At 72.0% G+C, this 57,671-nt stretch carries 38 protein-coding genes and 2 pseudogenes (1 of these 40 cut by a window edge); 17 read left to right on the top strand and 23 right to left on the bottom strand.

Going from position 1 to position 57,671, the window contains the following annotated elements:
* Positions 1-159, bottom strand: the beginning of a protein-coding gene (locus ACFVYR_RS27940; protein WP_384255109.1) for a GNAT family N-acetyltransferase. Its footprint begins 414 nt before the window's first position; only the first 159 of its 573 coding nucleotides appear in the window; the start codon lies at positions 157-159; the stop codon falls past the left edge of the window.
* A 223-nt stretch (positions 160-382) separates the two neighbouring features.
* Here ACFVYR_RS27940 and secA point away from each other — a divergent pair, with 223 nt between their 5' ends.
* A complete protein-coding gene (secA, locus tag ACFVYR_RS27935) occupies positions 383-3,217 on the top strand; it encodes a preprotein translocase subunit SecA (RefSeq protein WP_384255107.1) in 2,835 nt (944 codons plus the stop codon).
* Positions 3,218-3,304: 87 nt separating this feature from the next.
* Here secA and ACFVYR_RS27930 read toward each other — a convergent pair whose 3' ends face one another.
* Positions 3,305-3,811, bottom strand: coding sequence for an Rv3235 family protein (locus ACFVYR_RS27930; RefSeq protein WP_384255104.1), 507 nt, complete (start codon positions 3,809-3,811; stop codon positions 3,305-3,307).
* Positions 3,812-4,135: 324 nt separating this feature from the next.
* Between ACFVYR_RS27930 and ACFVYR_RS27925 the strand changes: the two genes are divergently transcribed.
* Both ACFVYR_RS27925 and ACFVYR_RS27920 read left to right on the top strand, forming a co-directional pair.
* On the top strand, positions 4,136-4,648 hold the full coding sequence (locus ACFVYR_RS27925; RefSeq protein WP_384255102.1) for a DUF6912 family protein: 513 nt from the start codon (positions 4,136-4,138) through the stop codon (positions 4,646-4,648).
* Between the two features lie 67 nt (positions 4,649-4,715).
* Positions 4,716-5,435 (top strand): HAD family hydrolase, encoded by a 720-nt coding sequence (locus tag ACFVYR_RS27920; protein ID WP_384255099.1) that lies wholly within the window; start codon positions 4,716-4,718, stop codon positions 5,433-5,435.
* A 29-nt stretch (positions 5,436-5,464) separates the two neighbouring features.
* On the opposite strand, the gene ACFVYR_RS27915 is transcribed toward ACFVYR_RS27920, so the two are convergent.
* Positions 5,465-6,031: a DJ-1/PfpI family protein gene (locus tag ACFVYR_RS27915; protein WP_384255097.1), complete on the bottom strand. Its 567-nt coding sequence runs from the start codon at positions 6,029-6,031 to the stop codon at positions 5,465-5,467.
* 474 nt (positions 6,032-6,505) lie between these two features.
* Here ACFVYR_RS27915 and ACFVYR_RS27910 point away from each other — a divergent pair, with 474 nt between their 5' ends.
* From ACFVYR_RS27910 to ACFVYR_RS27870, 9 genes are all read left to right on the top strand, one after another.
* Entirely contained in the window at positions 6,506-11,452 is a 4,947-nt protein-coding gene (locus tag ACFVYR_RS27910) for an NAD-glutamate dehydrogenase (protein WP_384255094.1), read from the top strand.
* Between the two features lie 358 nt (positions 11,453-11,810).
* Positions 11,811-12,935, top strand: coding sequence for a sugar phosphate nucleotidyltransferase (locus tag ACFVYR_RS27905; protein WP_384255092.1), 1,125 nt, complete (start codon positions 11,811-11,813; stop codon positions 12,933-12,935).
* A gap of 143 nt (positions 12,936-13,078) precedes the next feature.
* Positions 13,079-13,810, top strand: coding sequence for a polyprenol monophosphomannose synthase (locus ACFVYR_RS27900; RefSeq protein WP_384255141.1), 732 nt, complete (start codon positions 13,079-13,081; stop codon positions 13,808-13,810).
* Positions 13,807-14,334, top strand: coding sequence for a GtrA family protein (locus ACFVYR_RS27895; RefSeq protein WP_384255090.1), 528 nt, complete (start codon positions 13,807-13,809; stop codon positions 14,332-14,334). Before ACFVYR_RS27900 ends, ACFVYR_RS27895 begins: the two co-directional genes overlap by 4 nt.
* Entirely contained in the window at positions 14,318-15,841 is a 1,524-nt protein-coding gene (locus ACFVYR_RS27890; RefSeq protein WP_384255087.1) for a hypothetical protein, read from the top strand. The genes ACFVYR_RS27895 and ACFVYR_RS27890 overlap by 17 nt, the downstream gene beginning before the upstream one ends.
* 103 nt (positions 15,842-15,944) lie before the next feature.
* Positions 15,945-17,156, top strand: coding sequence for a helix-turn-helix domain-containing protein (locus ACFVYR_RS27885; protein WP_384255085.1), 1,212 nt, complete (start codon positions 15,945-15,947; stop codon positions 17,154-17,156).
* A gap of 157 nt (positions 17,157-17,313) precedes the next feature.
* On the top strand, positions 17,314-17,736 hold the full coding sequence (locus ACFVYR_RS27880; protein WP_384255083.1) for a hypothetical protein: 423 nt from the start codon (positions 17,314-17,316) through the stop codon (positions 17,734-17,736).
* A complete protein-coding gene (locus ACFVYR_RS27875; RefSeq protein WP_384255080.1) occupies positions 17,733-18,008 on the top strand; it encodes a hypothetical protein in 276 nt (91 codons plus the stop codon). Before ACFVYR_RS27880 ends, ACFVYR_RS27875 begins: the two co-directional genes overlap by 4 nt.
* Complete coding sequence (locus tag ACFVYR_RS27870; protein WP_384255078.1) at positions 18,005-18,271, top strand: hypothetical protein; 267 nt, start codon at positions 18,005-18,007, stop codon at positions 18,269-18,271. Before ACFVYR_RS27875 ends, ACFVYR_RS27870 begins: the two co-directional genes overlap by 4 nt.
* Positions 18,272-18,318: 47 nt before the next feature.
* On the opposite strand, the gene ACFVYR_RS27865 is transcribed toward ACFVYR_RS27870, so the two are convergent.
* The 7 genes from ACFVYR_RS27865 to ACFVYR_RS27835 all read right to left on the bottom strand — a co-directional run bounded on the left by ACFVYR_RS27865 (position 18,319) and on the right by ACFVYR_RS27835 (position 30,684).
* Positions 18,319-19,647, bottom strand: a complete 1,329-nt coding sequence (locus ACFVYR_RS27865) for a hypothetical protein (RefSeq protein ID WP_384255075.1) — start codon at positions 19,645-19,647, stop codon at positions 18,319-18,321.
* Between the two features lie 507 nt (positions 19,648-20,154).
* Positions 20,155-20,697: a GntR family transcriptional regulator gene (locus ACFVYR_RS27860; RefSeq protein ID WP_384255073.1), complete on the bottom strand. Its 543-nt coding sequence runs from the start codon at positions 20,695-20,697 to the stop codon at positions 20,155-20,157.
* A gap of 479 nt (positions 20,698-21,176) precedes the next feature.
* Positions 21,177-22,853: a glycosyltransferase family 2 protein gene (locus ACFVYR_RS27855; protein ID WP_384255071.1), complete on the bottom strand. Its 1,677-nt coding sequence runs from the start codon at positions 22,851-22,853 to the stop codon at positions 21,177-21,179.
* Complete coding sequence (locus ACFVYR_RS27850) at positions 22,850-25,171, bottom strand: CDP-glycerol glycerophosphotransferase family protein (protein ID WP_384255068.1); 2,322 nt, start codon at positions 25,169-25,171, stop codon at positions 22,850-22,852. The genes ACFVYR_RS27855 and ACFVYR_RS27850 overlap by 4 nt, the downstream gene beginning before the upstream one ends.
* Positions 25,168-28,761: a CDP-glycerol glycerophosphotransferase family protein gene (locus ACFVYR_RS27845; RefSeq protein ID WP_384255066.1), complete on the bottom strand. Its 3,594-nt coding sequence runs from the start codon at positions 28,759-28,761 to the stop codon at positions 25,168-25,170. Before ACFVYR_RS27845 ends, ACFVYR_RS27850 begins: the two co-directional genes overlap by 4 nt.
* A gap of 98 nt (positions 28,762-28,859) precedes the next feature.
* Entirely contained in the window at positions 28,860-29,687 is an 828-nt protein-coding gene (locus ACFVYR_RS27840; protein ID WP_384255064.1) for an ABC transporter ATP-binding protein, read from the bottom strand.
* Positions 29,680-30,684, bottom strand: coding sequence for an ABC transporter permease (locus tag ACFVYR_RS27835; protein WP_384255061.1), 1,005 nt, complete (start codon positions 30,682-30,684; stop codon positions 29,680-29,682). Before ACFVYR_RS27835 ends, ACFVYR_RS27840 begins: the two co-directional genes overlap by 8 nt.
* A gap of 203 nt (positions 30,685-30,887) precedes the next feature.
* On the opposite strand from ACFVYR_RS27835, the gene ACFVYR_RS27830 reads away from it, so the two are divergent.
* Together ACFVYR_RS27830 and ACFVYR_RS27825 are read left to right on the top strand one after the other, a co-directional pair.
* Positions 30,888-31,508: a TetR/AcrR family transcriptional regulator gene (locus ACFVYR_RS27830; protein ID WP_384255059.1), complete on the top strand. Its 621-nt coding sequence runs from the start codon at positions 30,888-30,890 to the stop codon at positions 31,506-31,508.
* Between the two features lie 71 nt (positions 31,509-31,579).
* Positions 31,580-31,962: pseudogene (locus ACFVYR_RS27825) on the top strand (IS5/IS1182 family transposase); the annotation flags it as partial.
* 30 nt (positions 31,963-31,992) lie between these two features.
* On the opposite strand, the gene ACFVYR_RS27820 reads toward ACFVYR_RS27825, so the two are convergent.
* Positions 31,993-32,403 (bottom strand): RidA family protein, encoded by a 411-nt coding sequence (locus tag ACFVYR_RS27820; protein ID WP_384255056.1) that lies wholly within the window; start codon positions 32,401-32,403, stop codon positions 31,993-31,995.
* 379 nt (positions 32,404-32,782) lie between these two features.
* Between ACFVYR_RS27820 and ACFVYR_RS27815 the strand changes: the two genes are divergently transcribed.
* Positions 32,783-33,316, top strand: a complete 534-nt coding sequence (locus tag ACFVYR_RS27815; RefSeq protein WP_384255054.1) for an NUDIX hydrolase — start codon at positions 32,783-32,785, stop codon at positions 33,314-33,316.
* On the opposite strand, the pseudogene ACFVYR_RS27810 reads toward ACFVYR_RS27815, so the two are convergent.
* A pseudogene (locus ACFVYR_RS27810) lies at positions 33,294-33,548 on the bottom strand (hypothetical protein); the annotation flags it as partial. The gene ACFVYR_RS27815 and the pseudogene ACFVYR_RS27810 sit on opposite strands and share 23 nt — an antisense overlap.
* Before the next feature lie 578 nt (positions 33,549-34,126).
* The gene (locus tag ACFVYR_RS27805) at positions 34,127-34,567 is read right to left on the bottom strand and encodes a MarR family winged helix-turn-helix transcriptional regulator (protein ID WP_384255050.1); all 441 of its coding nucleotides are present in this window, start codon (positions 34,565-34,567) and stop codon (positions 34,127-34,129) included.
* Between the two features lie 184 nt (positions 34,568-34,751).
* Here ACFVYR_RS27805 and eno point away from each other — a divergent pair, with 184 nt between their 5' ends.
* Positions 34,752-36,029 (top strand): phosphopyruvate hydratase, encoded by a 1,278-nt coding sequence (gene eno, locus ACFVYR_RS27800; protein WP_384255046.1) that lies wholly within the window; start codon positions 34,752-34,754, stop codon positions 36,027-36,029.
* 212 nt (positions 36,030-36,241) lie between these two features.
* On the opposite strand, the gene galE is transcribed toward eno, so the two are convergent.
* From galE to ACFVYR_RS27780, 4 genes are all read right to left on the bottom strand, one after another.
* Entirely contained in the window at positions 36,242-37,225 is a 984-nt protein-coding gene (gene galE, locus ACFVYR_RS27795; protein WP_384255044.1) for a UDP-glucose 4-epimerase GalE, read from the bottom strand.
* Between the two features lie 73 nt (positions 37,226-37,298).
* Entirely contained in the window at positions 37,299-38,960 is a 1,662-nt protein-coding gene (locus ACFVYR_RS27790) for a glycosyltransferase family 2 protein (protein ID WP_384255041.1), read from the bottom strand.
* Between the two features lie 79 nt (positions 38,961-39,039).
* Positions 39,040-40,554: a hypothetical protein gene (locus tag ACFVYR_RS27785; RefSeq protein ID WP_384255039.1), complete on the bottom strand. Its 1,515-nt coding sequence runs from the start codon at positions 40,552-40,554 to the stop codon at positions 39,040-39,042.
* Positions 40,551-44,051, bottom strand: coding sequence for a CDP-glycerol glycerophosphotransferase family protein (locus ACFVYR_RS27780; protein WP_384255037.1), 3,501 nt, complete (start codon positions 44,049-44,051; stop codon positions 40,551-40,553). Before ACFVYR_RS27780 ends, ACFVYR_RS27785 begins: the two co-directional genes overlap by 4 nt.
* A gap of 148 nt (positions 44,052-44,199) precedes the next feature.
* Between ACFVYR_RS27780 and ACFVYR_RS27775 the strand changes: the two genes are divergently transcribed.
* A complete protein-coding gene (locus ACFVYR_RS27775) occupies positions 44,200-46,329 on the top strand; it encodes a CDP-glycerol glycerophosphotransferase family protein (RefSeq protein ID WP_384255034.1) in 2,130 nt (709 codons plus the stop codon).
* Here the strand turns inward: ACFVYR_RS27775 and ACFVYR_RS27770 are convergent.
* The 6 genes from ACFVYR_RS27770 to ACFVYR_RS27745 form a co-directional block, all read right to left on the bottom strand.
* Positions 46,305-49,133 carry a stealth conserved region 3 domain-containing protein gene (locus tag ACFVYR_RS27770; protein ID WP_384255032.1) on the bottom strand — a complete coding sequence of 943 codons (2,829 nt, stop codon included), beginning with the start codon at positions 49,131-49,133 and terminating at the stop codon, positions 46,305-46,307. The two genes, ACFVYR_RS27775 and ACFVYR_RS27770, sit on opposite strands and share 25 nt — an antisense overlap.
* The gene (locus ACFVYR_RS27765) at positions 49,130-50,113 is read right to left on the bottom strand and encodes a hypothetical protein (RefSeq protein ID WP_384255030.1); all 984 of its coding nucleotides are present in this window, start codon (positions 50,111-50,113) and stop codon (positions 49,130-49,132) included. The genes ACFVYR_RS27770 and ACFVYR_RS27765 overlap by 4 nt, the downstream gene beginning before the upstream one ends.
* Positions 50,114-50,343: 230 nt before the next feature.
* Positions 50,344-51,225 carry a carbohydrate ABC transporter permease gene (locus tag ACFVYR_RS27760; protein WP_384255027.1) on the bottom strand — a complete coding sequence of 294 codons (882 nt, stop codon included), beginning with the start codon at positions 51,223-51,225 and terminating at the stop codon, positions 50,344-50,346.
* Complete coding sequence (locus tag ACFVYR_RS27755) at positions 51,222-52,571, bottom strand: carbohydrate ABC transporter permease (RefSeq protein WP_384255025.1); 1,350 nt, start codon at positions 52,569-52,571, stop codon at positions 51,222-51,224. Before ACFVYR_RS27755 ends, ACFVYR_RS27760 begins: the two co-directional genes overlap by 4 nt.
* A gap of 4 nt (positions 52,572-52,575) precedes the next feature.
* Entirely contained in the window at positions 52,576-53,970 is a 1,395-nt protein-coding gene (locus ACFVYR_RS27750; protein ID WP_384255023.1) for an ABC transporter substrate-binding protein, read from the bottom strand.
* 167 nt (positions 53,971-54,137) lie between these two features.
* Positions 54,138-57,569, bottom strand: coding sequence for an FHA domain-containing protein (locus tag ACFVYR_RS27745; RefSeq protein ID WP_384255020.1), 3,432 nt, complete (start codon positions 57,567-57,569; stop codon positions 54,138-54,140).
* Positions 57,570-57,671: the final 102 nt, after the last annotated feature.

The following is a 57,671-nucleotide window of genomic DNA, read 5'->3' as shown; positions in this document are numbered from 1 at the left end:
GCGCACGAAGCTCTCGGCGTCCACGCGCGCGTACGGCGAGGGGACGGTGGTCCAGCGCTGGATGTCCGGGTCCTGGCAGGCCGCGCAGGTCTCGTCGATGTCCTCGGGCGTGAAGACGCTCAGGGACAGACGCTCGGTGGTGAGGGTGACGGGCTCCATCAAGCGATTCTGCTGGGACGCAGCGCGTGGGGCCAGCGTTTTACGGGCTTTCGCGATCACCGTGCGCGAGGCCCTGATAGGGACAACCCGGCACCTTCGGAGCCCCTCGCCCGTTGACCTCATGGCAGACCTCCCGGGGCAGGCTGGTCCTCGCATACGATGGCCGTTGCCCGACGAGTAAAACCGACCATGCCAGGCCCGACCGGCAAGGAGACCAACCCCCGTGTCCGTCCTCTCGAAGATCATGCGTGCAGGCGAAGGCAAGATCCTGCGCAAGCTGCACCGCATCGCGGACCAGGTCAACTCCATCGAAGAGGACTTCGTCAGCCTCTCCGACGCCGAGCTGCGCGCGCTGACCGAGGAGTACAAGGAGCGTTACGCCAACGGCGAGACGCTCGACGACCTCATGCCCGAAGCCTTCGCGACCGTCCGCGAGGCCGCCAAGCGCGTCCTGGGCCAGCGCCATTACGACGTCCAGATGATGGGCGGCGCCGCGCTGCACATGGGCTATGTCGCGGAGATGAAGACCGGTGAGGGCAAGACCCTCGTCGGCACGCTCCCCGCGTATCTGAACGCCCTGTCCGGCAAGGGCGTCCACCTGATCACGGTCAACGACTACCTGGCCGAGCGCGACTCCGAGATGATGGGTCGCGTCCACAAGTTCCTGGGTCTGAGCGTCGGCTGCATCCTGGCCAACATGACGCCGGCCCAGCGCCGCGAGCAGTACGCCTGCGACATCACGTACGGCACGAACAACGAATTCGGCTTCGACTACCTCCGCGACAACATGGCGTGGTCGCAGGACGAGCTGGTGCAGCGCGGCCACAACTTCGCGATCGTCGACGAGGTCGACTCGATCCTCGTCGACGAGGCGCGTACGCCGCTGATCATCTCCGGCCCCGCCGACCAGGCCACCAAGTGGTACGGCGACTTCGCCAAGCTGGTCACCCGCCTCACCAAGGGCGAGCCCGGCAACCCCCTCAAGGGCATCGAGGAGACCGGGGACTACGAGGTCGACGAGAAGAAGCGCACCGTCGCCATCCACGAGTCCGGCGTGAGCAAGGTCGAGGACTGGCTCGGCATCGACAACCTCTACGAGTCGGTGAACACGCCCCTCGTCGGTTACCTCAACAACGCCATCAAGGCCAAGGAACTCTTCAAGAAGGACAAGGACTACGTCGTCATCGACGGCGAAGTCATGATCGTCGACGAGCACACCGGCCGTATCCTCGCCGGCCGCCGCTACAACGAGGGCATGCACCAGGCGATCGAGGCGAAGGAAGGGGTGGACATCAAGGACGAGAACCAGACGCTCGCCACCATCACCCTCCAGAACTTCTTCCGCCTCTACAAGCGTGAGGGCTACGACAGCGGCCTCTCCGGCATGACCGGTACGGCCATGACCGAGGCCGCCGAGTTCCACCAGATCTACAAGCTGGGCGTCGTGCCGATCCCGACGAACCGGCCGATGGTCCGCGCCGACCAGTCCGACCTGATCTACCGCACCGAGGTCGCGAAGTTCGCCGCCGTCGTCGACGACATCGCGGAGAAGCACGAGAAGGGGCAGCCGATCCTGGTCGGCACCACCTCCGTGGAGAAGTCGGAGTACCTCTCCCAGCAGCTCTCCAAGCGCGGCATCCAGCATGAGGTGCTCAACGCCAAGCAGCACGACCGTGAGGCGACCATCGTCGCCCAGGCCGGCCGCAAGGGCGCCGTCACCGTCGCCACGAACATGGCCGGACGAGGCACCGACATCAAGCTCGGCGGCAACCCCGACGACCTCGCCGAGGCCGAGCTGCGCCAGCGCGGTCTCGACCCCGTGGAGCACGTCGAGGAGTGGGCCGCGGCGCTGCCCGCCGCCCTGGAGAAGGCCGAGCGTGCCGTCAAGGCCGAGTTCGAAGAGGTCAAGGAGCTCGGCGGGCTCTACGTCCTCGGCACGGAGCGGCACGAGTCGCGCCGTATCGACAACCAGCTGCGCGGTCGTTCCGGGCGTCAGGGCGACCCCGGCGAGTCCCGGTTCTACCTGTCGCTCGGCGACGACCTGATGCGCCTCTTCAAGGCCCAGATGGTCGAGCGCGTGATGTCCATGGCCAATGTGCCGGACGACGTGCCGATCGAGAACAAGATGGTCACGCGCGCCATCGCCTCCGCGCAGTCGCAGGTCGAGCAGCAGAACTTCGAGACCCGCAAGAACGTTTTGAAGTACGACGAGGTCCTCAACCGCCAGCGCGAGGTCATCTACGGGGAGCGCCGTCGCGTCCTGGAGGGCGAGGATCTGCACGAGCAGATCGCCCACTTCATGGACGACACCATCGACGCGTACATCGCCGCCGAGACCGCCGAGGGCTTCGCCGAGGAGTGGGACCTGGACCGGCTGTGGGGCGCCTTCAAGCAGCTCTACCCCGTCAAGGTCACCGTGGAGGAGCTGGAGGAGGAGGCGGGCGACCGCGCGGGCCTCACCGCCGAGTTCATCTCCGACGCCATCAAGGACGACATCCACCAGCAGTACGCGGCGCGCGAGGAGCAGCTCGGCTCCGAGATCATGCGTGAGCTGGAGCGGCGCGTCGTCCTCTCGGTCCTCGACCGCAAGTGGCGCGAGCACCTCTACGAGATGGACTACCTCCAGGAGGGCATCGGCCTCCGTGCCATGGCGCAGAAGGACCCGCTGGTCGAGTACCAGCGCGAGGGCTTCGACATGTTCAACGCCATGATGGACGGCATCAAGGAGGAGTCCGTCGGCTACCTGTTCAACCTGGAGGTCCAGGTCGAGCAGCAGGTCGAGGAGGTCCCCGTCGAGGACTCGGCGCCTTCGCTCACGAAGGACGGCGCGCAGGACGCGGTGCCGGCCGGTGCCGGTGCGCGGCCGGAGATCCACGCCAAGGGCCTCGAGGCTCCGCAGCGGCCCGACCGCCTGCACTTCCAGGCGCCGAACGCCGAGGGCGGGGTCGACGAGGGCGACTTCACCACGGACGGCGAGGGCGTCCGGTCCGAGTCGGACGGGATGACCCGGGCGGAGCGGCGCAAGGCGCAGAAGGGCGGGCGGCGGCGCAAGAAGTAGGCGGCCGCTGTCGTAGTGAGGTGACTGGAGGGGCCGGGCTGCTGCCCGGCCCCTCTGGCGTGCGCGCATCGGGGATGAAGAGGCCTGCTAGGCGTGGCTCGGGTCCGTTTCCACGGCCGTGCAGCGCCACCTGCGGTCCGGGCCGAGCGTCAGGCGGAACGCGAGCGCGCGCAGTCGCGGGCCCGTCGCGATCCGGGCGAAGACCTCGTACGTCTCGGGGTGCGGCTGGTAGTGGCCGATCCGGCGGACCGTGGGGCGGTGGCCGTTCGCGGAGAGCGGCCTGAGCTCGGCGAGGCGGGCGAGGTCGTCGAAGGCGGTGTTGGCGATGTACCGGGCCACCCAGTGCATCGGGCGCTGGCCGCTGAGCACGAGGACGAGGCGTTCGGCGAAGAGCTCGGTGGGGTGCGGGGGCGGCTGGGCGGGGATCGTCGCGGTGCGGGGCGTCGTGGGCGTGGAGGGCCTTGAGAGTGTCGTGGGCGTGGAGGGCCTTGAGGGTGTCGAGGGGCGCCGGGAGTCCCTCCGGGTGGGCGGACGGCCCGCGGGAGGCCGGCCCGCGGCCGGGCGGGGGCGGGGCCGTGTCATCACCTTGCGCATGCGTGCCTCCGTCGTGGTGTCCCTCGTGGGGAGCCCGGCTGATACCGGGGAGTAACTTCGCGTTGGAGATCTTGTACGGGGGCGGGACGGGCGGGCGCAAGGATCCCGGGGGCGGGCGGCAGCCGCGTCGAGGTTCACCTATCAGGAGGACGCGGGGCCCTGGAGGCGCGGCGGGCACCGGAGCGCACGGGTGAGGGCCGGGACGCGCGCTGACGGGGCGGGGCGTGGTGGGGGGAGCCCGATGGGGGACTCCCGCACGTATCCTGAAGGTCTTCCACGGCCACGAAGGTCCGCCTGCGCGGACACGGACGAAAGCGGTCAGTCATGCGCGTCTACGTTCCTCTGACTTTGCCCCGGCTCGCCGAGGCGTACAAGGCGGGGGAGCTGGGGCCCGGCCCGCTGGTCGCCTACGCCGTGACGCCCGCGCTGCGGGAGTGGTACGTCTCGGACGACATCGAGGAGCTGGAGTACGCGGCGCTGAACCGGGCGGCGCTCGCGTCGCTGCGGCTGATCGCGGGCGATCCGGCAGCGGCGCGGCGGCGGGTCGTGCTCGCGGCCGACGTGCCGGACGGGGCGGCCGTGGCCGACCCCGACCGCGGACTCGACCAGGGGGCGCTCGGCGAGGTGCGGATTGCCGACGGACTCCCGCTGGGCAAGGCGGCGGCCGTGCACGTGGACGCCGACGACGCGGCGGCGGACGTGGCGGCGGCGGCCGCGGCGCTGGGGGCGGCGGACCAGGGCGACGACGACGCGCGGTTCGTGGTGGACGGGGCCGAGGACCACGAGCTGCTGTGGTTCGCGACGCAGGAGATCCCCGGGCTTCTCCAGGGCTCCTGAACGGGGCCGATGGTGGCGGTTCGGGTGTGGGGCCCTGCATGTCGGTGGGGGGCGGTAGCGTCTTCGTATGGGGAAGACGCTGCGCGGGGCGCACATCGTGTGGGACTGGAACGGGACGCTGCTGCATGACATCCATGCGGTGATCGACGCCACGAACGCGTCCTTCGCGGAGCTCGGGCTCGAACCGATCACCCTGGAGCGGTACCGCGATCTGTACTGCGTGCCCGTGCCGCGCTTCTACGAGCGGCTGATGGGACGGTTGCCCACCGACGCCGAGTGGCAGCTCATGGACACCGTCTTCCACAAGCACTACTGGACCCGCGCGGACGCCTGCGCGCTGGCCGAGGGAGCCTCCGAGCTGCTGGCCCGGCGCCTGGCCGACGGGCGTACGCAGTCGCTGCTTTCGCTCGCCCCGCACGAGCACCTCGTGCCGATCGTGCGCAGACACGGCATCCACGAGTACTTCGTACGCGTCGACGGCCGGACCGACGGATCGCACGCGGGCAAGGCCGAGCGGATGGTGCGCCACCTCGCGGCACTCGCCGAGCACGGGGACGGGGGCCAGGGGGCCCACGGGGGCCACGGGGGCCACGGCGAGCTGGACGTCGAGCGGATCGTCGTCATCGGTGACGCCCTCGACGACGCCGTGGCCGCCGCGCACGTGGGGGCGCGGGCCGTGCTCTACACCGGCGGCTCGCACAGCCGGGCGAGTCTGGAGGTGGCCGGGGTGCCCGTCGTCGACACCCTGGCCGACGCCGTCGACGTGGCGGAGCGGCTCGTGGCCTGACCCCCAGGGAATGCCCCGCCCGGCGCCCCCTACGTCACCGGCGCCTTCGCCCGCAGCACCGTCAGGAACTCCCGCATCCAGCCCGAGTGGTCCGGCCACGCGCGCGCCGAGACCAGCGTGCCGTCCACCACGGCCTCCGCGTCCTGGTAGGTCGCCCCGGCCGCCTGCATGTCCATCTCAAGCGCCGGATACGCCGTGACCCTGCGGCCGCTCAGGCTGCCGATGGCCGCGGTGAGCAGCGGGCCGTGGCAGATCTGGGCGACCGGCTTGTCCGCGTCGAAGAACGACTTGAGGATCTTGCGCAGCTCGGGGTCGTTGCGCAGGTACTCGGGAGCACGGCCCCCGGGAATCACCAGCGCGACGTACTGGCCGGGATCCACCTCGGCGAAGGCGAGATCGGCGGGCCAGGTGTAGCCGGGCTTCTCCGTGTACGTGTCGAAGCCCGGCTCGAAGTCGTGCACCACGAACCGCAGCGTCTTGCGGGCCGGGGCGGCGATGTGGACGTCGTACCCCTCCTCGCGCAGACGCTGGTAGGGGTAGAGGACCTCGAGCGACTCCGCCGCGTCACCGGTCACGATCAGGATCTTGGCTGCCATTTTGCTGTGCTCCCCTCGGACGGGTGCCGCCCCCGTCGGGCCGGACCCTCCCGGCCAACGTGCCCCCGCGGTGGCTCTTTGCCAAGAGGGCCATGGGCGGGGCGACTGTGCAGACTGTCAAAGTTCGGGCCCCGCTTTTGTACACATGCGGCTCATGACGGGTTCCGGGTGCGGAGCGATAGCCTTGACCCGTGATCAGCGCGATATCCCGCGGGGGCATGGACGCCCCCGCTCTGCGCCCGGGGAACACGGTGGACAACCGTGCCCGGGACCTCGCTGACGCTTCTTCGCGGTGCGGCCGACCGGGCCGAGCGAGCCATCAGTCAGTGGAACCGCTGAAAATGGCGGAAAGCTGTCCGCTCGCGCACCACCGCGGCATAACGTCGAAACCGGCCGGACACCCCGCGCCGCGGCGTTACGGCACATCACTTCCTTCTACGTCACGCAACGGCGCGCGACAGGAGTCAGAGGACAATGCAGACCAAGCTGGACGAAGCCAAGGCCGAGCTGCTCGCGCGGGCCGCCCGGGTAGCTGAGAGCAGCCCGGCCGGGGGACGCCTACCGAGCGGTGCGCCGACCGGGACGACGAGCGGGGCCGCGCCGGACCAGGACACGGCTCTCGCGTTCCTCCAGCGCTACTACCTGCACACCGCACCCGAGGACCTGGCCGACCGCGACCCGGTCGACGTCTTCGGAGCCGCCTTCTCCCACTACCGGCTCGCCGAGAACCGCCCCCAGGGGACGGCCAACGTGCGGGTCCACACCCCGACGGTCGAGGAGAACGGCTGGACCTGCAGCCACTCCGTCGTCGAGGTGGTCACCGACGACATGCCCTTCCTCGTCGACTCCGTCACCAATGAGCTCTCCCGCCAGGGTCGCGGCATCCACGTCGTGATCCACCCGCAGGTCGTCGTGCGCCGCGACCTGACCGGCAAGCTCCTGGAGGTCCTGCCCTCCGGGGCCGGCTCCGAGCTGCCGCACGACGCGCTCGTCGAGTCGTGGATCCACGTCGAGATGGACCGCGAGACGGACCGGGCGGACCTGAAGCAGATCACCGCCGATCTGCTGCGGATCCTCAGCGATGTGCGCGAGACCGTCGAGGACTGGGAGAAGATGCGCGACGCCGCGCTGCGCATCGCCGACGAACTGCCCACCGAGCCCACCGCCGGTGACCTGCCCGAGCAGGAGGTCGAGGAGGCCCGCGAGCTGCTGCGCTGGCTCGCCGACAACCACTTCACCTTCCTGGGCTTTCGCGAGTACGACCTCACGGAGGACGACTCGCTCGCCGCCGTCCCCGGCACCGGCCTCGGCGTCCTGCGCGCCGACCCGCAGCACGACGGCGACGACCACCACCCGGTCAGCCCGTCCTTCAACCGGCTGCCCGCCGACGCGCGCGCCAAGGCCCGCGAGCACCGGCTGCTCGTCCTGACCAAGGCCAACAGCCGCGCCACCGTCCACCGGCCCAGCTACCTCGACTACGTCGGCGTGAAGAAGTTCGACGCCGAGGGCAACGTCGTGGGCGAGCGGCGCTTCCTCGGACTCTTCTCGTCCGCCGCGTACACCGAGTCGGTGCGCCGCGTGCCCGTCATCCGCCGCAAGGTCGCGGAGGTCCTCAAGGGCGCCGGGTTCTCGGCCAACAGCCACGACGGGCGCGACCTGCTCCAGATCCTGGAGACGTACCCGCGCGACGAGCTCTTCCAGACGCCCGCCGACGAGCTCCGCTCCATCGTGACGAGCGTCCTCTACCTCCAGGAGCGCCGCCGGCTCCGGCTCTACCTGCGCAAGGACGAGTACGGGCGCTACTACTCCGCCCTCGTCTACCTGCCGCGCGACCGCTACACCACCGGCGTCCGGCTGCGGATCATCGACATCCTCAAGGAGGAGCTGAACGGCGCGAGCGTCGACTTCACCGCCTGGAACACGGAGTCGATCCTCTCCCGCATCCACTTCGTCGTCAGGGTGCCGAAGGGCGGCGTGGTCCCCGACCTCTCCGACGCCGACGTCGAGCGCATCGAGGCGCGGCTCGTCGAAGCCGCCCGCTCCTGGGCCGACGGCTTCGCCGAGGCGCTGACCGCAGAGTGCGGCGAGGAGCGCGCCGCCGAGCTGATCCGCCGGTACGGGCACGCCTTCCCCGAGGGCTACAAGGCCGACCACACGCCGCGCGCCGCCGTCGCCGACCTCCAGCACCTGGAGCAGCTCGGCCACGGCGAGAAGGACTTCGCGCTCTCCCTGTACGAGCCGGTCGGCGCGGCGCCCGGTGAGCGGCGCTTCAAGATCTACCGCTCCGGTGGGCAGGTCTCCCTCTCCGCCGTGCTGCCCGTGCTGCAGCGCCTGGGCGTCGAGGTCACCGACGAGCGTCCGTACGAGCTGCGCTGCGCGGACCGTACGCACGCGTGGATCTACGACTTCGGGCTGCGCATGCCCAAGTCGTCCAACGGCAGCGGCGACTACCTCGGCGACGACGGCCGCGAGCGCTTCCAGGAAGCCTTCGCCGCCGCCTGGACCGGCGCCGCCGAGGTCGACGGCTTCAACTCGCTGGTGCTGCGGGCCGGGCTCAACTGGCGGCAGGCGATGGTCCTGCGCGCGTACGCCAAGTACCTGCGCCAGGCCGGTTCGACGTTCAGCCAGGACTACATGGAGGACACCCTCCGCAACAACGTCCACACCACCCGGCTGCTCGTCTCGCTCTTCGAGGCGCGGATGTCGCCGGACCGCCAGCGCGCCGGGACGGAGCTGATCGACGGGCTCCTGGAGGAGCTCGACGGCGCGCTGGACCAGGTCGCCTCGCTGGACGAGGACCGCATCCTGCGCTCCTTCCTCACCGTCATCAAGGCGACGCTGCGGACGAACTTCTTCCAGCGGGCGGAGAGCGGGAAGCCGCACAACTACGTCTCCATGAAGTTCGACCCGCAGGCCATCCCGGACCTGCCCGCGCCCCGTCCCGCGTACGAGATCTGGGTGTACTCGCCCCGCGTCGAGGGCGTCCACCTGCGCTTCGGCAAGGTCGCGCGCGGTGGTCTGCGCTGGTCCGACCGGAAGGAGGACTTCCGTACGGAGATCCTCGGTCTGGTCAAGGCGCAGATGGTGAAGAACACCGTCATCGTGCCGGTCGGAGCCAAGGGCGGCTTCGTCGCCAAGCAGCTCCCCGACCCGTCCGTCGACCGCGACGCGTGGCTGGCCGAGGGCGTCGCCTGCTACAAGACGTTCATCTCCGCGCTGCTCGACATCACCGACAACCTGGTGGCCGGCGAGGTCGTGCCGCCCGCGGACGTCGTGCGCCACGACGAGGACGACACCTACCTCGTCGTCGCCGCCGACAAGGGCACGGCGACCTTCTCCGACATCGCCAACCAGGTCGCCGAGTCGTACGACTTCTGGCTCGGCGACGCCTTCGCCTCCGGCGGCTCCGCCGGATACGACCACAAGGGCATGGGCATCACCGCCCGCGGCGCCTGGGAGTCCGTCAAGCGGCACTTCCGGGAGCTGGGCTGCGACACCCAGTCCGAGGACTTCACGGTCGTCGGCGTCGGCGACATGTCCGGTGACGTGTTCGGCAATGGCATGCTGCTCTCCGAGCACATCCGCCTGGTGGCCGCCTTCGACCACCGGCACATCTTCATCGACCCGAAGCCGGACGCCGCCACCTCGTACGCCGAGCGGCGCCGCCTCTTCGAGCTGCCCCGCTCCTCCTGGGCCGACTACAACAAGGAGCTGCTCTCCACGGGCGGCGGCATCTTCCCGCGCAGCGCCAAGGCGATCCAGCTCAACGCCCACATCCGCGAGGCCCTCGGCATCGAGTCCGGCGTCGGCAAGATGACCCCGGCCGACCTGATGAAGGCCATCCTCCAGGCGCCGGTCGACCTGCTGTGGAACGGCGGCATCGGTACGTACGTGAAGTCGTCGGCGGAGTCCAACGCCGACGTCGGCGACAAGGCCAACGACGCCATCCGCGTCAGCGGCGCCGATCTGCGCGTCAAGGTCGTCGGCGAGGGCGGCAACCTCGGCCTGACCCAGCTCGGCCGCATCGAGTTCGCGCGCGCCGGTGGCCGCATCAACACCGACGCCATCGACAACAGCGCGGGTGTGGACACCTCCGACCACGAGGTGAACATCAAGATCCTGCTCAACGCGGTCGTCGCCAACGGCGACATGACGGTCAAGCAGCGCAACAAGCTGCTCGCCGAGATGACCGACGAGGTCGGGCACCTGGTCCTGCGCAACAACTACGCGCAGAACACCGCGCTGGCCAACGCCGTCGCCCAGTCGCCGTCCCTGCTCCACGCCCACCAGCGCTTCATGCGCAGGCTCGGCAAGCAGGGCCACCTCGACCGGAGCCTGGAGTTCCTGCCCAACGACCGGCAGATCCGCGAGCTGCTCAACTCCGGGCGCGGGCTCTCCCAGCCCGAGCTCGCCGTGCTCCTCGCCTACACGAAGATCACGGCCGCCGACGAGCTGATCCAGACGACGCTGCCCGACGACGCGTACCTCCAGCGGCTGCTGCACGCGTACTTCCCGAAGGCGCTGCGCGAGCGGTTCCCCGAGCAGGTGGACGGGCACGCGCTGCGCCGCGAGATCATCACGACCGTCCTGGTCAACGACACGGTCAACACCGGCGGTTCGACCTTCCTGCACCGGCTGCGCGAGGAGACCGGCGCCTCCCTGGAGGAGATCGTGCGGGCGCAGCTGGCCGCCCGGGAGATCTTCGGCCTGAGCGAGGTGTGGGACGCGGTCGAGGCACTCGACAACGTCGTCGCCGCCGACGTCCAGACCCGGCTCCGGCTGCACTCCCGGCGCCTCGTCGAGCGCGGCGCGCGCTGGCTGCTCAACAACCGGCCGCAGCCGCTGCAGCTCGCCGAGACCATCGACTTCTTCAGCGAGGGAGTCGCCGAGGTCTGGGCCGAACTGCCGCAGCTGCTCCGCGGCTCCGACCTGGAGTGGTATGAGGGCATCCGCGACGAGCTGACCGAGGCGGGCGTGCCCGAGGAACTGGCGCGGCGCGTCGCCGGGTTCTCGTCCGCCTTCCCCACGCTCGACATCGTCGCCGTCGCCGACCGGATGGACAAGGAGCCGATGGCCGTCGCCGAGGTCTACTACGACCTCGCCGACCGGCTCCGCATCACCCAGCTCATGGACCGCATCATCGAACTGCCGCGGGCCGACCGCTGGCAGTCCATGGCGCGTGCCTCCATCCGCGAGGACCTGTACGCGGCGCACGCCGCGCTGACGGCGGACATCCTCGCCGTCGGCAACGGCACGTCCACGCCGGAGCAGCGCTTCAAGGCGTGGGAGGAGAAGAACGCGCCGATCCTGAGCCGGGCGCGGTCGACGCTGGAGGAGATCCAGGGCTCGGACGCGTTCGATCTGGCGAATCTGTCGGTGGCGATGCGGACGATGCGGACGCTGCTGCGGACGCATTCGTAGTCATCCGAGTCATCTGAGTCATCCGAGGTATCTGCGTTATCCGCGGCGGTACGTCGGTGGGGCGCCCCGGGCCGGTTGGCTCGGGGCGCCCCTGTTTGGCGTGCGGGGGCAGGGCGCCCCGGAGGGGTACCCGGAGCGATTGGTTGCCTGAGGGGCGCGGATCGGGTGATGAGATTCGCCATACCCCATCAATTCAGACATTTGGTCTAAGGTAGGTGAGATTGTCTGACGACGGTACGAGATCGAGACGTCAAGATCGAGACGTCAAGATCGAGACGCCGAGATCGAGACGTCTCGATCGAGACGTCGAGATCGAAACACCCGCACCCGAAAACGCAGGAAAGGTCGCGACGAGGCGATGACGGAAGCCATTCTGCTGGTCGGCGGCCAGGGCACCCGGCTGCGCCCGGTCACGGTCCACACGCCCAAGCCGATGGTCCCCGCGGCGGGCGTCCCCTTCCTCGCCCACCAACTCGCCCGGCTCGCCGCCGCCGGCGTCGACCACGTCGTGATGGCCACCTGCTACCTCGCCGAGGTCTTCGAGCCGCACTTCGGCGACGGATCCGCGTACGGCCTGCGACTGGAGTACGTCGTCGAGGACGAGCCCCTCGGCACCGGCGGCGCCATCCGCCACGCCGCACGACGGCTGCGCGGCGGGAGCGGCTCCGGCGAACCCGTCCTCGTACTCAACGGTGACATCCTCAGCGGCGTCGACCTCCGGGACCTCCTCGCCACGCACGTACGGCACGACGCCGACGTCACCCTTCACCTCACCCGTGTCGAGGACCCCCGCGCCTTCGGACTCGTACCGACCGACGACCACGGGCGCGTGCTCGCCTTCACCGAGAAGCCGCAGACCGCCGAGGAGATCGTCACCGACCAGATCAACGCGGGCGCGTACGTGTTCCGGCGCTCCGTCATCGACACGATCCCGGCGGACCGGCCGGTCTCCGTGGAGCGGGAGACCTTCCCGGGGCTGCTCGCCGCGGGCGCGCATCTGCACGGGAAGGTCGAGGACACCTACTGGCTGGACCTCGGCCGCCCCGAGGCGCTCGTCCAGGCCTCGGCCGACCTCGTACGCGGCGTCATCACCTCGCCCGCCCTGCCCGGCCCGCCCGGCGAGTCGCTGGTCCTGCCGGGCGCCGAGGTCGCGCCGGACGCCAGCCTCGCGGCGGGAACCGTCGTGGGCGCGGGCGCCCGCGTCGGGCCGGGCGCGGTCGTGCACGGCTCGGTCCTGCTCGACGGGGCGGACGTGGGCGCGGGCGCCGACATCCGCCGGAGCCTGATCGGCGCGCGGGCCCGCGTCGGACGCCGCACCGTCCTCGAAGGCGCGGTCGTGGGGGACGGCGCGCGCGTGGGGGCCGACAACGAACTGCGGACCGGGGCGCGGGTGTGGTGCGAGGCGGTCCTGCCCGACGCGGCGCTCCGCTTCTCACCGGACGTACCCCACGCATCCCCCACCATCGAAGGGCTTGAGCAGTGACTGTGAACCTTCCCGAGGACAGGCCGGAGAAGCTGCCGGACGGCGGACCGGACCGCCTCGCCGAGTACGTGCCGGAGAACCTCTCCGAGAGTCTCGCCGCCCGGCTGCCCGAGGCCTGGGCCGCGACCCCGCTGACCGTCGTCATGCCCACGTACAACGAAGCGGGCAACCTGCCCGGCATGGCCGAGGCCCTGATGGCGCTCCCGCTGCCCGGTCTGCGCCTGCTCGTCGTCGACGACTCCAGCCCCGACGGCACCGGCGAGATCGCCGAACGCTTCGCCGAGCGGTACGGCAGCGCCCGCATGAGCGTCCTGCACCGCACCGAGAAGGACGGCCTCGGCCGGGCCTACGCGGCCGGCATGGCGCGGGCGGTCGCCGAGGGCGCGCACTACGTCCTGCAGATGGACGCGGACGGCAGCCACCCCGTGGCGAAGGCCGCCGAACTGCTCGGCGTCGCCCTCGCCACGGACGCGGGCGTCGTCATCGGCAGCCGGTACGTCCAGGGCGGCACGCTCTCCGACGCGTGGGGCGCCCACCGCAAGCTGCTCTCCCGCTGGGCCAACGCCTACGCGGGCACCATCCTCGGCACCCGCGTCCGCGACATCACCGGCGGCTTCAACCTGTGGCGCGCCGACGCCCTGCGCGCCATCGACCTGGCCTCGGTGGACAGCGCGGGCTACAGCTTCCAGGTCGAGATGAAGTACCGCGCGCTGCGCCGCGGCTTCGGCGTCATGGAGGTGCCGATCCACTTCGAGGACCGCACGGTCGGCGAGTCGAAGATGAGCCTGATGGTGCAGCTGGAGTCGGTCGTCATGCCGTGGAAGCTGCGGCTCGACGCGAGATCGTCCCCCCAGGGCGGGGAGGCGCGCCGATGACGGCCCCCACCCTCCAGGACACCCCGCCCGCGCCGGTCTCCCAGCCCGCGCCGGTCTCCCAGCCCGTCCCTGCGGCATCCCCCGCCGCCGCTCCCCGCCTCCCCCTGGCCCGCCTGCGCAGGCTCTTCCTTGAGCTCATGAAGTTCGGCCTGGTCGGCGGCAGTGGCGTCGCCGTGAACCTCGTCGTCTTCAACCTCCTCCTGCACGGTCTGGCCTTCGGCGCGATGACGGCGACGGTCCTTGCCAGCTGTGTCGCCATGGGCACCAACTACCTGGGCTTCCGCTTCTTCGCCTACCGCGACCGCGCCTCGCGCACGAAGCGGCAGATCGCGCTGTTCTTCGTCTTCAGCGGGATCGGCGTGGTGATGGAGAGTGTCCTGTTCTACGCGGCGTACCACGGAGCGGACATGAGCGGACCGCTCGGCTCCAACGTCGCCAAGGCGCTGTCGATCGTTCTGGCCTCGGCGTTCCGTTTCCTGGTCTACCGGACGTGGGTCTTCCAGCACGATGCGCGTCGCCACTAACGCGGTCGTACGACGACGGCCGGACCGCGGGGCAGCAGCCCTGCTCACCCCTGCCCTGTCCGTCCCCGCCCTGCTCGTCCTCGTCCTGCTCCTCCTGGTGATCGTCCGCCTGCCCTGGGCGGGCGACCTCGGCATCCACGCGGCGACGATCGAACGCCTGCGCCACGACCTCGTCGACCCGGGCAATCCCCTGGTCGACGCCGACACCCCGAGCCCGTACTACTCGCCCTGGATGCTGCTGCTCGGCTGCCTGGCCAAGGTGACCGGACTCGGCACGTTCGTGGTGCTGCGGGTGGCGGCCCTGATCGGCCTGACACTGCTCGTCACGGGCGTCCGGCACTTCGTACGCACCTTCAGCGACCGCGCCGCGGCGCCGCCGCTCGCCCTGCTCTGCCTGCTCCTGCTCTGGGGCCCGGCGCTGTTCAACTGGAGCGGCTTCCTGGGCCTCAACTCCCTTGCCCTGACGGTCTCGTACCCGAGCACGTTCGCGCTCGGCCTCTCCTTCCACTTCTGGGCGCTGCTGCGGAAGGCGCTGCGGGGCGGGGGCGCGGGGTGGTCCTGTCTCCTCGCTCTCGGCGCGTTCTGGTCGCTGATCCTGTTGAGCCATCAGTTCACGGGCGTCGTCGCGTCGTTGGGCGCGCTGGCCCTGCTGCTCGGCGCCCGGCCGTGGCCCGCGCGGGCCCTGCTGGTCCGGCTGGCCGCGGGCCTGGCGCTGGGGCTGATCGTCCTCGCCGCCTGGCCGTACTACTCCTTCTTCGGCCTCTTCGACGCGGGCGGCCTGGAAGGCATCCACCGCGCCCTCTACCGGCACCTGCTGCCGCACTTCGGCCTGGCGCTCGTCGGGGTCGCCGCCCTGGTCCCGCGCTGGCGCCGCGACCACCGCGACCCGCTGGTGCTCTTCTTCCTCCTCGGCGCGGCGATGTTCGCGGCGGGCGGCCTGACCGGCCACTACTCGTGGGGCCGGGTGCTGCCCGCGGCCCTGATCCCGGCGCAGCTCGCGGTGGCCCTCGAGGTGTTCGAGTCCGGTCGGGCGGGGGTGCGGCGCGCCTTCGCCGGGGCGCTGGGCGCGGCGCTGCTGCTCGGCGCGTGGACCCAGTCGGGCACGCTGGGCTACGCCGTCCCGCGCGCTGCCCTGCCGGCCCCGGTCGCCGCCAAGTACGAGGCGCCGTGGGCGGGTTACGACTGGCTCGGCCCGAAGGTGAAGTACGGCGACGTGGTCCTGGCCAAGACCTTCCCCGCCCGCCAGATCCCCGCCTACGGCCCCTACACGGTCGCGCCCGGCTACCCGGACTTCTTCCTGCCGGACCAGGCGGAACGGGTCGCGGCGGTACGGGACTACTTCGCGCCCGGCACGTCCCGCGCGGACCGCCTGGACATCCTGCACCGGTACGGGGCGCGCTGGATCGTGCAGTACGCGAGCGACGGTGGCCTGCGCGCGGGTGACCCCGCGCTGCGGCGGGCGGCGACGGGGCCGAAGGGGCAGGTCCTGTACGAGGTGGTGGGCTGAAGCTGGACTGTTCGCTCTGGATGTGCGGGCGTTGGGGCCTACCATCGAAGTTCAGCAGCTATCAGCAGCTATCAGCAGCCTGAGCCGACCCTCTGGGGTGATCGTGAGCGACTGGGCCGATCTGACGACCGGTAGGCGAATCAAGCATCTGCGGGGCTCCGATCTGACGCAGCAGGGCCTGGCGGATGCGTCGGGGCTGTCCCTGGCGCTGGTGCAGAAGGCGGAGCAGGACCGGGGAGAGTTGTCCGTCGGTTCGCTGCTGAGGCTTGCGCATGCGTTGAACTCGGATGTGTCGGTGCTCTTGGGGCAGCAGGCTCCTCGCCGGGGGATGAACCGGGACGTCCGCGTCGCCCTGCGCCAACTGTCCGATGCCGTACACGAGAGCGCCCTCGGCGAGTGGGAAGGCATCGACGATCCGAGCACCGTCGACGAACTGGCCGAGGCCCGCGACCTCGCGTGGGCGGCCTACTGGGCGAGCGACACGGCGAACGTGAGCGGCTACGCTTCCAAGGTCCTCATGGAGGGGCAGGTCAGGTATGCCAGCGCCACGGGCAGCGAGCGGGCGCGACTGGGCTCGATCCTGGCGAGCACGTACCGTGTGGCCGCCTCGTGCTCCACCGGGTTCGGCCAGCGTGACCTTGCGTTGAGCGCGCTCACGTCGGCCAAGCACCTTGCGAGGGACGTCGGTGACCCCGTGATGACGGCGCTCCTGGAGTCCACGCTGTCGTGGATCTACCTGCGGGGCGCCAAGTTGCCCCGTGCCGTGGCGGTGGCCGAACGGGCGGCACTGGCGATCGAGCCGTCCTTCAGCAGTGGGTCCCGGCCCCAACTGCTCGCATACGGACGCCTGATGATCTCGGCGGCCGTGGCGGCGTCGAGGCGCGAGGACGAGAGCGCGGCCGACGACTACCTTTCTCAGGCACATGCGGCGGCGGCCCGGCTGGGCCGTGACGAGAAGCTGTACGGAACCAGCTTCGGCCCGACAGCGGCCAGGACTGAGGCGGTCGGAATCCACGTCGCACTCAAGAGCTACGGTCGCGCACTCGACCTCGCCGGTCAGCCCGACATGAAGCAACTCCCCAAGTCCATGTCGAAGGTGGCCCGCAACCGCTACAAGCTGGACGTCGCCCTCGCCCAGTGCGCTGTCGGCCTGCACGACCAGGCGGCGGACACGCTCATCGAGGTGGCGCTGGACGCCCCGGAGTGGGTCAAGCATCAGGCGTTGCCCGGCGTCATCGGGAAGCGGCTCGCGAAGGTGTCGACGGCGCGGGTGCGGAACATCGGCGAGCTGATCGGGATGCCGCTGATCGCGTAGGCCTTACGGGGCGTAGGAGTTGAGGCGTGGCGGCCTCGTCTACCCATACGTCCCATCTCTTCACTGTGGGTGATCGAGTCGACACAATCGACGCATGGTCGGTAGTGAAAGTGAACGAGGGAACGGTCCGCGCGCGGCACGCAGGACCGAGGGGGACGTGAGGCGGCGTCAGGCGCTCGCGGACGCGGCGGCGGGCGTCTCGCCGGGTGAGGCCGAGGTGCGGGCCGGGGCCGTGGGGATAGGGCGGTTTCGTTGCGTGATCTACCTTTCCGGTGCGGCCGGTACCGACATCGTGGTGCCTCGCAAGGAGTGCACGGAGTACGCCGAGGCGTTCGGGTGGGAGATCGCGGACGTCGTCGAGGAGCGGGTGGGGCTGCTGCCGCCGCAGGGACGGGTGGGGCTGGAGCGGGCCGTGGAGTGTGTCAGGAGCGGTGGGGCGGGGGCGGTGCTCACGGCGTGGCGATCGATGATCTCGCCGGCCGTGCAGGAGTACGACGAGGTGGCGCGGGAGATCGAGAAGGCCGGTGGCTTTCTGCACGTGAAGGACTCGGTGCGCGGCGAGCGGAGGGTGGCGCGGTGACCCGGCGGGTGTTCCGTTACGTCCCGTTCGTCATCGAGCAGGACCGGACGGCGGAGCCGGAGTACGAGGCACGGTGCGTGTCCGGCGACGAGAGCGAGTGCGGCGCGGAGTCCGGTACGTGCGGGGACCCGGGGCCGGTGGAGGAGTGGCAGCGCAGGCACACGCAGCAGACGGGCCACCGGCGCTACCGGCGGAACTTCGGTGACTACGCCGTGCTGCGGCCGCAGGCGGAGCGGGCCGAGTACGCGTGCGCGCACGACGGTGAGGGGTGACGTTCCATCCGGCGGCCGGGTGGCCATGGCGTGACGCGTGGCCGCTCGTGGCCCGTGCCGATGACGGCAACTGCTGGGTGACCGGCTCCTGTTGGCTGTACTGCCGACGCGAGGGTGTGCGCGTGCTGTGGGTCGGCTCGGTGCACACGCCCGGCGCGACGGGTGACGTGTACGGGTGCGGCCCGTGCCTGGCGGAGCTGAACCACATGGTGCGCGTCCAGTCGCACGGGCGTGACGCACCGGCGACCGGGAGCGCGCTCTGAGGCCGGGCCGGGAGCACCCGGCCGGGCCTCAGGCGGTGTCAGTGATGTCAGGGGCAGGTGACGAGGACGATGGAGACGGCGGTGCAGGTGACGGAAGCGGCGTCGTTGGCGGGGTTGGGGTCGGTGGGCGCCGACGCGGTGCGCTGACCGGTGACCTTGACCGGGCCGAGAGTCAGCAGGCCCAGCGGGACGCGGAAGGACTTGTGCACGCTCGCGTTGCCGGCGATGGCTCCGTAGGTACACGTCACCGTGGCACCGGCGGCAGTGCATCCGGCGGCGAGATTGGTGGCCCTCGCGCCCGTCGGGAGCTTCGCGGTGAGCGTCGCCGAACTCACGGCTCCGGGGCCGGTGTTGTGGGCGGTGAGCGTGTAGGAGAGGTAGGGCACCAGGAGGCTCAGGTACGGCTGAGCGGTGAGGTCGACGTCGATGTCCGCCTTGGCCGGGGGCGGCGCGGCGGCGAAGGCGATGCCGTACGGGCCGGTGAATCCGCCGATCGTGGCGTTGACGGCGTTGGTCCCGGTGTCGATGACCGAGACGGTGCCGTCGGTGACGTTGGCGGCGTAGACGGCGGTGCCGGACGGACTGACCTGGACCTTGGCCGGGCTGTCGCCGACCGGGACGGTCGCCGCCACGGTACTGGTCGCCGTGTCGATCACCTTCACGTCGTCGCTGCCCCGGTCGGCGACGTAGGCGCGGGCGCCCGACGGGGCGAAGGCGACGCTGTTCGGCGCGTCCCCGACCGGGACGGTGCCGGTCACGGCGTTGGTCGCGGTGCTGATGACCGAGACCGTGTTCCCGCCGTTGTTGGCGACGTAGGCGACGGCCCCGGACGGGCTGACCGCCACACCGGCCGGGGAGGCCCCGACCGGGACGGTGCCGGTCACCGTGTTGCTCGCGGTGTCGACGACCGAGACGGAGTTCCCGTTGTTGTTGGTCACGTAGGCGGTGGTGCCCGACGGGGATATCGCCACGCCGTTCGGGGAGTTCCCGACCTGGACGGTGGCGCTGACCGTGTTGCTCGCGGTGTCGATGACCGAGACCGTGTTCCCGCCGCTGTTCGCGACGTACGCGCGGTTTCCGGAGGGGGTGACGGCCACGTTGAGGGGGTTGCTGCCGACGGGGATGGTCGCGGTGACCGCGTTGGTGTCCGTGTCGATCGCGGAGACGGTGGCCTCGTCGAAGTTGGTGACGTAGGCGTGCGCACCGGCCGGGCTGACCGCGACGCCGACGGGGCTGTTCCCGACGGCGATGCTGCCGGTGACGGTGTTCGTGCTCGTATCGACCACCGAGACGGTGTCGCCGTGGAAGTTGGCCACGTATGCCGAGAGCCCGGCGGTGGCCTGTGCGGGCGCGGGGAGCGCGACGAGGCCGGCCACCGCGAGGGCGCCGCCGGCGGCGAGAGAGGTGAGCCGCCGCCACCGCCGGCCGGCGAGGGGCGACCGGCTCGATCCGGAGGAAGGTCGCGGGGAGCCGGAAGGTCGCGGGGAGCCGGCGGGTGTCAGGGACCCGGAGGGTCTCGGGGGCCCGACGGGCCTGGAGCGTGCGGGTATCAAGGGACTTCCCCCTTCGGCGGTCCGCACCCTGACGGTGGATCCGGAAGACCCCGAGAACCGGCAGCCGTGCGGTCGTACGAGCCCCACCACCGCACGCCGCCCCGATCACCGGGCAACGCCCGGCGACGTCACCGGAATCCTCCCGCTCCCTCAACCACACGGAGGCCGAAACCCCACGGTTGTCCTGATGCGGTCAGAAGGTGGCCGCCCGACACCTTGACACCGTGCCGCACGGTTTCCGCCCCTGGCCCGTCTTCCGGGTCCCAGCCCGGGGGCGAGAGGAAGAGCCGGTCCGTGCCGACAGGGTGACGCCTGAGGGGGCGTTCCGAGTCATCCGGTCCTGATCTCGTAGCGCAGCTGCTGCAGATGCGCGGGCATGACCATCATGTCGGCCTGGATCGGCCGGTCCTCGTTGTCCAGAGTCACCCTGTTCAGCCGGAGGACCGGCTCGTTCTGGCCCAGTCGCAGGGCTTCGCGTTCCTCGGCGTCGGGCATGCGGGCGGTGACATCCTCCCGGACGCGTACGCCGATGTGGCCGAGCCCGGCGAGGAATGTCACGACGCCGCCGCGGATCTTGCCCGTTTCGGCCAAGGGTGTGCCGCGGGCAATGTCCGACGGATAGTACGTGTCCGTCAACTCGCATGGCAGGCCGTCGAGTTCGATGACACGGCGGCGTACGACGACCGGCTCCCCGGCGACGACTCCGAGCAGATCCGCCACCGCGTCCGGTGCGGGCACCTCGCCGGCGTGAGTGATGCGCTGGGTGCCCTTGCCGCCCCGGGCGGCGGCCTCTTCGGCCCAGGCGTCGGGCTGCCCCTTCTTCCGGGGCACCAGGTACGGCATTGAGGTGCTGACCCACGTGTGGTCGCTCACGGTGTCCTCCTGCGTGGCCGGTGGCGGCGACCTTGCCGCTCTGCACGTTGAGCGAAGCACATGAGGGCTGCGCGTCGCATGCGGCCACATGTCGGCCCCGAGAGGCAGCACCTGCGCCTCGCCTGGGCGTGAGTCCAGGCCGACGGCTCACGCGCGCCTCGCTCACCACGGGTGGGTGGGGAAGGGCGGTCGGCTGGAGTGTGGCTGGGGTGTGGGGTGTGGCGGTCGGTTGAGGGGAGGGAGGCACTCAGGTTGTGGGGCGAGCTGGGAGGGTGGCGGTACTCAGGTCGTGCGGCCAGCTGGGGTGCGGCGGCCACTCAGGTCGTGGGGGTCAGCTGGGACGCGGCGGGCGTTCGCGTCGTGGCGACAGGTGAGCCGGGTCGTTCGTGTTGTGGGGGCAGGTGGGCCGGGGCGCTCGCCACGTCGGGCAGGTGGGCCGGGGCGGGCGCACTAGTGGGCCCGCCCCGGCTCACGGGGTGTCAGCGGGTCAGGCTGGCTGCCAGGCGCGCCGCCCTGCGGACTCGGGAGTTCGCTTTCGCGCCTGCCTTGCGGGCCAGGGGGCGTATGACCTTCGACGTCACGCCCACCGGGGTCCAGCGGAGCTGGAGGCGGCCCGAGGCCCGGCCCTCCGGTTCCACCGTGACCTCGTGGGGGAGCGCGCCGCCCCGGTAGTCCACGCGGGCCCTCAGGGTGGGGAAGGTGAGGGGCGCCAGGAGCAGGGCCGTGTTGCGGAGTTGGCCCGAGGTGAGTTGCAGGACCGGGTGGCGCGTGCCCGCGAAGCCATTCAGGGGGAGCGGGGCCTGCGTCAGGTCCAGGCGCACCGTGCCCTCGAAGACGCCGGGGTGGACCGGGTCCAGGCGGAAGGGGGTCTTCATGCGGCGGCGGCCCGGGGCCAGGAGGATCGTGGCGATCTGCGGGCCCACCGGCAGGCGCAGGCCCGGGTCGTACGTGCGGACGGTGAGGTCGACCGAGGCGCCGGGGCCCGGCTCGACCCGGGTGATCTCGTGGCGGAACTGGGCGCTCGGGAAGGGGCGGGAGTCCAGGCCCTGGTCGGTGAGGTCCAGTTCGGCGCGGGCCGCCGACGACCGGGGGACGTGCGCGCCCCAGTAGACGCGGCCCTCCGCGTCCACCGACGTCTCGCGCGGCGCCACCCCGTGGCCGAGGCCCCGCGCCGCCAGCTGGGCCTCCGCCATGCGGCCGTCGCGGACCAACTGGAGGACGACGCGCTCGGCCCGGGGCAGGCGCGCGTACGCGCCGGGGGCCAGCTCCGCCAGGTACGGGTTCACGATGTCCGCGAAGCCCGACAGCCACTCCTCGTCGCGGAACGGCAGGTCACCCGCGTACATCCGGAAGTCGTGCTTGAGGAACTTGTAGTCCTTGGCCTCCCGCACGCCCTCATGGCCGCTCGCCGTCAGGAAAGCGTCGATGAGGCGCTGCACGTGGATGCGGTCGCGGACGTTCGTCAGCTTGTGGCGCTGGTTGGAGATGGACGCCGATTCCGCCGCCTCGTACGGGGCTATGTACCAGCGGTAGACGGGGTCCGGGATGACCGTGAAGGACCTGGCGAGGCAGTACGCCTGCGCCGAGAAGAGCTGGTCCTCGTAGTGGATGCCCTCGGGGAAGCGGAGGCCGTTGCGGTCCAGGAACTCGCGGCGGTACATCTTGCTCGTCGACAGGTGCTCGAAGAACAGCGCCGGTTCCGTCTCGATGCCCTCCACCGTGCGGCGCTCCGCCACCAGGTGCGCCATCCACGTGGAGGTGCGGCCGGTGTCGACGCGGACCCGCTCCACCGCGCCCATCGCGAAGTCCACCTCGCGCTCGCGGTGCGCCGCGAGCAGCAACTCGACCGCCTGCTCGGGGAGTTCGTCGTCGCTGTCCAGGAACATCAGGTACGGGGCGCGGGCGACCTCGATCGCGTGGTTGCGCGGCGCGCTGCACCCGCCGCTGTTCTGCGGCAGGCGGAGGTAGGAGACGCGCTCGTCCTCGGACGCCAGCCGGCGGGCCACCTCGGGGGTGTCGTCCGTCGAGTGGTCGTCGCTGATGATGATCTCGATGTTCGCGTGCGTCTGGCGGCGCAGCGAGGCCACCGCGCGCGGCAGCCGTTCCGCGTCGTTGTAGACGATCACCGTCACGGTGACATCAGGAGTGGTGGTCATCGCTGAGTCGCCTCCTCGGGCGTCGGTGCCGGGGTGCGCTCGTCGACCGGGGTCACGGGCGGCAGGGACTCCTCGCTCTCGCCGAGGAAGACACGGCGTACGACCCGTTCGGCCGCGCGCCCGTCGTCGTACTCGCAGAAGCGGTGCCGGAAGGCGCGGCGCGCCTTGGCCGCCGTCTCGTCGCGCCAGGCGTCGGAGGTGAAGATCTCCGTCAGCTCGTCCTGGGTGCGCGCGACCCGGCCCGGCGCCTCATCGAGCAGGTCGAAGTAGACGCCGCGCGTCTTCGCGTACGTCTCCCAGTCGTCGGCGTACACGACGATCGGTCGGTCCAGGTTGGCGTAGTCGAACATGATCGACGAGTAGTCCGTGATCAGCGCGTCCGCCGCGAGCGACAGCTCCTCCACGGGGTCGTACGAGGAGACGTCGATGACCCGGCCGCTCTTGCGCAGGCCCGCGAGCGGCGAGGTCGCGCCGCCGTAGAAGTAGTGGCCGCGGACCAGGAGCACCGTGTCCTCGCCGAGCCGGTCGGCAAGCGTGGCGAGGTCCAGGCGCGGGGTCCAGGCCGCCTCGTAGTCGCGGTGGGTGGGCGCGTAGAGGATGGCCCGCTTGCCCGGCGCGATGCCGAGCCGCTCCCGGATCGCGCGGATGTCGGCGCCGCCCGCGCTGTAGAAGACGTCGTTGCGCGGGTAGCCGTAGTCCAGCGAGGTGTAGTGCGAGGGGTAGGCCCGCTCCCACATCTCCGTGGAGTGCCCGTTCGCGGAGACGCTGTAGTCCCACTTGTCGATGCGGGCGAGCAGGCTGTGGAAGTTGAGGCCCTTGGACGCGGCCGGGTAGTCGAGCTGGTCCAGGCCCATGCGCTTGAGCGGTGTGCCGTGGTGGGTCTGGAGGTGGATCGCGTCGGGCCGCTTCACGATCGCGTTGGGGAAGTTGACGTTGTTCACCAGGTACTTGGCGCGCGCCATCACCTCCCAGTAGCGCGGCGTGCCGGGCACGATGTGGTCGGTGCCGGGCGGCAGCAGCGGCACGTTCGCGGCCGAGACGACCCACACGGGGCGGATGTGCGGGGCGAGTTCGGCGAGTTTCGCGGCGATCGCCGCGGGGTTGCAGGCCACGCCCCGGTCCCAGTACGCCGTGAAGACCGCGAGCTCGGGGTCGACGGGCCGCTCGAGTGCCCTGCGGTAGCGCAGGTCGCGGACCTTCAGGCCCACCTTGTGCTTGCGCGAGACGACCGCCGACCGGAGCTTGCGCCGCTGCTGGTTGGCCGTCTGGAACGTGCGGTACTTGGTGTACGCGTCCTCTTCGAGGATGCGGCGCCGGACGCCTTCGAGGCCGCCGGGGTGCTGATGCCCCGCGGGCCGCCAGGCGAGCGCCGCCTTCGACGCGCGGTGGAAGAACTCCCTGCGCACGGCGTCGGGGAGCTGTTCGCGGGCGATGATGCGCAGGCAGTCGCCGACCATCACGTCGTACAGCGCGGCGCGCGGCGCCGTCGGCAGGCCGCGTCCGGCGGCGAGCCGCAGCAGCGACTCGTACCGCTCGATGACGCCGTACCGCTCCTCGGGGCTGCCCTTGGGCAGGCTCTCCGCGCGCAACTCCCGTACGTTCAGGGCGACTTGGTCGAGCGCGGCGAGCCGGTCGGCGAGGATCAGCGCGGCGTACGCGGCGAACGTCTCGTCGTCGAGGGCCAGTTCGGCGCGGTGTGCTCGCCAGAAGTCGGCCCGCAGGACCCGGGTGCCGAGCAGCGGCGTGGCCTTCAGGAGGCTCGGGCAGTCCGCGAGCGGCAGGTCGCGGCGGCCCTGCTTGGCGAGGTGCTTGCCGTCGGGGCTCGGCATCCCCTGGTGCCGCCACGTCGAACGGACGTGGTCGACCACGAGGACATCCACGCCGCCCACGCCGTCCACACCGTCCGGCAGGTCGGCCACGCGGTCGGCGACGGCGCGCGGGGCGCCCGTCGGCACGCTGTCCTTGCTGTGCACGAAGTGCAGCCACCGGCCGGCCGCCCGCTCGGCGCCCGCGGCGCGGGCCGCGCCGTCGCCGGTGCCCTCGGGCAGCGGGACGACGGTGAGGCCGGAGCGGTCCGCGGCGGCGGCCTGCGCGGAGGCGCCCACCGCGGCGACGATCACCTCGACGCCGGGCGAGGCCTGGGCGGCCAGGGCGTCCAGGCAGGAACCGAGGTGACCCTGGACGTTGCGGCCGTGGACGATCACGCTCAGCACGGGCCCGGCGCTCCCACCCTGCTCGGGTCCGGAGCCGGCCCCCTGCTCGCGTCCGGCGCTCTCACTCTGCTCGGGCACGGTGGCGCCCCCCTCTCGTGTACTCATGCGGTGGCCGTCCCCCGGTGGGCGAGCATCCGGTCGACGACGCGGGCCGCGGCCCCGCCGTCGTCCAGGTCGCAGAACTCGGCGCGGAACTCGTCGTACGCCTTTCCGTACGGCTCACTCACCGCGTCGAGGTCCCGCAGCGCGGCGATCAGCTCGTCGGAGGTGGGCAGCAGCGGTCCCGGCGCGCGCTTCTCGAAGTCGAAGTAGAAGCCGCGCAGCCGGTCGCGGTAATGCTCCAGGTCGTACGTGAAGAACAGCATCGGACGGCCGGTCACGGCGAAGTCGAACATCACCGAGGAGTAGTCGGTGACCAGGACGTCGGCGATCAGGAGCAGGTCCATGATGTCCGGGTAGCCCGCGACGTCCCACACGAAGCCGTCGCCCGCGCCCGGCACGGGGTCCACGATGTGCGCGTGCGGCCGCACGAGCAGCACGTGGTCCTCGCCCAGCTCCGCGCGCGCCTTCGCCAGGTCGACGCGCAGGTCGAGCAGGAAGCCGCCGCGGTGGCGCTGCTTGTCCTCGCGCCACGTCGGCGCGTAGAGCACGACCTTCTTGCCCTCGGGCAGGCCGAGGAGGCGGCGCACCTTCTCGGCGCGCTCGGCGCGGTCGGGAGCGAGCAGCACGTCGTTGCGGGGGTAGCCCGCCTCCAGGAGCTCACCGCCCAGGTCGCCGCCGAACCGGAAGGCGCTGCGCATGATCGGCGTGCTGAACCGGTTGGGGGAGAGCAGCATCGTCCACTGGTGGCGCTCGCGGTCCAGGTCCGTCAGGTACTGGGTGCTGGCGAAGTGGTCGTTGTCGAAGTCGAAGCCGATCCGCTTCAGCGGGGTGCCGTGCCAGGTCTGGATGATCTGCTGGCCCTCGCGCCGCTCCAGCCAGCGCGGGAAGTGCGTGTTGCCGACGATGTAGCGGGAGCGGGCCATCGCCTCGTAGTACTCGGCGCTGTACACGCGCACCGCCTTCGCGGTGGGGGGCACCTCGCACTGGCCGTCCTTGACGACCCACAGGTGCTCCACCGGCAGACCGCGGCGGACCATCTCCTCGTGGATGGCGCGCGGCGAGTCGCCGTACATGCGGCCGCCGAACACGTCGTACAGGACGGCCTCGCGCAGCGGCTCGTGGCGGGCGGCGGGGTAGGCCTCGGTGCGCAGCCGTGTCTGGCGGTAGCGGCTGCGCTCCTCGGGGCGCAGCTCGGAGTGGGCCATCAGCGCGAGCTGGTCGTACTGGCGGGCCTGCAGCTCCACGCGCTTGCCGTGCGCCAGCACCTCCAGGGGCAGGACGGCGTGGACGGGCGGGGCGAGCTGGACGGCGGTGCGGGAGCCGTCGGGCTTCTGGACGGAGGGCCACCAGAAGCCGGCGCGCAGGGGCGTGGCACCCGCGTAGGCGTAGGTGGGGGCGGGCACGAAGCTCGCCGTGAAGCGGCCGTCCGCCGCCTTCGCCGGGAACGTGTACTCGTGGCCCGACCACGTCTGGCGCAGGACAAGTTCGAGGTCGTGGGCGCCCGGGGCCGGGTAGCTGCCGGTGAGGGTGACGGTGCCGTCGGGGGCCGTGGAGACGTGGTCGACCAGGGGCTGGACGGGCTGGTCGCAGAACTGGAGGTAGCCGCCGGGGCTGCGCCGGGCGTAGACGGTCCTGCTGGGGTCCGCCTGCGCGAACTGGGCACCCGAGAAGCCCTCGCGGTCGTCCAGGATCAGGGCCAGGCGGGTCGACTTCGGCTCGGCGCCGGTGGACTCGACGACCTCGACCGACATGTCCCAGCGGGCGATCGAGCGTTCCGCCTGGGTCGGGCGCAGGCGCTCGTGGTCCTCGCGTATGCCGGTCAGGTCCGCCGTGCTCACGCGGGTGGTGAACGGGACGCGGCCGTCCTGCGGGACGCCGAGGTCGAGCGGGGCGGTGTGGATCGTGCCGGACTCGCGGTGGCGCATGCGCAGGCGGGGCTCGCCCTCGGGCGCGGTGCGCAGGACACCCCGTACGACGAGGTGGGCGCCCTCGGCGCGGACCTCGAGGGCGCGGGCGTGCGCCGTCTCCACGCGGATGGCCAGCTCGCCGTCCTGGATCTGCGGGGCGACCCGGACGTCCTGGGTGACCCAGTGCGCGGGCGGCGTCTGGCCCGAGCCCGTGCCCGCGCCGGACAGCGGTCCGCGCCGCGGCGTCGAGCCCGTGCCTGCCACGGCGATCCGCACGTACCACAGGCCGTCGACCCACTTGCCGCGGTGGCGCAGCCGCGCCGGGTTCACCAGCGCGCCGAAGCCCGCCCAGTCGGCGTGCCGGAACTCGGCGCCGGAGGCCACCGTCGCCTCGGGGTCGAGATGGCTGCGCGCGGGCACGATGACCGTGCGGCGGCTGCCCTTCTCCTTCAGGATCAGCGACTTCAGCGCCTTGGTCCGCGACTCGGCGCCGATCTGGCGCGCGAACGCCCAGCCGGACAGCCACAGCTTGTCGTCGTGCCAGGCGGCCTCGTCGAGGCGGCTGCGCAGGCGCAGCTCCGGGTCCAGGCGCAGGACCGCGTCGGGGACGGGGTCGGTGGGGTCGAGGAAGGGGTAGTCGGCCTTCGGGTGCAGCGTCCCGGAGACGGGGATCGAGCCGGGGTGCTCCTTCTCGAACTCCAGCTGCCCGACCAGTTCGTCCAGGCGGCGGTGGACGGTCAGGTACAGCTTCAGCTTGTGCGGCACGTGCAGCGCGCGCACCGCGTCCTGGCCGATCTCGCGGACCAGGCGGCCCACGTGCTCCAGGAAGGCCTCCTGGTAGGCGGCGTCCGAGCCCGGGAGCACTTTCCAGAAGAGGGGGATCTCCTCGGCGAGCGCGTTGTGGTCGTAGACCTTCAGGTGCTCGGCGTACATCGGGTCGTCGTCGATGTGCGCCAGCATGAACTCGCGCACCATGCGGATCGACCTCACGCGGTCGATCAGGCCCTGCGGGTTGGTGCGGTTCTGCGTGATGGAGCGCTCGCCGATCTCCCGCTCGCGCCAGTTGTAGATCGGCTCGCTGAGGACGTCCACCGACTCGGCGAGGTAGTGCGCGGGGACGCTGACCGGTGCGTCCTCGTAGAGCATGGCCTCGGGGTAGGCGAACCCGTGCTTCTCCCAGAAGGAGCGGCGGTAGACCTTGTTCCACGCGGTGCGGTCGGTGAGCAGCGGGCGGAACTTCGACACGTGCGTACGCAGCCGGGTCGCCGCGAAGGGCACGCGGTGCACGGGGGACTGGACGTGGCCCGCGGAGCGGAAGCGGGTCACGTTGCCCGCCGCGAAGTCCGAGCCCGTCTCGTCGAGCGTCTCGATCAGCAGCGCGTACGCCGTGGCGGGCAGGGTGTCGTCGCTGTCCACGAACGCGAGGTACTCGCTGTCCGGGGACATCTCCCGCACACCCGTGTTGCGCGCCGCGCCCAGGCCCTTGTTCTCCTGGGATATCAGACGGAAGCGCGGGTCGGCATCGGCGAACGCCTTCGCGATCACCGCGCTGCCGTCCGTCGACCCGTCGTCCACCATGATCACTTCAAAGTCGGGGAAAGTCTGGGCCGCCAGGGACGCCAGACACTCGTCGAGGTAGAGCTCGACGTTGTAGACGGGGACGACAACACTCAGCCGTGGCTGCACGCGCACTCCTTCTGTTGCTAAACGCTCCCATAGTGTAAGGATCCGCGTATTGATGCGACAAAAGGGATAGCCTTATCGGCTCGGGGTAGGCGATGGGGTTAGCCCTTGCCGCCCCCGGTGAACCGCTCGTACTCCTTCAGCACGTCCGCCGTGGGTCCGTCCATCCGCAGCTCGCCGCGCTCCAGCCAGAGCACGCGTTCGCAGGTGTCCCGGATCGACTTGTTGTTGTGGCTGACCAGGAAGACCGTGCCCGCGCGCTTGCGCAGCTCGCGGATGCGGGCCTCGGAGCGCTTCTGGAAGGAGCGGTCGCCGGTGGCCAGGGCCTCGTCGATGAGGAGCACGTCGTGGTCCTTGGCGGAGCCGATGGAGAAGCGCAGCCGCGCCGACATGCCCGAGGAGTACGTCCGCATGGGCAGCGTGATGAAGTCACCCTTCTCGTTGATCCCGGAGAAGTCGACGATGTCCTGGTAGCGGTCCCGGATCTGCTCGCGGGACATGCCCATCGCCAGGCCGCCGAGGAAGACGTTGCGCTCCCCTGTCAGGTCGTTCATCAGGGCCGCGTTCACGCCGAGCAGGGAGGGCTGGCCGTCGGTGAAGATGCGGCCGTTCTCGACGGGGAGCAGCCCGGCGACCGCCTTGAGCAGCGTCGACTTGCCCGAGCCGTTGGTGCCGATAAGCCCGATGGCCTCGCCCTTGTACGCGGTGAACGAGACCTTCTTGACGGCGTGCACCTTGCGGGTGCCCGGGGACTCGCCCTTGCCGCGCCTGAGGATGCGGCCGAGCGCGGCGGTCGCGCTGCCGCGGCCCGCGGTGGCGCCCGCGCCGTGCACGCGGTAGACGATGTCGACCTGGTCGACGATGACGGTGGGGGCGGTGCCCAGGTCGGGGACCTGCGGGGGCACGGCATCTGCTTTCGTCTCAGCCACGGCCGTACGTCTCCTCTGCCTTCCAGAAGTAGATGAACCCGCCGACCCCGGCGAGCAGCGCCCAGCCCAGCGCCCAGAGCCACACGTGGTGCGGGAGCTGGTCCCGCTGGAAGCTGTCGATCAGCGCGAACCGCATCAGGTCGATGTAGACCGCCGCGGGGTTGGACTCCAGGACGACCTTCACGATGTGCGGCAGGTTCTGGTCCTTCAGGACGGCGTCGATGCTCCACATCACCCCGGACACGTACATCCAGGTCCGCAGCACGAACGGCATCAGCTGCGCGATGTCCGGCGTCTTGCTGCCGAGCCGCGCCATGACCAGGGCCAGGCCGGTGTTGAACGTGAACTGGAGCGCCAGGACCGGGACCACGAGGAGCCAGGACGCCGTGGGCGGGACGCCGAAGCAGAGAAGGATCACCAGCAGCGCGCACATGGAGAAGAGCAGCTGCTGGAGCTGTTGCAGGCAGTACGAGATCGGCAGCGCGGCCCGCGGGAAGTGCAGGGCCCGCACGAGGCCCAGGCTGCCGGAGATGGCGCGCGTCCCCGCCATCACGGACTGCTGCGTGAACGTGAAGATGAAGACGCCGGTGACGAGGAACGGGACGTAGTCCTCGACGTCGCGCTTGGAGTCCATCAGGACGCCGAAGATGAAGTAGTAGACCGCCGCGTTCAGGAGCGGCGTCATCACCTGCCAGACCTGGCCGAGCTTGGCCTGGCTGTACTGGGCCGTCAGCTTGGCGGTCGCGAAGGCGGTGATGAAGTGGCGCCGCTGCCAGAGCCGGCGAACGTAGGCGGGCAGGGAGGGGCGGGCGCCGCTGACGGTCAGGCCGTACCGGGCGGCCAGCTCGGTGGGGGAGAGCGCCGGTTCCGGTGCCGTGGGGGTGGCGCCGGGCGCGGGGGGCGAGGGCGCGGGGACGGTGGGGTGCGCCGGAGGGGTCGCCGTGCCGGTCGCTGTGGAGGGCGGGGTGGGGGGCGGTGTGTCTAGGGCCTGGCTCACATCCGCTGCTTTCGCTCGGGGGAAGCGGGGGTGACGTACGGAAGGGGTGTACGCCAGTGGGACATCGGGGATATTCGGGTCATCTGAGATATCCGGGACGGTGACAGAGTACGTCGGGACGGGCCCGTATCGTCGCAACGCCGAGCGTAGGGCGCGTTACGTCGGGACGCAACCGTATCGTCGTCACGCTCTATGCTGTCCGTATGACGACGAGCAGGCCAGCAGGTGAACAGCCGCGCCGCAGGGTCCCCGCCGGAGCCGCCGTGCTCCGCGAGGACGTGACCGAGGCCATCAGGTCCGCCGTCTTCGAAGAGCTCGCCTCGGTGGGCTACGCGCGCATGTCGATCGAGGGCATCGCCCGCCGCGCGGGCGTCGGCAAGACCGCCGTCTACCGCCGCTGGCGCTCCAAGCTGCACCTCGTGCTCGACCTGGTCTCGGCCATAGCGGTGCAGGGCCTTCCGGCGCCCGACACCGGATCCCTGGAGGGGGACCTGCGGCTCCTGTACGAGGTGACCTCGCGCGCCCTGCGCCACCCCGTCGCCTCCCAGGTCATCCCCGACCTCCAGGCCGAGGCGGCACGCAACCCCGAGATCGCGGAGGCACTGCAGAAGGCGCTGCGCGAGGGGCAGCACGGAGTCGCGAGCGGGATCGTGCGGGCGGCCATCGAGCGGGGCGAGATGCGGACCGGCGCCGATGAGGACCTGGCGCTGGATCTCGTTTCCGGGCCGCTCTACTGGCGGTCCGTGGTGGTGCGGGGCGAGGTGCCGAAGGGGTACGTGGGGAGACTGTCTACGGCTACGGCTGCGGGGTTGCGGGCGCTGTAGGGCTGCGTGCGCGGCGGCTGCGGGCCGGTGGGGCGTCTTGGGTTCAGTGCTCGCCGCGGTCCCTAGGAAGCACGCCCCGGCAGCACCGCACCGACGAGGGATTCGGACGCTCCCGGGGCGGCCTGACCTGCAAGATTCATCTCGCCGGTGAGGGTGGACGCCGCCCCCTGGCGCTGCTGATCACTCCGGGCCGGTGGGGTGACGCCCCGCAGCTCATCCCGGTTATGGAATGCATCCGTGTCGGCCGCCTCGGTGGCGGACACCCCCGCACGCGGCCCGACCATCTCGGCGGCGACAAGGCGTACTCCTCCCGTCGTAGCGCAGAAACGAAGTTGAGCGGACGATCAACGCGTTGAAGAACTTCCGGGCGGTGGCCACGAGGTTTGACAAGAGGGCCTACATCTTTCACGGCACCGTGACCGTCGCAGCAATTCGCCTGTGGCTTGGTTCCTGAACCGGTCGAGGAGCCTGGGATTCCCCAGCATCACCGCACGAGTCCGATGGCCTCAATCTCGATCATCCACTCAGGGTTGGCGAGGGAGGAGACCTCGACGAACGACTCCGCGAGGTGCGGCTTGTCCGGGAAGTGTTCCGCGCGCAACTTGGCGAAGATGTCCTGCTGCCCGATGTCGGTGACGAACACGGTCGCCTTGACTACGTCAGCGAGGCTGGAGCCCGCGTTTGTTAGGACCGTCGACAGATTCGCGAGCGACTGACGGGCTTGCGTCTCGAAGTCCCCGGCGCCGACCGTGGCTCCCTGGGCATCAATCGGCGCCTGCCCCGAGGTGAAGACCAAGTGCCCGACCCGGACGCCAAGCGATATACCGGCCGACTCGTACCAGTCGGGTTCTGCGGAGACGCGCACGCGCTCAGTGGCAGGCTGGGTAACGGACATACTGATGGCACTCCCTCAAATTTGCACACGCGGAGCCGGGCAGCTGTGATCATCCCGGCTTGCTCGACAGCCACGAGGTCCTGAGATTCATTCCCGAGGACTTGCATGTCCGCTTCGGCACAACTCGGGTGACAGTCGGCCACCTACATGAGCGCGCCGCATCCCAGGCATGATCCACCGGACAGGCCCTAGAGATCGTCTTCAAAGGGGCAGATCCAGAGCAGGAGGGACGGTGGCCTGGACCGTACGGGTTCACATGAAACGTGGGCCGGCACACCGCGATACGACATCTCGTCAAGCTGACGCGAAAAGACTCGAACTTGCTTCGCCTGCCGCACCGGTCTGCGATCCTGGAGATCGATCGAGAGGGGCCGCAGGTATGGAGTGGAAGACCTACGGTGAGCGACAGGTCTACACCAACAAGTGGGTGAATCTGTGTCTGGTCGACGTCCAACAGCCCGACGGGCGCAGGTGGGAGTACCACGTCGTTCGCCTTCGTCACCTGGCCGTGGCTGCCGTGGTGAACGACCGCAAAGAGGTCCTGATGATGTGGCGGCACCGCTTCATCACAAGTTCGTGGGCCTGGGAGTTGCCCATGGGTTTGGTGGAGGAGGGGGAGACTCCCGAAGAGGCCGCGGGGCGGGAAGTTCTGGAGGAGACGGGCTACAAGCCCGGCCCCATCAAGCCGCTCGTCTATGCCGAGCCCGCCAATGGGATCACCGACTCCCAGCACCACGTCTTCCGCATCGACGGCGCCACCTACTCGGGGCCGCCGACCGAGAAGAACGAGTCTGACCGCATCGAGTGGATTCCCCTCTCGGAGGTCCGGGGCATGATCGACCGCAAGGAGATCGTGAGCAGTGGATCGCTCGTCGGTCTCCTGTACCTGCTCATGGACGAATCGTTCCGCTGACCGGTAGGAGAGCCCGTAGCCGCGCCTCGAAGGCCAGGGCTACGGGCTCCTGCCTGTGCGGTGCCAACTGGTCGTAGAACTCCCGGAGGTGGCCTGTCACGCGCTCGGATGCCACCGCTGACGCTGACTCCAACGCTTGCGTGGCCGTGTGGCACGCCTGATCAAGCTTGCCTTGATCCAACTGCGTGCGTGCCAGCCAGAACGAGTGGAACGCGCGGCCGCGCTGGTTGGCACGGTTTGGCCAGCGATGACTTCTCCGACTCGGCTTGGCGTCAGCCCGCATCGCCGGGCAACCATCGACGGGTAGATGCCCGCCCTGGCTTTCACCATCCGGAAGACTCGGGCGAAGTCGCGCACCCGGCAAGCGTCGAGCATCTCCGGGTCAGTCAGCAGCCCGGCAGGAAGTTCCTGCGGTCCGGCCTGCTCGGTCATCGCGAAGCTCCCACGGACTACCCGACGTTGCTGCGTGTCACCTGCCGTGATGTTACCCAAGTTGGGTAATCGGCTGGGCCTTTCAGCACGGTCGGCCAACTCGCGATGCTTCGAGCATGGTGAACGAACAGATGCCAGCTGCTTGCCCGGCGGCGCGGTCCATCGGCTCGGAGCCGATTCGTTCCCTCGGCAAGGAGGAGGCGCAAGTGACCGACGAAGCGGTGCAACCGGATGTCGGGGCCCTCATGGTGGATACGCGCACTGACAAGACGGGCTACGTCATGGGACATGAGGGCCCGTACGTACAACTTCGGCCACCTCGCGTAAAGGGTGTTGCAAAATGCCCGGAACCGAGCCTTCTGCAACACCCTTCAGGCCCTAGCGGTCGGGGTCGGGGCGGCGTGCGGCCAGGCGGTCCATGAGGGTCGCGCTGCGCGAGAGCACCTGCCGCTCCTCCTCCGTCAGTTCGGCCTCGATGGCCACCGCCAGCCAGCCCGCCCTGCGGCCGCGTTCCGCGTCCAGTGCGGTTCGGCCCGCGGGGGAGAGTTCCAGGAGGGTCTTGCGGCCGTCCGTCGGGTGGGGTCTGCGGGCGACCAGGCCCTGATCGAGGAGGAGGCCGACCGCGCGGGCCATCGACTGGGGGCGTACGCGCTGATCGTTCGCGAGGTCGCTGGTGGTCATGGCGCCGTCGCGGTCCAGCACCCCGAGGACGGCGATCTGCCCGTGCGGGATGCGGTCCTCGCGCTGCACGCGCCGGGTGAGCTTGCCCATCGCGGTACGCAGTTCGGCGGCGACGGCGGCGGCTTCCGGGGTGGGCATAGGGCACTTTAACCCGGAAGCGGCTTTGCGCAGCGGAACTGAGCAGCAATGGTGAACAGCGCAACTGAACAGCACGACTGAACAGCGCAACTGAACAGCCGTGCTGTACAGTTTCGTCGCGTCGGGTCCAGCGCCAGCGTCGTCGCAGCCAGGGTCCGGCACGCGACAACGGGGAGGAACCTCCATGCCCGCACAGACCGCCGTCCGCGGTGTCACCGCCCGCGCCGTCCTCGACAGCCGCGGCAACCCCACCGTCGAGGTCGACGTCGTCCTCGCCGACGGATCCCTGGGCCGGGCCGCCGTCCCCTCCGGCGCCTCCACCGGCGCCCGCGAAGCCGTGGAACTGCGCGACGGCGACCCCGAGCGCTGGCACGGCAAGGGTGTCGACCGGGCCGTGGCCCATGTGAAGGGTGAGATCGCGGACGCCGTCACCGGGCGCGACGCCGACGACCAGGCGGGCCTCGACGCCGCGCTCGTCGCGCTCGACGGCACGCCCACCAAGGCGCGGCTCGGCGCCAACGCCCTGCTCGGCGTCTCCCTCGCCACCGCGAAGGCCGCCGCGCTCTCGCACCGGCAGCCGCTGTACCGCTACCTCGGCGGGGCCGACGCCCGGGTCCTTCCGGTGCCGATGATGAACATCGTCAACGGCGGCGCCCACGCCGACAACCCGCTGGACTTCCAGGAGTTCATGATCGCGCCGGTGGGCGCGCGGACCTTCGCCGAGGCGGTCCGGATGGGCTCCGAGGTCTTCCACACGCTCCGCCGCGATCTGCTGGCCGCGGGGCACTCCACCGCCGTCGGCGACGAGGGCGGCTTCGCGCCCGCGCTGCGTACGGCCGAGGAGGCGCTCGACTTCGTCATGGCCGCGATCGAGCGTGCCGGGTACCGACCGGGACCGGACATCGGCCTCGTCATGGACCCGGCGTCCTCGGAGTTCCACCGGGACGGCGTGTACGTGTACGAGGGCGAGGGAGTTCGGCGTACCTCCGCCGAACAGGTCGACTACTTCGCCCAGTTGATCGACGCGTACCCGATCGTCTCGGTGGAGGACCCGATGGCCGAGGACGACCTCGACGGGTGGCGCGAGCTGACGGCGCGGGTCGGCGGCCGGTGCCAGCTGACCGGCGACGACGTGTTCTGCACGAATGAGGCGCTGGTGCGGGACGGCATCCGTACCGAAGTGGCGAACGCGGTCCTGGTCAAGGTCAACCAGATCGGGACGCTGACCGAGGCGCTCGGGACGGTGGGCGCCGCGCGGCGGGCCGGGTGGGCGGCGGTCATGTCCCACCGCTCCGGGGAGACGGAGGACACGACCATCGCGGACCTGGCCGTCGCCACCGGATGCGGCCAGATCAAGACCGGCTCCCTGTCCCGTTCCGACCGCACCGCCAAGTACAACCAACTGATCCGGATCGAGGAGGAGTTGGGGGACTCGGCGGTCTACGGGTACGCCGCCGGGTGAGGCGGGCGGGAAGGTGAGGGCAGGCGCTAGGGTCTGTCTTTCGGATCAGGCCGGACTTGGGTGGCCTTGCCTTGGGTGGGGCTTGAGCGGGGTCTGGTGCGTGCAGCTGCAAGGCGGAGGAGGGCGGCAACGCGGAGCGTTGGCAACCGACGACAACGCCGCAGATGTGCGTGCCAGGCCCCGCGACCCCGGACAGATCCGAAAGACAGGCCCTAGCGGCGTTCCGCCGTCGGGTGCAGGCGCAGCCAGCCCGCCCACGCCGAGGCCACCATCTCGCGCACGTCGTGCTTGGCGGACCAGCCGAGTTCCGTGGCGATGCGGTCCGCGGAGGCGACCACGCGGGCCGGGTCGCCGGGGCGGCGGGCCGTCACCTGCGCGGGGGTGTCGTAGCCGGTGACGTCGTTGATCAGGTCCGTCATCTCGCGGACCGAGACGCCCTCGCCGCGGCCGATGTTGAGGGTGAGGTCCGTGCCGGGCGCGGCGGACGCCAGCTTGCGGGCCGTCGCCACATGGGCCTCGGCGATGTCGACGACGTGGATGTAGTCGCGTACGCAGGTGCCGTCGGGGGTGGCGTAGTCCGCGCCGAAGACGCGCGGGGCCTCGCCGTCGGTGAGCTTCTCGAAGACCATCGGGATGAGGTTGAAGACACCGGTGTCGGCGAGACCGGGCGCCGCCGCTCCCGCCACGTTGAAGTAGCGCAGGGACGCCGTCGCCAGGCCGTGGGCGCGGCCCGCCGCCCGGACCAGCCACTCGCCGGCCAGCTTCGTCTCGCCGTACGGGCTCATCGGCAGGCACGGCGTGTCCTCGGTGACGAGGTCGACGTCGGGCATGCCGTACACCGAGGCGGAGGAGGAGAAGACGAAGTGGGCGACGCCCGTCGCGACCGCCGCGTCCAGGAGGGCGCGCAGGCCCTCGACGTTCTCCCGGTAGTAGTGCAGCGGGCGCTCCACCGACTCGCCGACCTGCTTCTTTCCTGCCAGGTGGACGACGCCGGTGACCGCGTGCTCCGCAAAGGTGCGCGTGAGCAGGTCACCGTCGAGGACCGAGCCGACCACCAGCGGTACGCCGTCGGGGACACGCTCGGCGATGCCGGTGGACAGGTCGTCGTAGACCACGGCCCGCTCGCCCGCCTCCGTCATGGCGCGGACGACGTGCGCCCCGATGTATCCGGCGCCGCCGGTGATCAGCCAGGTCATGGTCGTCTTGTCCCGTCTTGTCGCGAGTGTGGTGCGTGAGGTGCAGTGTCGCAGAGGCGTTGTCCGATGCGTGTCAACGGCCCCCGACGGCGCCCCGCACGGAGCGGGCGAGCCGGGCGACGCGCCGTTTCGCGACGCCGGCCACCCCCCGCACGCCGGGCGCGAGCCGCACCGAGAGGTTCCCGGCCTGGGTGGCGTACGGCTGGACGAGCAGGATGCCGCGCCGCCTGCTCGGCACCACCGTGCGGCGCAGCAGCCCGGGCCCTGAGACGGCGTTCGCGGTCGTGTCGCGCGTCGTCCCGTCGTCGAAGTGCAGCCGCAGGCGTATGTCCCACACCCCGTCGGCCAGTGACCCGAGGTCGAGCAGGGCCGTGGCCGTCCAGGTCTCGCCCGGCTTCTCGGGGGTGAAGGCCGCCGTCCTGCGCAGTCCCGGCTGGCCGCCGTTGCGGGGCACGAGCTCGACGTCGACGGTGGCCGGGCCCGCGTCCGCGACGCGCCCGTACAGCTCGCGCAGCCGCAGGGTCAGCCGCGAGCCGCCCGCGGCCGGGCGCAGCTCGCCGTCGACCGCGATGGGCAGCAGGCGCACGGGGCGGACGAGCAGGTGCTCCAGGGTGACCTGGGGGAGGTCGTCCGCCCAGACGGGCGTGGTGTCGGCCGCCCTCGCGTACGGCGGGGACAGCCGCGCGGGGCGCGCCGCCACCTGCTTGAGGCGGGCCAGGTCGCGCGGCTCCTCGGAGGCGAGCAGGACGCGGGCGATGACGCGGCCCGGTGCGGGCGCCGCGTCGAGGTCGGCGTCGTCGAACGTCGCCAGGTAGGCACGGGTGAGGGCCCACCACTCGCGCTGGTACTCCTTGCCGCGCGAGGTGAGTTCGCGGGTGTACATGCGCAGGCCGTGTTCGAGGAACTTGGCGCGGGCCGCCCGCGCGAGCCGCTTGCCGCCGGTGCCGCGCGCGTCCCGCAGGATCTCCACGGACTGGCGGTGCGCCTCCATGCGGGCCTGCCAGTTGGCGATCCCCGAGCGGTCCAGGGAGATCGACAGTTTGGCGGCGGCGCGGCGCACATGCCAGACGTAGACGGTGTCGGGGACGAGCGCGATGCGCGGGGCGGCGGCCAGTATGCGCGCGGTGAAGACGAAGTCCTCGTAGACGAAGCGGCCTTCGGGGAAGCGGATGCCGTGCTCGCGCAGGAAGTCCGTGCGGTAGAGCTTGTTGACGCAGAGCGTGTCGTGGACAAGCCGGGTGCGCAGCTCGGGGCGGGCGACGAGCCGCGCCTTGGTGTAGAGCTCGGGCTGCCAGGGCACCTCGCGGCCCGACGGCAGCTCGCGGCGCACGCACAGCCCGGCGGCGACCTCGCTGCCGTGCCGGTGCGCGGCGGCGAGCAGCGCGCCGACCGCGCCGGGCGGCAGCACGTCGTCGCTGTCGAGGAACATCAGGTACGGCGCGGCGGCGGCGTCGATGCCGTCGTTGCGTGGCGTGCCGCAGCCGCCGCTGTTGGTCTCCCGGCGGATCACGCGGACGCGGGGGTCGGTGTCGGCGAGCGCGGCCAGGACCGCGACGCTGTCGTCCGTCGAGCAGTCGTCGACGGCGATCACCTCCCGGACCGCGGGTCCTTGGCGCAGCGCGGAGCGCACGGCGTCCGCGACGTGGGCGGCGTCGTTGTAGCCGATCACGACGACGGAGACCTGGCCGCGGGAGGCCTGGTTCTGGGCGGACGGTTGGGGCAGGGTGCGTTCCACAGTGGAAATTTTAGATGCTGCTCGTAATTATCCGATTAAGGGGGTTTTCGTGGGCGGGGCATGCCCGGCGCCGGCCCTCTCAATGTGCGGACGTCACCCGTGCGAGTACTTCCCCGGTATGCGGACTCCAGTCCACGATCACCGCTTCCGGTGGCGCCTTCTGCTGGGGGGTGAGCAGCAGCCACCGCACGTCGTAGCGGCGGACGATCGCGGCGCGTTCGGCGCGCGTGGAGCCGGGGGCGAGGTAGGCGCGCACGGCCGCGAGGCGGCGGTTGCGGACGGCCTCGTCGAGGGAGGCGTCGGGCCAGGCGGGCGCGAGGAGGTTGGCGCCGTAGCCGGGCACGGAGCGGGTGGGGCGGTAGCCGTCGGTCAGGACGACGTCGCCCCGGCGCATGTGGCCGACGGCCCACTCGTAGCCCGGCCAGCGCGGTGGCTGGTCGAAGCCGACGGGGTCGAGGGCGCGCGGCACGACGGCGCCCGCCTGGATCTGGAAGAACCCGACGCAGGCGCCGAGCGCGGCGGCCCCCGCGAGCGCGCCGCGCCGCCAGCCCCAGGGGCGGGGCGCCGCGAGCTCGATGGCCAGGGCGAACTGGAGGGGCACGAGGGTCAGGCCGAGGATGCGGCCGTACGTGTAGTGGCCGCTGACCCAGCCGTACGCGACGACCAGGCACTCCAGGGCGAACATCAGGACCAGCGGATCCCTGCGGTCCCGGCGCAGGCGCAGCCACAGGGCGGGCAGGCCGAGCAGCGCCAGCCAGAAGCGCTGCGGCATCTCCGTGTACAGCTGGCGGTGGATCCAGTCCACAGACGCGTCCCCGACCAGGGAGAAGACGCTGTAGTACGGCCAGAGCGCCGCAACCACCGCCGCGGTGGCGGCCGTTGCCGGCCAGGCCCACACCAGGCGGCCCGACGCCGCGAACGCGACGACGCCGAGCACCGCCGCCACCGACGAGATGGGGTGGACGAGCAGGATGAGACCGCACAGGGCGCCGAGCCCCGCGTACGGCCACCAGCCGGGCCGCGCGGCCCGGGCCAGCGATCCCGCCCACGCCCAGGCCCAGAACGCCAGGCCGATCGCGAAGGTCGAGGGGTAGCCGAGGTTCCCCGTCATCGACATCAGACCCAGATAGCCGCTCCACCACGCCATCCGGGTGCCCCACAGCAGCACCATCGCGGCCAGTGCGAGGACCGGGGCCCACGGGCGCGGCGTCAGGACGCGGACGAAGCGGCCGATGCCGGTGAGCAGGACGAGCAGGTTCAGCGGTCCTGAGACCTTCACGACCTCCCAGCCCGCGAGGCCCGTGACCTTGGCGAACACCCCCTGCGCCACGGCGTACGGCGAGTAGTACGCGCTGCCGCGGCCCGGCAGGTCGGCCATCGGGTGGGCCGGGTGGAGCAGGTTCTCCTTCAGGCGCTCGACGACGGCCGCGTGCTGGCCGAAGTCGCAGCACATCGGGACCCGCCAGAACGCCAGCGACATCACCAGCCAGAAGAGACCGCCGAGGACGAGGTAGGGGCTCGGGCGGCGGCGCGACCCGCCGCCCAGCGCCGTCGCGCCGTGGCAGGCCCGGCGCGTCAGCAGCGCGCCGCTCACCGCATCAGCCTCTGTGCCACCCGGGCCGCCGCCCCGCCGTCGTCCAGGTCGCAGTACGACTCGCGGAACGCCGCGTACGCCTCCGCGTGCCGGGCCGCGATCGCGTCCAGGTCGCGAAGCGCCTCGACGACCTCGCCGGTGGAGGCGAGCAGCGGGCCCGGGGCGTGCGTCTCGAAGTCGAGGTAGAAGCCGCGCACCGTGTCGCGGTAGTGCTCCAGGTCATAGGCGTGGAAGAGCATCGGGCGCCCGGTGTGCGCGAAGTCGAACATCAGCGAGGAGTAGTCCGTGACCAGCACGTCGGCCAGGAGCAGGAGTTCCGCGGCCCGCGGGTAGGCGCTCACGTCGCGCACGAAGGGGGCGCGGGCGCCCGGCAGCCTGCCCGCCGTCAGCGGGTGCTTGCGCACGAGCAGCACGTGGTCGTCGCCGAGCACGGACTCGACCGCGCGGAAGTCGAGCGCGGGCTCGTAGCGGAACCGGCCGGGGGAGTACGCGAGGTGGTCGCGGTACGTCGGCGCGTACAGCACGATCCGCTTGTCCGGCGCGATGTCGAGTTCGCGGCGGACCCGGTCGGCGACCTTCTGGCGGTCCTCGGCGAACAGCACGTCGTTGCGGGGCGAGCCCGCTTCGAGGACCTCGCCGTCGTAGGCGAGGGCGCGCCCCAGGTGGGGGGTGGAGAAGCGGTTGGGCGAGACGAGCACGTCCCACTGGCGGGAGAGCCTCGGCAGCGCGTCGAGGTGGCCGTGGTCGGCGTAGAGGGTGTCGGTCAGGTCGGTGCCGATGCGCTTGAGCGGGGCGCCGTGCCAGGTCTGGACGACGGTCTGGCCCGCGCGGCGCTCGAAGAAGTCCGGCAGGTGGCCCGCGGTGACGATGCGGCGGCAGCGGGCCAGCGCCTCGTACCAGTCGGCGCTGTGCTCCTCGACGCCCCGCGCGCCGGCCGGGACCGGGGTCTGCTGGTCGTGCGTGACCCACAGGTGCTCGACGGCGGCGCCGCGCCGCACCAGCTCCTCGTGGACGGCGCGCGGCGAGTCCCCGTCGAAGTAGAGGACGGCGTCGGTCAGGGGCAGCGTGCGGCGGCTCGGGTAGTGGACGGTGCGCAGCCGGTGCTGCCGGTAGGCGCCGCGCTCGGAGCGCGCGAGCACCGACCCCGCGGTGACGAGCAGCCGGTCGCCGAACCGCCGGTCGACGGTGAACTCCCGGCCCTCCACGGTCCGGTGGAGGGGCAGCCGCACGGACTCGGCGGCGAGCAGCCGTACGGGCATCCCGTCCTCGGCGCGCCCCGCCGCGCCCTCGGGGACCCCGGCCGTCTCCCGCAGGAACGCGTACCAGCGACCCTCGCGCAGCGCCCCGCCGCCCGGCGCGATCACCGCGCGGAACCGGCCGCCGTCCAGGGTGGCCGGTGCCACGAGCTCCTCGTCGCGGCTGCTGTGCCGCAGCACCAGCTCGGGCCCGGCCCAGCTCGCCGCCGCCATCGAGCCCTCCACGGTCAGCGTGCCGTCATCGCCCCAGGAGACCCGGTCGGCGATCGGCTGCCGGGTCAGCTCGACGACGAGGGCGCCCCGGTCGTTGGCGGTGGCGCACAGCTCCCGGCCCGCGCCCGACGCGTACCGTCCCGGCGGCAAGTCGAGCGCGGCGGCCAGGGGGACCGGGGTGCCGTCGGGCAGGACGAGGGCCGCCTGCCAGCGGTCGCCGTGCGGCGGCTCGACCTCCTTGGGCGCCAGATGCGGGGTGGGCGCCACGGCCTCCAGGTCGCCGAGGCGTACGCGGACCTCGAAGCGGTCGCCCGCGACCCGTACCGGACAGTCGAACTCCGTCTCCGAGGGCGCGTGGGTCAGGCGCAGCAGCGAGGGGCGCGCACGGCGGGGCAGCGCGCCGGAGAGCACCACGTCGTCGCCGTCGCGCCGGTGGGCGTCCACGCGCGCCGTGTACTCCTGGACGCGCAGCACGAGCCGGCCCTTGCTGTAGCCGAGGACGAGCCGCAGCCCCTCGCCGAGCTCCCGCACCACGGACTGCGCGGACGCCCCCTCCGCGGCGCGCAAGGCCGCCCGCCGCACCGTGCCGCGGCCCGCGACGACCACGCCGAACAGCCAGTTCCCCGGCGCCCAGCGCCCGCCGGTCCTGAGCTGCTCGGGGTCGACGGTCATCTCGAAGCCGGACAGGTCGTAGCAGTGCAGCCGCTGCCGGGACTCCTCGGTGGCCCGGGGCGCGGCGACCGTCCGCGTCGGCACGCGGCGGACGTGCCGTCTGCTGTGCGCCGACTTGAGCAGGCCCGCCTTGACGGAGTGTCCCGGCCTGCTCGCCCCCAGGTTGCGCACGTACGCGTACCCGCTGATGTGCAGCTTCCCGTCGGCGCCCCACCGCGCCTCGCTCACCCGCGCCACGACGGGCAGGTCGTCCCGCCCCAGGCGCGCCAGCTTCTCCGGTACCCGGCCCACCCCCGGGTACGCGGCGCTGCGCCGCACCTTCCCGCGGACGTGGAAGGCCGTGCCGTTGGTCCGCTCGAAGGTGAGCAGTTCGATGAGTTCGGCGGTGCGCGACTCGCGGACGAGCTGCCATTTGACGCGCAGGTCGACGGGGAGCCCGGTGAGCACGTCCGGATCGGCGCGGCGCAGGAACGCGGCGGTGTCCGTCATGAACGCGGCGCGGTACTCGGGGCCGCCCATCGGCAGCCCTTCGAGGAAGTACACGAAGTCGTCGCGCAGGCAGGAGGCGTCGTACGTCTTCTTCATCTCCGGCGCGTGCTCGGCGAGGAAGGCGCTGACGTGCGCGCAGGCCGCGATCCGGTCGCGCACGCCCTTGACGTCGGTGCGCCGCCGGGTGATCGACCCCTCGCGGACCCGCCAGTAGTAGACGTGGTCACTGAGCACGTCCACGGACCCGGCGAGGAAGTGCGCCGGGATCATCACCGGGGTGTCCTCGTAGAGCTTGCCCTCGGGGAAGGTGAAGCGGTGCCGGTCCCAGAATGAGCGGCGGAACACCTTGTTCCAGGCGACGCGGTCGGAGAGCAGGTCCAGGTCGCGCCCGATGTGGGTGCGGGCGCGCGGCTCGGTGAGCCACTTGTACTGCCAGGCCTGGGAGCGGCCGCGTTCGGTGAGCCGCCAGACGTTGCCGCTCGCGAAGTCGGAGCCGGTCTGGTCCAGGCTCGCGATCATCCGCTCGTAGGCGTCGTGCGGTACGAGGTCGTCGCTGTCGACGAAGGTCAGGTACTCGGCGGTGGGGGAGGCCTTGCGGACCCCGGTGTTGCGGGCGGCGCTCAGTCCGGCGTTGCGCTGGCGGACGTAGACGAAACGGGGGTCCCTGGCGGCGAACTCACGGGCGATGCGCGGGCTGCCGTCCGTCGAGCCGTCGTCGACGAGGATGCACTCGAGGCCGCCCCGCGCCCCGGGCCCGCCGAGCAGTCCCGGCCCGTCCACGGTCTGCCCTGCGATCGACTCCAGGCACTCCTGAAGAAACTCCTCGACGTTGTAGATGGGTACGACGACGCTGAGACGGGGCTGCACCAGGGACCAGCCTTTCGTGGGGATAACGGCATATTCGTCCCCCTTGCCCGCTCGCGGCTCCCCACGGTCACACTCCTGGCCCCCGACCACCCCAAAGAGTGACGAACGGTCTTCGACAGGCGGTGTCCCGCTGGCTACGGTCGGCTCCATGACGCGCTTCTCGGTTGTCGTCCCCGTCCACCGCGTCCAGGGGTATCTGCGCGCATGCCTGGACTCCGTGCTGACCCAGTCCTTCGGCGACCTCGAACTGATCGTCGTCGACGACGCGTCACCCGACGCCAGCGGCGCCATCGCCGCGGAGTACGCCGAACGCGACCCGCGCACCCGGCTCGTCCGCCTCCCCGACCGGGCCGGCCCAGGACCCGCCCGCACCCTCGGCGCGGGCCGCGCCACCGGCGACCACCTCCTCTTCCTCGACGGCGACGACCTGCTCCTGCCCGGCGCCCTCGAAGCCGTCGACGCCGCGCTCTCGGCGGCGGGCGAGCCGGACGTCCTGCTCTGCGCCCACGAGCGCGTCGACTGGTGGGAGAACGTCCGCCCCGGCGGCGACGACCTCACGGGTGACCCGCTGGCCGCCACCCCCGCCGCCTGGAACCGCTTCTTCCGGCGCGGCTTCTGGCAGGAGCACGAACTCGCCTTCTCCGACGGCCCGTACGAGGACGTGGTGCCGGTCCAGAGCGCCACCCTGCGCGCGGGCGAGCGCCTCGCCGTCCTCGACCGGCCCTGCGTGCGCTGGCGCGAGCGGCGCGCGGGAGGCTTCGCCAAGACGCCGGGCAGGGCGCACTTCGCCCTCGTCGAGCGGTACGAGCAGCTGCTCGTCGCCGCGAGCCCCGAGGAGCGCGCCCGGCTCCTGCCGCACGCCGTCGCCCACCTGCTCACCGTCCTCGACGACCCCGGCCGGATCGCGCAGGGCGACCGGCGCGACTTCTTCGACGCGGCCTCCCGGCTGCACGGCGCGTACGGGGCAGGCGCGTACGGGACGGCGGGCGCCGCGCCCCCCACCCCCGGGGCCAGAGCGCTCGCCGCGGGGTCGTACGGCGCGTACGAACGGCTGCGGAAGGCCGGGGCGCGGCGGCTGCGCGTCGCCCGGCAGCTGAAGCGGCAGAAGAAGAAGCTGCGGACCCGGGCCATGCGCGCCGCCTACCGCGGCGACCTGCGCCGCTCCCTCGACCCGCACCTCGCGGTCTACGGCGCCTACTGGAACCGCGGCGTCTCCTGCAACCCGGCCGCGATCCACGCCAAGGCCCGCGAACTCGTCCCGCACATCCGGGGCGTGTGGGTGGTCTCAAGCCGCAACAGGCACCGGGTGCCGCCCGGCATCGAGTACGTCGTCGAGGGCTCCCGGCGCTACTGGCAGACGATGGCCACGGCCACCTACCTCGTCAACAACTCCAGCTTCCCCGGCGGCTTCACCAAGCGCCCCGGCCAGGTCTACCTCCAGACCCACCACGGCACCCCGCTGAAGACGATGGGCCTCGACCAGCGCCGCTACCCGGCAGGCACGCACGGCATCAGCTTCCAGAAGGTCCTCGACCACACCGACCAGTGGGACTTCAGCCTCTCCGCCAACCCGCACTCCACGGAGGTCTGGGAGCGCGTCTACCCGTCCCTGGCGTACGAGTCCCTGGAGGCCGGCTACCCGCGCAACGACGTGTACTTCTCGGCCGGCGAGGAGGACGTGCTGCGCGTCCGCGAGCAACTGGGCGTCGAGAACAGGCGGACCGTCCTCCTGTACGCGCCCACCCACCGCGACTACCAGAAGGGCTTCCTGCCCCGCCTGGACCTCAGGCGCTTCGCCGAGCGGCTCGGCCCCTCGTACGCCGTGCTCGTGCGCGCCCACTACTTCTACGGCGCCGACGCGGGCCTGGAGAGCCACCCGCAGCTCGTCGACGTCACCGGCCACCCGCACATCGAGGAGCTGTGCCTGGCCGCCGACGCGCTCGTCACGGACTACTCGTCGCTGATGTTCGACTACGCCTGCCTGGACCGCCCGATCGTCACCTACGCCCCCGACTGGCAGGCCTACCGCCTCGCCCGCGGCACCTACTTCGACCTGCTCTCCGGGCGGCCCGGCGAGACACCGGGAGCGGTCGCCACCACCGAGGAGGAGCTCGCCGCGCTGTTCCGGCTCGGCGGCTGGGACACGCCGGAGACCACCCGGCTCCGGTCGGCGTTCCGGGCGCGCTTCTGCCCCTACGACGACGGGAGGGCCGCCGAACGCGTGGTCCGGCGGCTCTTCATGGGCGGCGGCGCTCAGCTCCCCGAACGCGCCTCGTAGGGCGAGCGCACCGGGAAGTACGCCGTGAGGAACGACCGGATGGCGAGCGCCATCTCCTCGTCGGGCACGCCCCCGTCGGGGGACTCCCCGATGCAGAACGCGGTCCTGTCCCGGTTCTGCAGCAGCCGCCCGAGCCGCGCGTGGTCGGCGCGGTCCCCGATGTCCACGAAGTCGTAGGCAACCGTCCCCGGCACGGCGCGGCCACTGAGGTACGCGTAGTGCTGGTACAGCGAGGAGACGAGCGCGATGTCGCTCCGGGAGCGGAAGCGGCTGCGGGCCGTCGCCGCCAGCTCCTGCGGGAAGCGCTCGGTGATCTCCCGCAGGACGCTGCGGCGCAGCGCGTACGGCACGTGGAAGAAGCTGTGCGTCGTCGTCCTGCCGAACGCGCCGCGCAGCAGCTCGCGGTTGTTCTTCGCCGCCGCGAGATACCCCTCGTCGGCCTCCGAGACAGCCGGCGCGGGCACCGACGCCGACGACCAGAAGAACCGGGCGAGGCCGTTGCTGAGGAAGAAGGTGTCCGGGGCGGTGGGGCGGCCGAGGAACATGTCGTCGTTGAAGTAGAGGAAGTGCTCCGAGAGCCCCTCGATGCGGTGCAGTTGGGACTCGATGGAGTGCGAGTTGAAGGTCGGCAGGCACGCGTCGGGGTCGGCGAACAGGTCGCGGTGGTCGACGACCGTCAGGCCCGGGTGGTCCCGGTCGAGCCAGGGCGGGACCTGGCCCGCCGTGACGAGGTACACGTGCCGGACCCACGGCGCGTACATCGCGAGCGAGCGCAGCGAGAAGCGCAGCTCGTCGCGGTTGCGGAAGCGCACCGCGCCGTTGTCGGCCGACGGGTCGCCGCCGCCGCGCGTCGCGTCACGCAGGGCGCGCCACTCGGGGTCGGAGTCGTCGACCCAGGTGTAGACCGCGTCGATGGGGAAGTCGACGTCCTTGACCAGGAGTTCGGTGAACACGTCGAGGGTCGGGTAGGAGCGGTCGGCCACCCGTAGCGTCGCCGTCGGCGTGAGCGAGGGCAGTTCGGCGCCCGCGAGCGTCGAGCCGAAGGGGACGCGGCAGGAGCCCTCGAGCGTACGCGTCCAGAACGCCACCGTGCAGGCGAGGCCCGCGCCGTGCCGCAGGGACAGGGTGGTCGTGGTGACCGGCTTGAAGACCTTGACGCCCGCCACCTCGCCGATGGAGTCGAGGCGCTCGGCGAGCACGGTGCCGGGCGGCGCGTCCCGCGGGTTGACCAGCTCGGCGTAGACGGGCCTGCCGCGCAGCGCCCCGGCAAGGGCCTTCAGGGCGCGGTCCCGGTCGTCCTCGGCCACGGCCAGGGTGTGGGCGGCCCCGCCGGAGGTGCGGACGAGCACGTAGGGCACGTCCTGCGACTCCAGGGCGGCCGCGGTGAGCTCCAGGTTCCAGTCGGCCATCCGCGGGGCGAGGATGTCGTCGCGCCGCTCGGCGAGCCGGCCCACCGAGCGGATGAGGCGGCCCGTGGTGTCGGCGGCGAGGATCTCCTCCTCGCGGGCGTGCTCGGCCGCGCCGGCCGCGGCGTCGAAGGTGTGCGGGGCGGTGGGCCGGAAGCCGCTGCCGCCGGACGCGACGCCGAGCGCCACCCGGTCCGCACGCCCGCGCAGCCGCTCGGGCCGCTCGCGCTCCGCCACGAGCCGCGTGTACAGCTCCTCCCAGCGCGCGGTGACGTCCGCCGAGGAGAAGCGGGCGTAGACGCCCTCGCGGGCCGCGCGGGCGTACTCCCGCCGCAGCGCGGCGTCCCCCATCAGCTCGTCCATGGCGCGCGCGAGTTCCATGACCTGGCCCGGCGGCACCAGCAGCCCGTCGACGCGGTGCCGCACGATCTCGGCGGGGCCCGTCAGCACGTCGTACGCGACGACGGGCACCCCGGCGGCGAGCGCTTCGAGGAGCACCAGCGGGAACGCCTCGTTGTGGCCCGCGGTCATCAGGCTGAGCCCTGCCTTGGCCCACTCCGCTGCCATGTCCTGGCAGGGTCCGAGGAGTTCGACCCGGTCGTGCAGGCCGAATCCGTCGACCAGGCGGCGCAGGTGCCGCTCGCGGTGGCCGCCGCCGAAGATCCGCAGCGTCCAGTCCGGGTGCGCGTCGGCGACCTGGGCGAAGGCGCGCACGGCGTGGTCGACGCGCTTCTCGCCGGTCAGCCGGGCCGCCATGACGATGACCTTGCCCTCGCCGTCCGCGCGCGGCCGGAAGCCGTCGGGCACCGAGTTCGGGATGACGGCCAGCTCGGGGGCGGTGTCGCCGAGGGACTCCGCGATCCAGTCGCGGGTGCGCTCGGTCAGCGTGACCAGGGCGTCCAGGCGCGGCGCGTGCAGCAGCAGCGGTTCGCCCGACGGGCCGCGCCGCTGGGTGGGGCGGTGCTCCTGGTGGACGGTGACGACCCGCGCGGGCACCAGCGCCACGGCGGCGGCGAGCAGCGCGGGCGTGGTGGTGACGAGGACGTCGGTGTCGAGCGTGCCGAGCGCTGCGGTCATCTCGACGTCCGAGAGCCGGTCGAAGGCGTCCTCCCAGGCGGGCTTGATCAGCTCGCTGGGCAGCGCGGCGAGCGTGCGGCAGGCGGCGTCGTCCAACCCGCTCTCGCGCACCGGCCGTTCGGGGCTCGCGGTGCGGTCCACGAGGTGCCGTACGGGCAGCTCGCGCGCCTCGGCGAAGAACGGCTCGGCGCGCGTCCTGAAGACGGAGACGACCTCGACCTCGATGCCGGGACGGTCCGCGAGGTGGCGTGCCTGGGTGTACGTGGCGAGCTCCGTGCCGCCCATCTCGTCGCCCCAGCCGAGCAGGTACGTGATCTTCATGAGCTCTCCTCCGTGACGGCGGTGATGTCCCAGCAGGTGACCGCGAAGGCGCCGGACGCGGTGAAGTGGGCGTGGGCGCGGACGAGGGCGCCGCCGGGCAGCGCGTAGAGGCGGAAGGGGGTGGGGTAGGCCGCCGACGGGTCGCGTACGTCGGAGAGCCACCGTCCGAGGGGGAGCGGGCCGATCCTGAAGTCCCACACCCACTGCCCCGCCCCCGCCCCGGCCATCGCCCCCAGCGGCACCCGCAGCGTGAACTCCCGCCCACGCCACCCCACTTCCGCCGGTACGACGAGCCCGTCCCGCCGCCGCACGGCCGCCGCCCGGCCACCCGCGGGGGCGCCCGCGACGAGCCGCCCGTGCACGGTGATGCCGTCCCCGGACGGCACGAACCGCACCAGCTCCGCGCGCGGCCGGGACCGGGTCGCCTGCAGCACGGCCCGCCCGGTGCGGCTGCGCACGACCCGCACGAGCGTGCCGGTCAGCGGGTCGGGGGCGTGCGGCGCGGTCGGCGTCGCCGGCGGCGCCCCGGCCTCGGCGGTCGCGAGCCCGTGCCGCCGTACGCGCCCGTCGGCGCCCCGCGCCTCGACGGTGAGCCGCCACACGCCGTCCCGCATGCCGCGCAGGGTCGCGGTGGCGGTCAGGAGCGGGGCGGCGCCGGTGTGCCGCTCGTGGGCGAGGGGGACGGCGATCCTGCGGTGGCCGCGGGAGATCAGCAGCCGGGCACGCCCCGGACCTGCGAGGACGGCGCCCGCCGGGACCGCGAGGTTCAGCGTGCGGCTGTCGCGGAGGGAGAGGTGCACGGGGGGCAGCAGCGGCATGGGCCGCCCGGCGCCGTCCGCCGCGGCGCCGCCACGCACCCGCCCCGCCACGGCCCGCTCCAGCCGGAACCGCGAAGTCCGCGCGGCGGCGCGCAGGCGCCGGACGAGGGAGGACGGCGGTGGTCCGGGTCGGCCGGGCGGAGTGAACCACATCTGGTGCATCTGTCCACTGTCACCGGATATGCCCCGGACCTCTCGCGCAGCTACGCCAGCCGTGGCCTGGGCGGGGGCGCCTCGGCCGACGGCGCGGCGGCCGACCTGTCGGCCGGTCGGACCCGCGGCCCCGGGGCACAGGTCGCCATGTGGTCCTCGGCGGCGCCGCGGACCGAAGGCCCGCCCCGCTCACCGAGGACCACATGGCGTACGACGCGCCGCGCCGAGCGCTCACCTGCCTACTTCACCGCGCCCGCCATCACGCCGGACACGAACTGCCGCTGGAACGCGAAGAACACGGCCAGCGGGATCACCATCGAGATGAAGGCGCCGGGCGCCAGGATCTGCACGTTGTCGCCGAAGAACCGCACCTGCTGCTGGAGTGCGACCGTGATCGGCGGGTGCTGCGAGTCGGCGAAGATCAGGGCGATCAGCATGTCGTTCCAGACCCACAGGAACTGGAAGATGCCGAGCGAGGCGATCGCCGGCGCGCCGAGCGGCAGCACGACGCGCAGGAACAGCCGCAGTTCGCCCGCGCCGTCGAGGCGGGCCGCCTCCAGGAGTTCGCGCGGGATCTCCGCGAAGAAGTTCCGCAGGAGGAAGATCGCGAACGGCAGCCCGAAGGCCACATGGAAGACGACCACGCCGATCGTGGTCTCGAAGATCCCGATCTCGCCGAACAGCTTGGAGATCGGCACCAGCGCCACCTGCACCGGGACGACGAGCAGGCCGACCACGCCGATGAACCACCAGTCGCGGCCCGGGAACTCCATCCACGCGAAGGCGTACCCGGCGAGCGCGCCGATGACCACGACGAGCAGCGTCGCCGGGACGGTGATCATGACGCTGGACAGGATCGAGTCGGTGATCGTCTCGTCCTTGAGGAGGTTGGAGTAGTTGTCCAGCGTCATCTGCGACGGCGCGCTGAAGACCTTCCACCAGCCGCTCTCGCTCATGTCGGCGGGCGTCCGCAGCGAGCCGATCAGCAGGCCGATCGTCGGCACCAGCCAGAACAGCCCGACCAGTACGAGGAAGACCCGCAGCGCGGTGCCGCCGAGAGCCGAGGCGATACGGCCGCCCACGGACTGCCTGGCTTTCACGATCTCCGTAGGGGCCGTCATCGCTGTGCCTCCCGCCGCATCCGCCGGATATTGAACAACATGACGGGAATCACGAGCAGGAAGAGGAGTACGGCGATGGCGCTCGCCACGCCGGGATCACGGTCGCCGAACGCCGAGTTGTACAGCTGGACCGCGAGGACGTTGGCCTCGTCCTTCGACGAGCCCGGCGGGATCACGTAGACCAGGTCGAAGATCTTCAGGACGTTGATCATGAGCGTGACCATGACCACCGCGAGGACCGGCGCGAGCAGCGGTACCGTCACACGGCGGAACACCTGCCACTCGTTGGCGCCGTCCACGCGCGCCGCCTCCAGGAGTTCACGCGGCACGCTCGCGAGGCCCGCCGCGATCAGGACCATCGCGAACCCCGCCCACATCCACAGATACGAACCGATGATCGCGGGTGTGATCAGGCTCGGGCCGAGCCATTCCACACCGTTGTACGCCTCGCGGAAGTTCGACTCAGGGAAGCGGAGGCGCGCCCCGTCCGCCTCCTTGGGCAGCGCGAAGGTGCCGTCGGCCGACGCCTCCGTGGACGCCACCACGTCGCCGTTCTTCACGGCCTCGATCTTGATGCCCGAGTAGCCGATCTCGGCGGGGTCGGGGGCGTTGGGCCTGCCCCGGCCCTTGCCGCGCGTGAAGTCCTGCCAGGCCGTGCCGGTGACCTTCGCCGGGTCGGCCCGCGCGGACTTGGCGGCCTTCGCGCCGCCCGGCATCTCGTTCGGCGGCACACCCGTCAGCGGCAGCACCACCGGCGTGCCCGCCCGCACCGGCTCCTTGGTGATGAAGGCGCCGCCGCCCGCCGACTTCAGCGGCGACTTCATGCCGGGATGCGCCTGCGGGAACGCCGACGACTCGGCGAACGTGTCGTGCACGCTCACCGCGACGGCGTTGGCCACGCCCCGGTCGGGGTCGGACTCGTACACGAGCCGGAAGATGATGCCCGCGGCCAGCATCGAGATCGCCATCGGCATGAAGATGACGAGCTTGAACGCCGTGCCCCAGCGCACCCGTTCGGTGAGCACGGCGAAGATCAGGCCGAGCGCGGTCGCCACGGTGGGCGCCACGACCAGCCAGATCGCGTTGTTCTTGATGGCGGTCCGTATGCCGTCATCCGTGAACATCGTCCTGTAGTTGCCGAACGCCGTGAAGTCGCCCGACTTGTCGAAGAAGCTGCGGAACAACGAGTACCCGATGGGGTAGAGGACGAGTGCGCCGAGCAGCACCAGGGCAGGCAGCAGGAACAGCACCGCCACGGCCCTGCGGGTGCCGGTCACACTCTTGCGCGATGTCGGGGCCGGGGGCGTCACCGGTTCCGGCGCGCCCCCGGCGTTCGCGGACGACATCGCGTCAGTCCTTGTAGGCCTTGGCGGCGGCCGTCTCGAGCACCTGCTGCGTGCCCGCGACGTTCTTCGGGTCCTTCAGGAAGTCCTGCAGCGCCTTCCACTCGCCCTTGCCCGGCGTACCGCCGAAGGACTGGGGGGCCTGGTCGGACATGTCGAAGCGGATGTCGTCACCGGCCGCGACCAGCGCCTTGGCGATGTTCCGCTGCACCTCGTTCGGGTACGCCGCCATGTCCAGGCTCTTGTTCGGCGAGATGAAACCGCCCGCCTCGGCCCAGATCTTCGCCGAGTCGGGGGAACCGAGGAACGTGAGCAGCGCCTGCGCGCCCTTGCTGTCCTTCAGCGCGACCGCCGCGTCACCGCCCACCACGGCGGGCGACTGGGAGCCGACCGCGGGGAAGGGGAACACCTTGGCGTCCGTGCCCACCTTCGCCTTGGTCTCGGAGATCGCGAGCGAGACCATGTCGCCCTCGAAGACCATGCCCGCCTTGGGCTGGTCGCCGCCGCGGAACGTCTGCTTCACGGACGCGGGGAACTCGGTCTGCAGCGCGCCGTTCGCGCCGCCCGCCACGAAGCCCTTCTTCCCGAAGAGCTCACCGAGTGTGGTCAGCGCCTTCTTGACCGAAGGGTCCGTCCACTTGATCTTGTGCGCGGCCAGCTGGTCGTACTTCTCCGGGCCCGCCTGCGAGAGGTAGACGTTCTCGAACCAGTCGGTGAGCGTCCACGCCTCGGCGCCCGCCACCGATACCGGCGGCACCCCGGAGTCGTAGACGGTCTGGGCGGTCTTCATGAAGTCGTCCCAGGTCTTGGGCGCGCTGACGCCCGCGTTCTCGAAGACCCGCGTGTTGTACCAGACGAGCGACTTGTTGGCCGCCTTGAAGTACACGCCGTACTGCTTGCCGTCGACGGCTCCCAGCTCCTGCCAGCCCTTCGAGTAGTTCTTGTCGAGCTGCTTCTGGGCCTCGGGGCCGACCGGCTTGGCCCACTTGTTCGCCACGGCCTGCTTGATGGCGCCGACCTGCGGCAGCATCGCGACGTCCGGCGGCTGCCCGCCCGCCACCTTCGACTCCAGGAAGCTGATGATGGGATCCTGAGCGGGCACGAAGGAGACCTTGGCGCCCGTCCGCTTCTCGAACTCGTCGAGAACCTTCAGGAACACCTTGCGCTCGGCGCCGCCCCAGACGGCGGACACGGAGATGTTCTCCCCGTCCAGCTTGGGCAGCCGCAGCGCGGTCCCGGTGTCCTTGCCCCCGCCCTTGCCCCCCTTGCCGTTGTCGTCGTTGTCGTCCCCGCCGCACGCGGTGACGGTGAGGGCGAGCGCGCTCGCGACGACGGCCGAAGCGATCCTGGCGGTGGTACGCCGATGTAGCGGTGCCCTGCGTGTACGAAGAGTGCTGCGCATCACTGCCCCGTTCTCTTCCTGGCGAGTCCCGTGCGCTCTGGTCTACGCCCGCGCGGGGAGGGGCGGCAAGATGGCCTGCGGTGTCAACTTGCGTATTGTGATGGCCTTGTGACTGCCCGTCTCCTGTCGTGGGCAGGCGGTGCCGGGGGCGGCACGGGAGGCGTGGCTCACAGGAGTGACGGCACCTGATCTGCGGAGACCGAGCGCGCGGCCCGCTCCAACGCACTGGCGAGCAGCGCCAGATCCGTAGGCCCGTTCCCCAGCTCCCGCACCGGCCGCCGGGCCGGCGGGTCCCCCATCCGCTCCCACTCCAGCGGCACGACCGTGGGACGCAACGTCGCCGTACGCGGGATCCGCCCCGTCACCCGCCCCGCCTGGAACGCGGTGGCCCGCCCGTCCGGCGTACGCAGCTCACCGCGCCCCGGCGCAGGCTCCTCGGGCCCGGACGTCACCGCGTCGAGGACCACCCGCAGCGACGCCCGCTGCCCGAGCTCGGTCTCCCACACCCGCTCGCAGCGCGCCGTCGCCGCCACGAGATGCACCCCGAGCCGCTCGCCGTCCCGCGCCACGGCCTCAAGGGCGCGGACCACGGAACCGGCGGCGGGCCGCCCCGGCGAGCCGAGCGCGGGCGAGAGCAGCGCGTCGAAGTCGTCGACGAGGACCACGAGCCGTGGCAGCGGCGGCCCCGGCTCCACGCGTGGCCGCGCCGCGATGGGCCGCAACCGCATCGTGGAGCTGGGTGGCGGGTCCAGGTCGCCGTCGGACGACTGCGCGGGCACGGAGACGGCACCGGCACCGGGCCCCGCACCGTCCGAAGCACCCGGCCCGGCGGCCCCCGGTCCTGCGCCACCCGGTCCGGCGCCACCCGGTCCCGCGGCACCCGCGGACGACGGGGCCCGCTGCGCCACAAGGCGCCCCGAGACCTCCCGCTGCGTGTGCCACTCGGTGAATCCGAGGCGCCCGAGCAGCTCGGCCCGGCGCTTCAGCTCCGCGGTCAGGGACTGGGCGAACTCCCGCATGCGCACGGGGTCGTTGGTCACGAGGTGCGTGGTGACGTGCGGCAGGTCCGTGCAGACGCCGAGCCCCGTGCCCTGCCGCGCCGCGGCCCCGCCCGCGCCGCCGCCGTCCCGCCCGTCGACGAGCACCATGCCGAGGCGGTCGGGGCGCTCGGCGGCGGCCAGCGATGCGGCGACGGACCGCAGCAGCTCCGTACGGCCGCTGCCCGCGGGGCCCTCGGCGAGCAGATGCGGCCCGTCGGCGGCGAGGTCCGCGACGACGGGCCCGCGCGGGCCCGCGCCGAGCACGGCGAGGGCGCGTCCGCCGAGCGCGTCCGGGTCGTCGGCCGCCGCGGCCCACCGCGCCATGAGGGAGGCGGGGGTGGCCCTGGCGAGCCCCAACTCGTCGAGCAGCCGGGCCGCTTGCGGCAGCGGGGCGGACACACGCGCGCGGCCCTCGCCGGCCGCGCCGTCCGTCCGCAGCGGCGCGAGAGCCCGCGCGAACCGCTCGGCCCAGGCCGCCGACACCGCGTCCAGGGCCGCCACCGTGCCGTGTCCGACGGGGCGCCCGTCCGCCGTCCGCATCAGCCGCAGCGCGGTCGCCACGTCGCCGCTGAGCAGCGCGGCGGCGCCGCACGCGCGAAAGGGCGGCGACACCGAACAGGCCGCCTCGTACGTATCGAGGACCGGCGACGCGGGTGAGGCGGCCACCGTCTCGGCGAGGCACACGACGTGGATCCCGGCCCGCGCGCCCTCGGCGGCGAGCCGGACGGTGGCCTCGCGCAGCGCGGCGGGCCCGGGGTCACCGTCGACGACCACGACCGTACGGGCACCGGCCTCGGGGGTCCGAACGTCAAAGGCACGGTCGTCGGCGATGCGGTCGTCGGCGATACGGTCGTCGAGGCGCCGGATCAGCTCGTCGGTGCGGGCCACCGCCTGGTCGCGGTCGTAGGCGAGGAGGAGGCGGCAGTCCTGGCCGTGGGTGGGCCGCAGATGGGGGAGCCAGCCGAGCCAGGCCCACTCGGCGGTGCGCTCGGCCACGGGGCGCGCCCGGTCCGTGCTGATCAGCACGATCTCCAGGGTGTCGGGGGAGTGCAGCGCGGCGAGCTGGGCGACGACCGCCCTGGCCAGACCCGCCAGCCGGTCCCGGGGCCCGGCGAGGCCCAGCGAGCCCGCCTCCCGCAGGCCGACCGTGACGGGCACGGCGGGCAGCAGTCCGTCGCGGCCGTCGGCGCCGGGCAGGGTCCGGTCGACCGTGCCGAGCCGGACCGCGAGCTCCTCGGGGTGGCCGGGGCCGCGCTCCCAGAGGCGGGGTCCCGGGCCGAGCGCCGTGAGCAGCAGGGCGGCGGGATCCGGCCATGCCTCGGGGGTGCGGGCCGCCGCCGTCACGGCGAGCTCCTCGGGGGAGGGCCCCGCAGGTTCGTGGCCGCCGCCGTCGGTTCCGGGGCCGCCGTCCGCGTACGCCTCGTGCCGGGCCCCGGCCCCGTCGTACGCGTCATGGCCGTCGTACGCGTCGTACGTGTCGTATGCCGTGTCGTCCCGGCCGTCGTCGCGGCCCCCGGTCAGCCGCCGGGCCCAGGCCGAGAGGCCGCCGCGCCTGCGCAGACCGCGCGGAACCGTCGTCCCGCGCGCGGGTGTGCCGAGCCGGGTGCGCTCGGCGTCGGGCGCGCCGCCCTGCTGCGGCACCACGGACGCGTCGGCGCCGTGCGTCCCGCCGTGCGTGCCGTACGCCCCCGGACTTGGCCGGTTCTCGTACGCACCCGGCGAGCCGTACGCCCCATTGCCGCCGCTCGCGCTTCCGTACGCCCCGTCCCTGCCCGTTCCGCCCGCGGCGCCCCAGCCCGCCGAGCCGAACGCGTGGTGGGTGGGTCCGCCCTCCGGCACCCCCGCCGCCTCACCGAGAGTGGGCGGTGTCGTCCCGGCGGGCCTGCGCACGCGCACGTGGCCCTCGCCGTCCGGGGCCGTCGGGAGCGCGCCGCCCGCGCCGGGCGCCGGGCCGCCCCTGCCGTCGGTGAGGCGCAGCGCGGACTCGCCGATCCGCAGCAGGGAGCCGGGGGAGAAGGCGGTGGGGCGGTCGGTGATCTCCCGGCCGTCCACCGATGTGCCGTTCGTCGAGCCCAGGTCGCTGACGGTGACCCGGCCCTCCGGGTCCAGCGTGACCGAGCAGTGCAGCCGGGAGACGTCCGGGTCGTCCAGCGGGACGTCCGCGTCCGCGGAGCGGCCGACCTGGATCCGGCCGCCGTGCAGCAGATGGACACCGCCCGCGTCCGGGCCCGCGACCACGTGCAACTGGGCGGCGGCACCGGCCAGTTCGGGCCCCGGCTCGGCGGGGGCGCCCAGCGAGAGCACCGCTCCGTCGATCAAGGGGGGCTCGCCGAGGGTGCAGCGCTGGGCGTCGAGGCGCTCCGGGCCCGCGTACAGCACGAGGGGGGCCTCGCTGCCCGCCACCGCGGTGGCGAGGCCGGAGGCGACCGCGGCGAGTGCGGTGCCCGCGGGGGCGGTGACCAGGACGTCGCAGACACCGGGGGCCCCGGTCGTCGCCGTGGGGCGGCCTGGCTCGGTCTGGCCGCTGCGCGGCCCGAGGACGGTCAGCCGGATCTGCATCGCCGTCAGCGGTCCCTTCTGCGCTGGGCGCCCGGCACGGGGACACGCGCTGTGATTCCCCCCACCGCACACGGGCACGTCGGCCAGTACTGGAGGCATCCT

The organism is Streptomyces sp. NPDC058284, assembly GCF_042881135.1.
GTDB lineage: Bacteria > Actinomycetota > Actinomycetes > Streptomycetales > Streptomycetaceae > Streptomyces.
The sequence above is the reverse complement of the archived record's forward strand: the minus strand, read 5'-3'. Positions and strand labels throughout refer to the sequence as shown.

Excerpts from the sequence above, each read along its gene's own strand:
- ACFVYR_RS27815 (WP_384255054.1), top strand. The coding sequence starts at position 32,783 with ATGGAGTGGAAGACCTACGGTGAGCGACAGGTCTACACCAACAAGTGG.
- ACFVYR_RS27930 (WP_384255104.1), bottom strand. The coding sequence starts at position 3,811 with ATGCGCAAGGTGATGACACGGCCCCGCCCCCGCCCGGCCGCGGGCCGG.
- ACFVYR_RS27805 (WP_384255050.1), bottom strand. The coding sequence starts at position 34,567 with ATGCCCACCCCGGAAGCCGCCGCCGTCGCCGCCGAACTGCGTACCGCG.
- ACFVYR_RS27900 (WP_384255141.1), top strand. The coding sequence starts at position 13,079 with ATGCCCACGTACAACGAAGCGGGCAACCTGCCCGGCATGGCCGAGGCC.
- ACFVYR_RS27760 (WP_384255027.1), bottom strand. The coding sequence starts at position 51,225 with ATGACGGCCCCTACGGAGATCGTGAAAGCCAGGCAGTCCGTGGGCGGC.
- ACFVYR_RS27755 (WP_384255025.1), bottom strand. The coding sequence starts at position 52,571 with ATGTCGTCCGCGAACGCCGGGGGCGCGCCGGAACCGGTGACGCCCCCG.
- ACFVYR_RS27775 (WP_384255034.1), top strand. The coding sequence starts at position 44,200 with ATGACGCGCTTCTCGGTTGTCGTCCCCGTCCACCGCGTCCAGGGGTAT.
- ACFVYR_RS27920 (WP_384255099.1), top strand. The coding sequence starts at position 4,716 with ATGGGGAAGACGCTGCGCGGGGCGCACATCGTGTGGGACTGGAACGGG.
- ACFVYR_RS27910 (WP_384255094.1), top strand. The coding sequence starts at position 6,506 with ATGCAGACCAAGCTGGACGAAGCCAAGGCCGAGCTGCTCGCGCGGGCC.
- ACFVYR_RS27850 (WP_384255068.1), bottom strand. The coding sequence starts at position 25,171 with ATGAGTACACGAGAGGGGGGCGCCACCGTGCCCGAGCAGAGTGAGAGC.
- eno (WP_384255046.1), top strand. The coding sequence starts at position 34,752 with ATGCCCGCACAGACCGCCGTCCGCGGTGTCACCGCCCGCGCCGTCCTC.
- ACFVYR_RS27925 (WP_384255102.1), top strand. The coding sequence starts at position 4,136 with ATGCGCGTCTACGTTCCTCTGACTTTGCCCCGGCTCGCCGAGGCGTAC.
- ACFVYR_RS27855 (WP_384255071.1), bottom strand. The coding sequence starts at position 22,853 with ATGACCACCACTCCTGATGTCACCGTGACGGTGATCGTCTACAACGAC.
- ACFVYR_RS27895 (WP_384255090.1), top strand. The coding sequence starts at position 13,807 with ATGACGGCCCCCACCCTCCAGGACACCCCGCCCGCGCCGGTCTCCCAG.
- ACFVYR_RS27770 (WP_384255032.1), bottom strand. The coding sequence starts at position 49,133 with ATGAAGATCACGTACCTGCTCGGCTGGGGCGACGAGATGGGCGGCACG.
- ACFVYR_RS27765 (WP_384255030.1), bottom strand. The coding sequence starts at position 50,113 with ATGCACCAGATGTGGTTCACTCCGCCCGGCCGACCCGGACCACCGCCG.
- ACFVYR_RS27890 (WP_384255087.1), top strand. The coding sequence starts at position 14,318 with ATGCGCGTCGCCACTAACGCGGTCGTACGACGACGGCCGGACCGCGGG.
- ACFVYR_RS27820 (WP_384255056.1), bottom strand. The coding sequence starts at position 32,403 with ATGTCCGTTACCCAGCCTGCCACTGAGCGCGTGCGCGTCTCCGCAGAA.
- ACFVYR_RS27750 (WP_384255023.1), bottom strand. The coding sequence starts at position 53,970 with ATGCGCAGCACTCTTCGTACACGCAGGGCACCGCTACATCGGCGTACC.
- galE (WP_384255044.1), bottom strand. The coding sequence starts at position 37,225 with ATGACCTGGCTGATCACCGGCGGCGCCGGATACATCGGGGCGCACGTC.
- ACFVYR_RS27745 (WP_384255020.1), bottom strand. The coding sequence starts at position 57,569 with ATGCAGATCCGGCTGACCGTCCTCGGGCCGCGCAGCGGCCAGACCGAG.
- ACFVYR_RS27830 (WP_384255059.1), top strand. The coding sequence starts at position 30,888 with ATGACGACGAGCAGGCCAGCAGGTGAACAGCCGCGCCGCAGGGTCCCC.
- ACFVYR_RS27905 (WP_384255092.1), top strand. The coding sequence starts at position 11,811 with ATGACGGAAGCCATTCTGCTGGTCGGCGGCCAGGGCACCCGGCTGCGC.
- ACFVYR_RS27915 (WP_384255097.1), bottom strand. The coding sequence starts at position 6,031 with ATGGCAGCCAAGATCCTGATCGTGACCGGTGACGCGGCGGAGTCGCTC.